We start from the raw sequence: 56,536 nt of genomic DNA, 5'->3' as shown, positions 1-56,536 counted from the left end.
TCGTTACGTATATCCGCACGGCCTGGGGCAATCACGGCACGCCGGTTAGCGTAAAAGAAGTCAACGCGTTGCGCTCAGCCCCACTTTATTGAGGACGTCATGACTGATTCTGAGAATGAAGATGCTGCCGTCGACGAGATCGTGCGAGACGGTCCGCAGGGCGCCATTGCGCTAGCCGGAGTGGCTACCGCCATTGTGATCGGCTTGTGGTTTGCGTTCTACTTCCTGGTCTTCTTACCCCGCGGCGTTATCCAATGAGCACTGAACACCCGTCGCATGCATCTGCCGACATTGCCGCGCGCATCGAGCGCAAGTGGGCAGTTCTTGTCATCGGCATTCTTTGCGTGCTCGTCGCCATGACGATCTTTACCGGACTGCATTGGGCGATGATGCCGCCGTCCCGCGTGGAGACCGTGCGGCCTGAGACGCTTAACGTGAGCGGTGAATTCATTGAGAGCAACCTGGGTAGTGCAGTTGAAGTGGACGGCTCGGTGACGGTGCGGATCGTCGCGCAGCAGTACTCGTTCACGCCGCAATGCCTGCTCATTCCAACCGATACGCCCATCACATTCCGCGCCACCAGCGCGGATGTCGTGCACGGGTTCCTCATCACGAACACGAATATCAATTCGATGCTCGAGCCCGGTTATATCTCCACCTTCAAGACCACCTTCACGCAGCCCGCGGAGCACCTGATGCCATGCCACGAGTTTTGCGGCACGGGGCATCAAGGCATGTGGGCGCACGTCAAGGTGATCGACAAAACGGCTTTCCTCAAGATGGCAAACGCTAACGGTTCGCGGAGACTCAGCTGTGTTAAATAGCAAGCGACTCGTTCTCGCGCATTTCTGGCTGGGTTTCATCACCTTCGGCGGCGCGCTGCTGCTCGGCGCGTGGCAAATGTGGGTGCGCAGTCCGTTGCATCCGTGGCTGCAGAATCCGGAGCTCTACTATCGCTCGGTAACGGCGCACGGCTCGGCAATGGCCTACGTGTTCCCCACGTTGATCGCAATGGGCTTTGGTTACGCGGTCACCGAACTGGCACTGAAGAAACCGCTGATCGGCGTGCGCTGGGCGTGGGCCGGTTTCATTCTCGTGGCGCTCGGCACGGTCACTGCGATGGTCCCCGTCGCAATGGGCCTCGCCTCGGTCCTGTACACCTTCTACCCGCCGATGATCGGCAATGCGTTCTATTACATCGGCATCGTCCTGGTAGTGGTCGGATCATGGATCTGGGTAGCGCTGATGTCGATCAACCTGGCCGCGTGGAAACGCGAGCATCGGGGCGTGCCGGTGCCTCTGGCCATGTTCGCCAGCGTGGCAGGAGCATATTTATGGGGCTGGACAGCGGTCGGTGCGGCCATCGAGATCCTGTTCCAGATTCTGCCTGTGGCGCTTGGCTTCAAGACGACGATCGACGCCGGTCTCGCTCGTGTGTTCTTCTCGTGGTCGCTTCACGCGATCGTCTATTTCTGGCTGATGCCGGCTTACATAGCGTATTACACGATCCTTCCGCGCGCGATCGGCGGCCGTCTGTACAGCGATTCGATGGCGCGCATCTCGTTCATCCTGTTCCTGGTGGTCTCGATGCCGATCGGCATTCACCATCTGTTCGCCGATCCGCAAGTTGGCTCGGGCTTCAAGTTCATGCATTCGGTGTTCACGGCGCTGGTCGCAGTGCCGACCTTGCTGACCGTGTTCACCATCTGTGCATCGGTTGAAATTGCGGCGCGTTTGCGAGGCGGCAGGGGCAGCTTCGGCTGGATCAAAGCGTTGCCCTGGGATAATCCGTTGATGCTTGCGCTCGCGTTTTCGTTCGTGATGCTCGGCTTCGGCGGTGCGGGCGGCATCATCAACATGAGCTACCAGCTCGACTCGACTATCCACAATACGCAGTGGATCACGGGCCACTTTCACCTGATCTTCGCGGGCGCGATCGTCATCATGTATTTCGCGATCGCCTATGATCTCTGGCCGCATCTCACCGGCCGCGCCATGACGCAATTCAAGCTGATGCGCCAGCAGTTGTGGCTGTGGTTCATCGGCATGATCGTTCTGACGTTCCCGTGGCATTTCGCCGGCATTCTCGGCATGCCGCGACGAATGGCCTTCTACGACTACACAGACCCGGAGATTGCGGAGCAGGCGGTATCAGTGATTATTTCGACCATCGGCGGCGTCATTCTCGTGATCTCTGCAGTGATGTTCTTCGTCGTGCTGATTCGGGCGCACCGTGCACCGCATGTGGTGCTTGAGGAGTACCGGTTCAGCACGGCGGTGCATGAATCGAAGACCATCCCGGTCGCGTTGAACAGCTTTGGCTTGTGGCTTGCGTTGATGATTGGCCTCACGCTCTTCAACTATGGCTATCCGGTCGCTTCGCTGTTATTGCGCTCCGATACGTCCGTTCCCGCGATTCCGATTGGAGGGCCCCAACGATGAGCGATGAACGCCTATTCTCGTTACGTAACCGGTGGTTCACGGTCACGGTCGGCGGCATGCTTGCGCTCGTCGTGTTCTCGGCGGCCGTGGGGTTCATATGGTTGCCGTCGGCGCAAAGCGATCAACCCTTCCAGGGCATCTGGAATGCGATTTGCAGCGCAGCGGGCGTACCGCAACAATGGTTGCGCGCTTCGTCGGCCACACCTGTGCCGCTGGTGCAAACCAGCGCGGTCGCCATGACGCCGCAACTGCTGGCCGACTCGGGCAGCACGTTGATCGGTCGTGGAGCGACCTTGTCCCTGCGCTGCACGATGTGTCATGGCGTGCGTGGCATAAGCGACGCCAACTCGCCGAATCTCGCGGGCCAATATGCCTCTGTGGTCTACAAGCAGTTGGCCGACTTTCAGTCGGGCGCGCGCCGCAACGCGGTGATGTCGCCGATGGCATCGAACCTGAGCGACCAGGACATGCGCGACCTCTCCGCGTACTACGCTTATCTGCCGAGGCCGGTGGCGGTGCGTACCAGCGCGTCTTCGTCCATGCCTGCGCCCGACATTGTGTCCCACGGTGCGCCGATGCGAAACATTGCGTCCTGCGCATCGTGCCATGGCGGCATCGATCATAAAGCGGGGAGCCCGTGGCTCGAGGGAATGCCCGCAGCGTACACAAGAGGGCAATTGCAGGCGTTCGCGAACGGCACGCGTCATAACGATATCAGCGAGCAGATGCGCAACGTTGCACGCAACATGACGCCGGAAGAAATCGACGCTGCGGCGACCTACTATGCCGGGGCGCAACCGTAACGCTTATTTGGCGAACGTCATCCTGGACAAGCGTGTCTTGAGTTTCTTCATCGCACTTTCGATGTCGTTCGACTCGATCCCGCCATAGCCGAAAATCAGCCCTTCCTGCGCGGGCCGATTCATATAGAACGCGGAGATGCCGTACAAGCCGATGGACGGATCCATAGCGCCGCCGGTCAGATGTTTCTCCTTCAACGATCCCTTTAGCCACGCTGTCATGTGAATTCCCGCAGCGGGAATTCTCGGTTCGAACCATTCAGCGAGTTCGTTTTGCAGGTGCGTGGCAAGTGTCTTACGCCGATCCTCGTAATGCTTGTGCATGCGTCGCAGATGCTTGGCGAAGTCGCCATCGAGCATGAATTTCGCCAGCGCCGTTTGCGTTAACGAGCAGGTATGCCAGTCACTGATCTGCTTGGCCTTTTGTATCGATTCGTTCAGCGACAACGGCGGCACGACATAACCTACCCGCAGCTCGGGAAAGATCGTCTTTGAGAACGTGCCGACGTACGTCACCAGACCCGCACGGTCCAGGCTCTTGAGCGGTTCCATAGGGCGGCCTTCGAAGCGGAACTCTCCGTCGTAGTCGTCTTCAATGATGACCGCGCCCTGACGCTGCGCCCATTCAAGCAACGCGACGCGGCGCTCGAGACTCATTGGCATGCCAAGCGGAAACTGATGCGACGGCGTCACGTAGACAAGCCGGGCCTTCTTGGGCAATTGCTCGACGATCAAACCTTGTTCATCGACGGGCACGCCGGTTATCTTGGCGCCGGCCGCCACGAACGCCGCGCGCGCCGGCGGATAACCCGGCTCCTCGACTGCGACTACATCGCCGGGACGCAGCACCACGCGCGCGATGAGATCGATTGCCTGCTGTGCACCATGCGTGACGATCACGTCTTGCCAGTTGCTCACCACGGCGCGGCTAAACGACAGATAACGCGATACGGCAAGACGCATTTCCTGTTCGCCGGCCGGATCGTGATATTGGCCGCGTCCTCGCGCCTGCAGTCGCACCGCGTGATTGATGCAGCGACGCCAGGTGTCGAAGGGGAACAGGCGCTTGTCGGTCACGCCGCCCATAAAATCAAGCGGGTACGGGGTGCCGTGTCTGGGCATGGAAAGCTGCACAGGCATTGATGACCAGATGGCTTGCGTCCTCGCCTGATGTTTCATTGCATCGGCGGGATGGGTTGGAACGCGGGTTAATCCAACGGCCACGAACGTGCCGTCGCCGGGACGCGAACGAAGATAGCCTTCGGTAGTGAGGCGTTCGAAGACATCAAGCGTCGTTTTGCGCGAGACGCCGAGTTGGGTGGCGAGGTCGCGGGTGGAGGGCAGGCGTTCGCCCGCTGCCAGCCGCCCTTCGACAATACCGCTGCGCAACTGCCGGTAGATCTGTCCGCTCAAGTCGTCGCGGCCGTGAATGGTCACATGAATTTCCATTGCAGCGGTATCCTCGAATGAGATCAATCGATCGATTTTGACATACCAGTGAGGCCGATGGTCCGGCGTCACCAAGCCCGATTTTTTACATTTTCCTAACGCTGTGATCGATTGCGATAAATCTATCTTGACAATATCTGACTTATCAAATAATATGTTTTTCATCAACGGAGGCAACGATGAATCACTACAGCAAGGACAATTTTCGTCTGACCCAAAGCATCGGTTTCATGATCAACAAAGCGCGCAACATCCTGATAGTCGAGATGGATGCGGCGCTGAAGGAACTGGATATCTCCAGTCAGCAGATGGGTATTTTGATGGCGCTCACGCTCGGTCTTGCTGCAACGCCGTTCGAGCTGTCGAAAGTGTTGGGGATCGATACCGGTCTGATGACACGCATGCTCGACAAGCTGGAGGCGAAGGAGTTGCTGCAACGCTCGCGCAGCCTTGAAGATCGCCGTGTCGTCAATCTGGCGTTGACGGAAAAGGGTGAGGAAGTCGCCGCCCAAATTCCGGAGGTCGCACCGGATGTGTTGAACGCACACTTGAAGCATTTCAACAAAGCCGAGTTCGAAGAGTTTCGCCGCCTGCTTCGTAAATTTCTTGATGAGTAAATGAGCCGAGTAAGTGCGCCGATTTTTTTTCTCCAATTATCTGATGAGTCAGAAAATGAAATCACAGTTAAACCAAAGATCGATCGGGTCGAGAGTATCGGCCCTGGGCGTATCGGTGATGTTTGCCGCGGTGCTGTCGGCGTGCGCGAATTACTCGGGCATTCACAGCGACCAGCACATGGCGCAACCGGAGTCGTATGAGACGACGCAAAGCATTCCGTCGGAAAGCGGCCATTGGCCGGCGGCCGGTTGGGCCGATCAATTTGGCGACGCGCAGTTGAAGGCGCTGCTTGCCGAAGCGCTGAAGAGCAGCCCGTCGCTCGATCAGGCACGTGCCCGGGTTGCTTCGGCCAATGCTTATAGCGAAACGGCGAAGGCCAACACAATGCCGAAGGTTGGCGCGGATTATTCGATGACCCGCCAGCAGTATTCCGGCACCGCGTCCGTGCCGCCGCCGTATGCGGGTTCGTGGCAGACCGAAAACAAGCTGCTGGTTTCCGCTTCGTACGACCTCGACTTGTGGGGCAAGAATCGTGAAGCGCTGAAGGCGGCGGTGTCTCAAACGCAGGCAAGCGAAGCGGATGCTGAAGTCGTGAAGCTGACGCTGACCACATCGATTGCTCGCGCTTATAACCAGCTTGCTCGTTTGTACGATCAACGTGACATCGCTGTTAAGGAAGTCGCGCAACGCGATCAGATCGAACGCATTGCGGCGGGTCGGATTGCGACCGGGCTGGACACTGAAGTGGAGCGCAAGACCGCGCAGGCGAACGTTGCAACAAGTCATGCATCGTTGACTGCTCTCGATGGCCAGATTCTCACGACGCGCTATCAAATCGCCGCGTTGCTTGGCGCAGGACCGGATCGCGGCTTGACGATTCAACGCCCGGCGCTGGGTGTGGGAGATCAGGTGCTGCTCCCCGATAACCTGCCCGCCGATCTCATCAGCCGCCGGCCCGATCTGGTCGCCGCGCGCTGGCGTGTGGACGCCCTCACGCATGACGTGAAGGAAGCGAAGGCCGAGTTTTATCCCGACATCAATCTGAGCGCCGCGATTGGCCTGGATGCATTCGGCTTTGGCCGTTTCCTGACGGCAGCAAGCAGAACCGCAACGGCCGGTCCGGCGATCCACTTGCCGATCTTCGACGCCGGCGCATTGCGCGCCCAGCTCAAGGGCCGTTATGCCGATTTCGACTATGCCGTTGCGACCTATAACCAGACACTCGTCACCGCACTAAGCGATGTCGCCAGGCAGCTCGCGCAGATCCGTTCGGCGGATGCACAACTCGTCGATGCAGAAACTGCGCAGGAAGCCGCGCATCGTGCCGATGAACTAGCAATCGTCCAGTACAAGGGCGGCCTCACGAATCAGCTGACGGTACTCAACGCCGACATGAATGCGTTGTCGGCGGACCAGGCCGTGGTCGATCTGAAAATGAACCGTCGTGACCAGCAGATCGCACTCGCCGCGGCACTCGGCGGTGGCTATACCGACACAAGCACCCCTTCGTCTTCACAAACTGTTGCCGCGCGCTAAGCCGGCATTTCACGGACCCGTCAGGAGAAGTTGAAATGAGCGATACCATTCAGTCCGGCCGCGCGACAGCGGATTCAAACGAAACGGCCAAGGGTGCTTTACCCCAGGAGACCGCACCGCGCACGAAACGCAAGCTGCTGCTTTCCTTGCTTGGTGCAGCAATTGTCATCTCGGCCGTAGGCTACGGTGCGTATTACTACACCGATGCACGCTTCTACCAGTCGACGGACGACGCCTACGTCAGTGGCAATCTCGTGCAACTCACGCCGCAAGTCAGCGGTACGGTTGTCGCGGTGAACGCCGACGATACGCAGATCGTCAAGGCCGGCGACCCGGTCGTCACGCTGGATTCAGCCGATGCAAAAGTTGCGCTTGGCAATGCGGAAGCCACGCTCGGCCAGACCGTGCGGCAAGTGAGCAGCCTCTACGTGAACAATGACTTTTATGCAGCGAGCATCGCGCAACGCGAGTCGGATCTCGCCCGCGCCAACTCGGATCTGCAACGTCGTCAGGCTGTGGAAAACACCGGGGCGGTATCGGCGGAAGACGTGTCGCATGCCCGCGATGCCCTCAAAAGCGCGCAAGCCGCACTCGACGCCGTACGCCAGCAAGCCGAAGCGAACCACGTGCTGACCGACCGTACCTCCATCGAACAACATCCGAATGTGCAGGCCGCGGCGAGCAAGGTTCGGGATGCTTATCTAAGCTACGCCCGCAACACCTTGCCCGCGCCGGTCACGGGCTACGTCGCTCGCCGTTCGGTACAAGTCGGCCAGCGTATCGCCCCGGGCACGCCGCTGATGGCGATCGTGCCGCTCGACGGCGTCTGGGTCGACGCCAACTTCAAGGAAGGGCAACTGAGGCGCATGCGCATCGGTCAGCCGGTCACGTTGACGGCTGACGTGTACGGATCGAGCGTCAAGTATCACGGCCGCGTGGTGGGCTTTTCCGCAGGCACGGGCAGTGCGTTTGCGGTGCTGCCTGCACAGAACGCGACAGGCAACTGGATCAAGGTCGTGCAACGCTTGCCCGCACGCATCCAGCTCGACCCGCGTGAGCTTCAACAGCATCCGTTGCGCATCGGCTTGTCGATGGACGTCGAAGTCGAAACACGCGACGAATCCGGTACGGAACTGGCCGCTGCGACCAACACGTCGTATCGGACGGATGTATTCGAGCAATACGGTGCACAAGCCGATGCGGAGATTGCGAAGGTGATTGCCGACAACATGCCGTTAGTTCCGGCAGCTGCTCCCAAGACCATGGCGAAGCGCGATCAGGCTCAACCTAATCGCGCCGGGTAAGCGCATTTTTTTAACCATATATCTGATAAGTCAGATTTAGAGTGTCCTTGGGAGCAGCCATGAATACGTCGTCTCAATCCGGCGCGCTCGCGCCGCTCACTGGCGGGAAGCTGGCGCTTGCCACGCTTGCCGTTGCGCTTGCCACCTTCATGAACGTGCTGGATTCATCGATTGCGAACGTTGCGATCCCGACCATCTCCGGCAACATGGGCGTCTCGGTCGATGAAGGGACGTGGGTCATCACCCTGTTCGCCGCAGCCAACGCCATTTCGATTCCGCTGACTGGCTGGCTCACGCAACGCATCGGGCAGGTCAAGCTGTTCGTGTGGGCGATCTTGTTGTTCGTGTTGTCTTCGTGGCTCTGCGGCATTGCGCCGAATCTTCCCGTGCTGCTCGGCGCGCGAATTCTGCAAGGCGCGGTTGCGGGCCCGTTGATCCCGCTGTCGCAAGCAATCCTGCTCGGTTCTTATCCGAAGGAAAAGAGCTCGCATGCGCTGGCGTTGTGGGCCATGACTGCGACGGTCGGCCCGATCGTCGGACCGGCGCTGGGCGGCTGGATCACCGATAGCTACTCGTGGTCGTGGATCTTCTATATCAACATTCCTGTCGGCCTGTTTGCCGCCGGCGTGACGTGGGCGATCTACCGGACGCGCGAAACGCCGGTGAAGCGGATTCCCATCGACAAAGTGGGTTTGATCTCATTGATCGCGTGGGTCGGTTCGTTGCAGATCATGCTCGATAAAGGCAAGGACCTCGACTGGTTCACGTCGCCGGTGATCGTCGCGCTGGGGATTTTTGCGTTGATCAGCTTCGTGTTCTTCATGATCTGGGAGTTGACTGAAAAGAATCCGATCATCGACCTCCGGCTCTTCAAAGGACGTAATTTCCTGGGTGGGACCGTCGCGATTTCAGTCGCTTATGCGGTCTTCTTTTCGAACCTCGTCATCTTGCCGCAGTGGATGCAGCAGTACCTGAACTACCGTTCCGTCGATGCCGGTCTTGCTACCGCGCCACTGGGTATTTTTGCCGTGCTGCTTGCGCCGGTGATGGCGAGGATCATGCCGAAGAGCGATGCGCGCGTGCTTGCCACGCTGGCCTTTCTCGGTTTTGCCGGTGTGTTTTTCATGCGGTCGTTTTACACGACAGGCGTCGATACATGGACCCTGGTCGTTCCGACCTTGCTGCAAGGGATTCCTACCGCGCTGTTTTTTGTTCCGCTTACGGCGATCATTCTGTCGGGCTTGCCGGGGGACAAGATTCCTGCCGCTGCAGGGCTTTCAAATTTCTCCCGGGTCTTTGCGGGTGCTGTTGGAACGTCGTTGGTGAGTACCGGCTGGAACGATCGGACGATCCTGCATCATGCACAACTGGCCGAGCAAACCAGCGTCAATAATCCGAACTTTGTCGCGAGCATCGATGCAATGCAGAACACGCTTGGTGGCAGTGTGTCGCAAGCGATGGCGTTCTTCGAATCCTCGCTTAATACACAAGCCGCCATGCTCGGATTGAACGATATCTTCTGGCTCTCGGCGGTGATTTTCATCGCGATCATTCCGCTGATCTGGCTGACAAAGCCGGGCAAGGACGGTAGCGCAGCGGCTGCGGGAGCAGGCGGTCACTAGGGTTTGAGTCGATCGGATCGGCGATTAGTAAAGTTCGGCGTAAGCAGCAAGAATGAAACAGATGGCTCTAGTCGCCCGACTTTTTAGGAAAGAAGTTACCTAAAGACGCACCTATGCATAGCTGAAAAGCACCCAGCCAGTAGTTTGAACTGTGGAGCAGATCCAGATGTTCTTTCGGCGATGTTCCTAGGCTGGGCGGCAGCACGATCAGTGTGGAGAGCGACAGTAAATAAGCCAGCGACAACACAATGAGTATGACGAGCCGAATCACTGGCGTCGGCATCTCCTGCCTTGCCGCTGGCGCTGCCGCGTATAACGCTGCCACGATGATGCTCAAGGTCGGCATCACCATCGGGATGTACCAACTCCACATCTCCGATGTCAGCTTCCTGCTCTCGTCGCTATCGGCGGCGCCTACGACCGAGCGCAGCACCAGCAGGCCGACCTGCAGAATAAAGAAGGCGACCCAGACACTGGCCAGCCAGTTTTGGCAGGTCTTGTAGCTCATTGCGTACCCGCCAGTCCGGGCCAAAGCGCTGTACGCTGAAGATGATCCCGCGCGTCAAGACTGCCCGGCACGATCACGGCCGCGTCCTGACCGTCGGACTTTTTGAACTCGTAGATCAGCACCGTGCACTTTGTGTCCTTGCTCGCAGTCCGGCTGGAAATTCCTTGCGGCAGCCGATCGGCGCCAGGCGGTAACTTGCTGGTCAGGTCCGCATACGTTGCCTGCTGCGCAGCGGTCACCACCGGCTGGTCCGTCACGACGAATACGATGACCTGATAGTAGCCGCTGGGCGCGGAAGAGAAACGTCGGATGACCTCGCCTATCGACCAGCTTTTGATCGCTCCTACGTTGACCGCCCACCTGGCCGGCGAGGGCATAGGCGTCCAGTCGGGCCTGGTCTGTTCTACGCGCGTGACCATGGCGAAGCCGCCGGGATAGTCGTAGAACTGACGCCAGTCATAACCGGCGGCGTTGATCAGGTCGCTCAGGGAATCTTCTACGTCGCCAAACGTAATCGGATGTTTCCCCTGTCCCGCCACGAACTTCAGACTGAGTGGTGGCGTCTCTGCCGAGGGTGGAGGCACAGGGACGGGAAACTTGTTGATCTTTACTTCGGCGTCGAGTTGTCCCGGGTCATCGGCTCCCTTGGCGGCTGCAGTCGGCGCCGGCTGAGGTGCAGCAGCGGTCGGCGCAGGAGGCGAGGGCGATTGACATGCCGACAGCAAAACGCTTGTCGCGCAGGCAAGCATGACCGGATGAAGCCAGGCAAAAAATCGTCTGGGCGCAGCGAGCATTTCGGAGAGGTGCAACGAAAGCATGCTCATTATCATGTCGCTCCGGTGGGGCGCTGCAATGCCGTCATCGATCACGTTATAAGCTCAAATGCGCGATTCGTCCATGCGGACCCACTCCTCTGGGCGGCAACAGATCACTCGTATCTTGGTGAGCCAAATAGTAAGCCAAAACTCGACCAATCGAGCGCGAAAACACGCTCGCTGCAACGGCCAGGAATTCTTCAGGAGATAGGAGCTTGTACGGAGAGGGGCGAGGACCTCCAGGCCTTCGCCTATCTTGTCAGGCTTGTGTCAGGGAGGGTTTTATTTGAGCCCTGGATCCAGCGCGGGCCTGGATGACCGAAGGCGCCAAGGCATCGTGCGTGCACCTTGGCGCATTTATGTCACCGCGGCTTGTTCAACTTGCCTTCGGCCTCCGCGCGCAGGCGCTCCTCCTGGGCCTGCAATTCCGGTGTGAATTCAGCGCCGAAATCGGCGGCCTCGTACACCCGGCGAATTTCGATTTCGGACTCACCTTCCATGGGGTTGGGACAGCGCCTGACCCATTCGACCGCTTCTTCCATCGACTTGACTTCCCACAGCCAGAACCCGGCAACGAGTTCCTTGGTCTCCGCGAACGGTCCATCGATTACTGTCCGCTGGCTGCCCGAGAAGCGCACCCGTTTGCCCCTGCTGCTCGGGTGCAAGCCCTCACCCGCGAGCATGACGCCTGCCTTGACGAGTTCTTCATTGAAGTTGCCCATTGCTGTAAGCAGCTCCGTACTGGGCATTTTGCCGGCCTCTGATTCGTTCGTAGCCTTTACCATTACCATGACGCGCATTGTCGTTTCTCCTTGAGTGGGTTGTTGGAGCCGCGCGGCTCCGAAGTCGATTCAGGACCGACAGGCGGCTCTGATACTACGACGAATCGGGACACGGGGAATCGACAGCGGCTTCAAAAGATTTCACGTGCGCAGTTCAAATAACACCGGTAGAACGCATGTCGGCCAGACGCTTTTTCATGTCCAGCACGGCGAGCGTGTGGGCATCGCCTTTGCGCAATGCGACGCTGGTCGAGAGGATATCGACGATGGCGAAGCAGCGGCACTGCCGCGCAATCTTGCGCTCCTCCACGCCGTTCTCATCCACGCCAAATCCGTTCATCCGTGCGTTTCAATATTATGGAATACCATAATATTGAAACGCTTGATTTGCGCAATTCGATGGAATACCGTAATACCAGCCGCAACGTTCCAGCGGTCGACACGAAGCGGGGCGCTTTGTTCATCGCGCTCGCAGCAAGACGGACTGATTTCCAGCACATGGGCCGATCATGAAATTCTCGTTGTTTCTCCATATGGAACGGTACGACGCGCAGACGCCGCACCGGCAGCTCTTCGACGAACTCACCGAGCTCGTTCAGATTGCGGAAAAGGGCGGCTTCGAAACCGCGTGGGTCGGCGAGCACCACGCGATGGAATTCACGATCGCACCGAACCCCTTCATCAACCTTTCGTACCTGGCTGCGCGCACCGAACGTATTCGCCTGGGGACCGGCACCGTGATCGCGCCGTTCTGGCATCCGATCCGCCTCGCGGGGGAAGCCGGCATGGTCGACGTCGCGAGCAACGGGCGCCTCGATCTCGGCATTGCGCGCGGTGCGTATTCCTTCGAGTACGAACGTCTGTTGCCGGGGCTGGACGCGTTCGGCGCGGGCGCACGGATGCGCGAACTCGTACCCGCGTTGCGGCAATTGTTCAAGGGTGACTACGCGCATGAGGGCGAGTTCTGGTCGTGGCCTTCGACCACGCCGGTACCGCGCCCGGTCCAGCAGCCCAATCCGCCGATGTGGCTGGCCGCGCGCGACCCCAACTCGCACGAGTTCGCGGTGAGGAACGGCTGCCATGTGCAGGTCACATCGCTTGCAGCAGGGGACGGCGAAGTCGTGAACCTGATGGATCGTTTCAACGCGGCCTGCAAGGCGAACCTCGACGTGCCGCGCCCGCAGATCATGATGCTGATGCACACCTTCGTGGGTGCGGACGCTGCGGAAGTCGATGCCGCCGTGCAAGACCTGAGCCGCTTCTATTGCTATTTCAGCAAGTGGTTCAAGAATGAGCGGCCGGTGCAGCAGGGTTTCATCGAACGGCTGACGGAAGCCGACATAGTGTCGTTCCCGCAATACACCCCGGAGCAGATTCGGAAGAGCCTGGTGATCGGCCAGCCCGCCGATGTCATCGGCCGCTTGAAACAGTATGAGGAACTCGGCTTCGATCAATACAGCTTCTGGCTAGACAGCAACATGAGTTTCGAGCGCAAGCGCCGGTCTCTGGAGCTGTTCATATCGGACGTGATGCCCGCGTTCGATGCAGGCTGAACCGGAGCCGATGACATGTTGAAGTCGTTCCAGCATTACATCGACGGCGAATTCGGCGACGCCGCGCAGACCTTTGACAGTATCAATCCGGCGACCGGCGCGGTTTGGGCGACCATGCCTGCAGCGAGCACGGGCGACGTGGATCGTGCCGTGCGGGCAGCGGATCGCGCGCTGTTCGCGCCCGAGTGGGCCGGACTGAACGCAAGCCAGCGCGGCAAGCTGCTGTACCGCCTCGCCGACTTTGTCGCGGCGAACGCGCAGGAACTGGCCGAACTTGAAACTGCCGACACCGGCAAGATCATCCGCGAGACGCGCAGCCAGATTGGCTATGTCGCCGAGTACTACCGCTATTACGCGGGCGTCGCGGACAAGATCCAGGGAGCGTATCTACCCGTCGACAAACCGGACATGGAAGTCTTTCTTCGACGCGAGCCGGTCGGTGTCGTTGCGGGTATCGTGCCGTGGAACTCGCAGTTGTTCTTATCCGCGGTGAAGATCGGGCCGGCGCTTGCCGCGGGCTGTACGATCGTCATCAAGGCCTCGGAAGAGGGGCCTGCGCCGTTGCTCGCGTTCGCGCGTCTGGTTCACGAGGCTGGTTTCCCGGCAGGCGTGGTGAACATCCTGACGGGTTTCGGCGCCGATTGCGGCCACGCACTCACAACTCATCCGCTCGTCGCGAAGATCGCTTTCACGGGTGGCCCCGAAACGGCACGCCATATCGTGCGGAACTCGGCGGAGAACCTCGCCGCCACGTCGCTGGAACTAGGCGGCAAATCGCCCGTACTGGTCTTCGACGACGCCGACGTGGAGAGCGTTAGCAATGCGGTCATCGCCGGGATTTTTGCAGCGACCGGCCAGAGTTGCGTCGCGGGTTCGCGGCTGCTCGTGCAGCGCGGCATTCGCGACCGCCTGCTTGCGAAGCTTGTCGAAAAGGCGCGGGCAATCAAGATCGGCGATCCACAGAACGTGAGCACGGAGATGGGTCCACTCGCAACGCGTAAGCAACGCGACCATATTGAATCGGTGTTGGCGGCAAGCCTTGGCGCAGGTGCGAAGCTGCTGACCGGCGGCCATCGTCCCGAAGGCTTGGGCGAAGGGTTCTTCTTTGAGCCAACCATTGTGGAATGCGCTACTTCAGACGTGCCGAGCGTCGCGCAGGAGTTGTTCGGGCCGGTGCTCAGCGTGATGAGTTTCGATACCGAAGAACAAGCAATTGCGCTCGCGAACGACACGCGCTATGGGCTTGCCTCAGGTGTGTTCACGCGCGACCTGACGCGTGCGCATCGGCTGACGCGCAGGCTTCGCGCCGGCATCGTGTGGGTGAATACCTATCGCGCGGTTTCACCAATCGTTCCCTTCGGCGGATACCAGTTGAGCGGACTCGGCCGCGAAGGCGGGCTCGACGCCGTGCTCGACTACACCCGCACCAAATCCGTATGGATCCGCACGTCGGACGAGCCTATCGCCGATCCTTTCGTCATGCGTTGAAGAGACTCACGAGACTCCATGTACTACGAAATCCGCACTTACAAGATTCGGACCGGCGCGGTCCCCGCGTATCTGAAACTGGTTGAGGAAGAAGGCATCGCTTTGCAGAAATATCACCTCGGAGAACTTGTGGGCTACTTCTTCTCGGAGATCGGGCCGCTGAACCAGATCGTCCACATGTGGGCCTACACGAGCCTCGATGATCGCGAGGCGCGCCGCCAGCGACTGGCAGAAGATCCCGCGTGGCAGGCTTTCGCGCCGAAGATCCAGGCGCTGCTGGAAACCATGGAAAGCAAGATCATGAAGCCGGCCGTATTTTCACCGCTCAAATAAAACCAGACGTTCACCGTTAGTCCTCTCGAAGTCAGCCGTTTCCTTTCAAGGAGCAGTCGTCATGCAGCAACCGTTACGTTTGCACGCCCTGGTGCGCGCATTGGTCGTCACCGCTGTCGTTTCGGTTACGGCGCCCGTGTTCGCGGCCGCCGCGCCCATCGTGTTCGCCAGTTGGGGCGGCACGACACAGTCGGCTCAACAGAAGGAGTGGGCGGTACCGTTCACGCAGGCATCGGGAGTTCAGGTGCTGATGGACGGGCCGACCGATTACGGCAAGCTCAAGGCCATGGTCGACAGCGGCAACGTGCAATGGGACGTGGTCGACGTAGAAGGCGACTTTGCCTATGCCGCGTTGCGCGACGGACTGGTCGAGCCGATCGACTATTCGGTAGTGAACAAGAGCCAGCTCGACCCGCGTTTCATGTCGCCGGGTGCAGTCGGCAGTTTCTATTATTCGTTCGTGCTCGGGTACAACAAGGCTACGTTCAAGAACGACAGTCCTGCTAACTATACCGACCTCTTCGACACCAAGCGTTTCCCCGGCAAACGCACATTCTACAAATGGTCCGCGCCGGGCGTGCTGGAAGTCGCGCTGCTTGCCGACGGCGTCGCGCCCGACAAGCTGTATCCGCTCGACCTCGATCGTGCGTTCAAGAAACTCGACACCATCAAGAGCCAGATTGTCTGGTGGAGCGGTGGCGCGCAGTCGCAGCAGTTGATGGCGTCGGGCGAAGCGCCACTCGGCGTGTTCTGGAACGGCCGCCTGCACGCGTTGCAGCAAACCGGCGTGGATGTGGGCGTATCGTGGAACCAGAATCTGACCGCGGCCGACATGCTGGTGGTGCCGAAGGGCGCGAAACACAAGGCTGAAGCGATGAAGTTCCTCGCTACCGCGACCAGCGCGCAGGCGCAGGCGAATTTCGCCGCTGAAACCGGCTACGCGCCGGTCAACCTGAAGTCGGCGGCGCTGCTGCCCGCCGCTGTCGCGAAGACGCAGCCGGACCAGTACAAGGCGACGCAGATCAACCTCGACATGAAGTACTGGGCCGATCACCGCGATGAAATCGCCAAGCGCTGGTACGCGTGGCAGTCGAAGTAAAGCAGTGGCGGCCGATCACCTTGAAGGAGTTGTCATGGCGAACGCAATGAGCACCGTCGCGGAGCCTCCAGCCTCGCTGCCGAAGGTGAGCACCGGTTTGCGGACTGCGCGGCTGGTGTTGCCGGCCTTGCTGCTGCTGATCGTGTTCTTCCTGTTGCCGGTGCTCTCGCTGCTGCTGCGCAGCGTGCTGGACCCGGCGCCCGGTGTCCAGAACTACGCGCAGTTGTTCGGTTCGACAACCTACTTGCGGGTCTTCGGCAACACCTTCTTTGTGGCGTCGGTGGTGACGGCGGTGACGCTCGCGATCGGTTTTCCGACCGCGTGGCTGCTCGCCATCGCGCCGCGCTGGGTCAGCAAGCTGGTGTTCGCGATCCTGCTGCTTTCGATGTGGACCAACCTGCTCGCACGCACCTTCGCCTGGATGGTCCTGTTGCAGCAGACGGGGCCGATCAACCGCTTGCTGATGTGGTTGGGCGTGATTCATGAGCCGCTGATTCTGGTCAACAACCTGACCGGCGTCACCATCGGCATGACGTACATCATGTTGCCGTTCCTGGTAATGCCGTTGCACGCGACCCTGCGCGCCATCGATCCCACCACGTTGCGCGCTGCTGCCATCTGCGGCGCGAGCCGCTGGCAGGCCTTCTGGCGAGTTCTGGTGCCCTTGGCTATGCCCGGCATCGCCAGCGGTGCGTTGATGGTGTTCGTGATGGCGCTCGGGTACTTCGTGACGCCCGCGCTGCTCGGCGGTCCGGAATACATGATGCTCGCCGAACTGATCGCGCAACTCGTGCAGCAATTGCTGAACTGGGGGCTTGCGGGCGCCGCTGCGTTTGTCTTGCTGCTCGTGACGCTGTCGCTCTATGTGGTGCAACTGCGCTTTTCCGGCCGTGCGCCGGGTGCTTCGGGAGCCCACTGACATGCTGCTAGATTTCGAACGTCTCGGACCGTTGCGCTGGGTGCTGCTGAGCGTCGGCGCGGCCGTGTCGCTGTTCCTGTTGCTGCCGGTGCTGTTCATCGTTGCGTTGTCGTTCGGTGATTCGCAATGGCTGCTGTTTCCGCCGCCGGGATGGACGTTGCGCTGGTACAGCATGCTGTTTTCCGATCCAGGCTGGCTTGACTCGCTGATTACCAGCGTCGAACTGGGGCTGGTCGTCATGGTGTTGTCGGTGGTGCTGGGTCTCCTTGCTTCGCTTGCATTGACACGCGGCACGTTCCGCGGCCGTGCGGTTCTCAAGGCGTTTTTCCTCACGCCGATGGTGCTGCCCGTGGTCGTGCTCGCGGTCGCATTGTATGGCTTTTTCCTGCGCATCGGCCTGACCGGAACGCTGGTCGGATTCGTGATCGGACACTTGATTATCGCGTTGCCGTTTTCGATCATCGCCATCGGAAATTCGCTGGAGAGCTTCGATACCGCGCTCGAAGACGCCGCGCTGATCTGCGGCGCGAGCCCGTTCGAAGTGAAGTGGCGCGTCACGCTGCCGGCGATTCGCCTCGGTCTGTTTGCCGCAGCGATCTTCTCGTTCCTCGCGTCGTGGGATGAAGTCGTGGTGTCGATCTTCATGGCAAGCCCGACCTTGCAAACACTGCCCGTGCGGATCTGGAGCACCTTGCGGCAGGACCTGACGCCGGTGATTGCCGCGGCGTCGTCACTGCTAGTTGGGTTGACTGTCATCCTGATGTTGCTGGGGCTTGTCCTTAAGAGAGGTAAATCGTGAGCGCACCGTTTCTGCAGATACAACGGCTTCGTAAAACCTACGATCAGGTGGTCGCTATCGACCACGTCTCGCTCGATATCGAGAAGGGCGAATTCATGACGTTTCTCGGACCGTCGGGCTCCGGGAAAAGTACGACGCTCTACATAGTCGCGGGGTTTCAGTCGCCCACCGAAGGGCGCGTGCTGCTCGACGGCAAGTCGCTGCTATCGGTTGCACCGAACCGGCGCAACATCGGTATGGTGTTCCAGCGCTACACGCTGTTCCCGCATCTGACGGTCGGCGAGAACGTCGCCTTTCCGCTGCGTGTGCGGCGTCTGCCCGATGCGCAAGTGAAGTCGAAGGTCGAGCAGATGCTCAAGCTTGTGCATCTCGCCGATTGCCGCGACCGCATGCCGGACCAGCTGTCGGGCGGCATGCAGCAGCGCGTGGCGATTGCGCGCGCGCTCGCCTACGATCCGCCGGTCCTGCTGATGGACGAACCGCTCTCCGCGCTCGACAAGAAGTTGCGCGAGGAATTGCAGACAGAACTGCGGCGCATCCACCAGCAGACCGGCGTGACGATCCTTTATGTGACCCACGACCAGGAGGAGGCGCTGCGCCTGTCCGACCGGATCGCGGTGTTCAACAAGGGACGCATCGAGCAGGTCGGCAGCGGCGAGGAGCTGTATGCGAAACCGGCGTCGCGTTTCGTCGCGAGTTTTATCGGCAACTCTAATTTCCTGCCGGTCACACTGGCCGGCAGCAACGGTGCGTCGCAGGCCGTGTTTCCGAACGGCAAGCCGGTGTCGGTCGGCGGTTTCGATCACGCTCTGAACGCGGGCGACAACGGCGCGCTGATGCTGCGTCCGGAACAGATCCGCATTCGCGCGCAGCCATTGGAGGCGGCGGAAGGCGGCTTGCAGGTGGTCGTTCGCGATGTCACCTATCTCGGCGACACCATGCACTACGCGGTTGCCACGCCCTGGGAACAGGAGATCGCGGTGCGGACATCCATCAGTTCGCGCGAGCCCAGCCTGGCGATCGGTGCACGGGCGTGGCTCGATTGGGAGCACGAGAGTGCGCGGGTTTTTGCGGCCTGATAAAAACCTGCCGGATAACGTCAGCGAAACGGGTGAGGGTGAACAACAAGGCTGTGCAATACTATGGGATTCCAAAAACCAGGGATTCCGGATTTCAGACCGGAGACAAGAAACCATGATCGATCAAATGCGTGTCGACCGAAGTGCACCGACGTTGCGCGAGCTGACGCTTGAGAAATTGCGCGACGCAATTTCGCAGGGTTTCTATCGTCCCGGCGACCGCCTGATCGAGCGCACCTTGTGCGATCAACTCGGTGTCAGCCGGACCGTGGTGCGAGAAGTGCTGCGCCACCTCGAGACCGAGGGCCTGGTCGAAACCGTGGCGCATTCCGGGCCGATCGTCGCGCGGCTCGACCCGGAGCAGGTCCAGGAGATCTACGAAATCCGCGCGTTGCTCGAGTCCGAAGCGGCGCGGGCTTGCGCCGAACACGCGACCCCGGCGCTGGTTAAGCAATTGCGCGAAATTCGCAAGGAGATCGAGGACGCTTTCGACAAGTCGGACTTCAAGCGCGTGCTGACCTACACCGAGCGCTTTTACGAAGCCATGTTCACCGGCGGCCACAAGCTGATGATGCACCAGGTGGTCAAGTCGCTGAACGCACGCATCAACCAGTTGCGATCCGTGACGATCGCCTCGCCGGGACGAGGCGCGGACTCGAATCGAGAGATGAACAAATTGCTGAGCGCTATAGCTAAGAAAGACGGCGATGCGGCCGCGGCGGCATCGCTCGAACACGTGCGGCGCACGGCCGGTATCGTGATGGCCGTGCTTGCTGAAAGGACTGCGGAAGCCAGCGTCTGATTGCTTCGCGACAGCGGCCTGCGAGCCACGAAAGCCGTCTGCTCCGACGGCTTTTTTTTTCGCCCAAAGCTTTTCCAGGGTGCTCTCGTAAACCCCTCAATCGTCGAAAAATTCTTGCATCCAGTAATATGGAATACCATAATATTCCAACGACGCCATTGCATGGAGCCACGGCGTTTTGCCTACGGAGAAAAGTCCCATGAAACTCGAGATTCGCAAGCTGGTTACCTATGTGGAAGACACCTTCATCGAGGGCGGTAAAGCGGCCGAGCGGCCGTTGAAGCTGTTCGCCGCGGCGGCAGTGTTGCGCAATCCATGGGCGGGGCGCGGTTTCGTCGATGACCTGCGCCCGGAGATTCATGGACTCGCGCCGCAACTCGGCGAGCTCCTGACCGGCGAGATCTTGCGCATTGCAGGCTCGGGCGCGGCAGTGGAGGGTTATGGAAAAGCGGCGATCGTCGGGACGTCGGGCGAGGTCGAACATGCATCGGCTTTGATCCATACGCTGCGCTTTGGCAACAAGTTCCGCGAAGCGGTTGGAGCGAAGAGTTATCTGAGTTTCACGAATCTGCGTGGCGGTCCTAACTGCCCCGTCACCATCCCGCTGATGCACAAGGGCGACGAAGGCATGCGCTCGCATTACCTCACCATTCAGTTTTCTATCATCGATGCACCCGGGCCCGATGAGCTCGTGATCGCGCTTGGTGCGTCGATCGGCGGACGGCCGCATCACCGGATTGGTGACCGCTATCAGGATCTGAAGGAGCTTGGGTCTAATGAAGCCTGAAACGGTGACTGGCCGTGCGTCGATTAGCGGCGTGTTCGACGGTACGGCATACAGTGTGGCGGGCGAGGGGCCGGCGCTTGTCCTGATCCATGGCGTGGGGATGAACCGCAGTGTGTGGGCGCCTCAGGTGGACGCGCTGCAGTTGTGTTTCAGGGTGGTGTCGTATGACATGCTGGGCCACGGCGCCAGCCGCTTGCCGACGGCGTCGCCTGTACTCGATGAATACGCCGCCCAGCTTGCTGCACTGCTGGACCATTTGCGACTCGATGTAGCGCATGTGGTCGGCCACTCGATGGGCTCGCTGATCGCGCTTGAGTTCGCGTTGCAATATCCGGAGCGGGTTGCGAGCGTGGTCGCGCTGAACGCGGTGTACGATCGCACGCCGACACAACGGGCCGCCGTGATGCAGCGCGCTGCGTCGCTGGAAGGCGGAGGGCTGGAACAACCGAGCATCGACGCCACGGTCGCGCGCTGGTTCGACGATCCCGTGCCGGGTCATCTTGCGCAAGTCGCGGAGCTCGTGCGTTCGTTGCTGGAGACTGTGAACCCGGAAGGTTATGCGCGGACGTACCGGCTATTTGCAAGCTCGGATCAGGCGCATGTCGGCCGCTTGCCGCAACTTACCGTGCCCGCGCTGTTCATGACTGGCGAGTGCGATCCGAATTCAAGTCCCGCGATGTCGCATTCGATGGCCGCCGCCGCGCCTCGTGGACGCGCCGAGATCATCGCGAACGAACGGCACATGATGAACGTCACCGCGCCGGCGATCGTGAATCAGCGGCTGGTGCAGTTCATTCGTGCGGCGGGTTGTTCTTGAGGAATGGATAGCTCGCGTTTAAGCGGCTAATTTAAGGAGCAAAAGCATGAACGAATCCGCCTTCGATACCACTGAATTTCGCCGTGCGCTGGGCGCATTCGTCACGGGCGTGACTGTCGTGACGACCATTCAACCCGATGGTTCTCCGCGTGGTTTTACTGCGAACTCGTTTACGTCGGTGTCGCTCGATCCTGCGTTGATCCTGGTGTGTATTGCGAAGACCGCGTCGAGCCATCCGGTATTTTCAGTGACGCAGCTTTTCGCGGTCAGCGTGCTTGCTGAAGATCAGCGACCTGTGTCGGGTGTGTTCGCTTCCAAGAGCGCGGACAAGTTTGGGCAGGTTGGATGGCATGCACGCCGCACGGGCAGCCCGGTGATGGACGGCGCTGCGGCGAGTTTCGATTGCGAGACGCATCAGGTGGTGGACGCCGGGGATCACATCATCCTGATTGGACGTGTGGTCGATTTCACGCATACGAGCGCGACACCGCTTGGTTATTGCCGTGGCGCGTATGTGGATTTCAGCTTGTCGCAGGATGCGTTGGCGGCCACCGGGCAGCGTGCTCAGGTGGGTGCGATTTTGGAGCATCCGGCGGGACTTGTGTTGATCGAGACGGCGTCGGGAGCGTTGCAATTACCGATTGGGACACGGCTTGAGCCAGCTTCGGATGCAGCTAGTTTGCGGGGCGTGCTGGGTGGGTATCGGCTGAATGCGAATCTTGATTTTCTGTTCGCGGTGTTTGAGGAGAAGGGGATTACGCATATCTATTATCGCGGCCGCATTGCTGATGATGCGCCTGCGGGCGCGCATGTACGGTACGTGTCGCTGAATGCGATTCCCTGGGACCGGATTCGTGATCCGGCCGTTGAGTCTATGCTGCGCCGCTATGTGAAGGAGCGGACCGAGGATGCGTTCGGCATTTATGTGGGTGACGTTGAGAAGGGGATGGTGCAGGCGTTAGGGTAGAAGCGAACCGACGCCTGTTCCTCGAAACGTTCTTCAGAGAACACCGTGCTCATTGGGCGCTCCCCAGCGAGCGCGCGTGAGCCTCGAGTTCACCCACGACATCGAAGAGATCGCCTACGATGCCGTAATCCGCCACCGAAAAAATCGGCGCGTCGGGGTCCTTGTTCACGGCCACGATAATCTGCGAATCCTTCATCCCGGCCAGATGCTGGATCGCCCCCGAGATGCCGAACGCGAGATAGATCTCGGGCGCCACGGTCTTGCCCGTTTGCCCGACCTGCGCGGCGTTGGGCGCATAACCCGCATCCACTGCCGCACGGGATGCACCGAGCGCCGCGCCCATGTTTCCGGCCAACGCGCCCAGCTTATCCATGTTGTCCTTCGACGCCAGTCCCCGTCCTCCTGCCACTACGATCCGCGCACTCGACAGGTCGCGCCCGTTTTGCGCAGCGGCTTGCCGATCGATCAGCACGGTCGCGGAGAATGGTGCGATGGTGTCGAGCGTGACAATCGAAGCCGCACCGCCGGTCCGCGATGCCGGCGCGAACGACGATGTCCTGATGGTGGCGAAGAGCGTGGCGCCCGTACTTTCGATTGTCGCGACCACGCTGCCTGCATAGAGTCCACGTACGAAGCGCTGCGCCGTCACCACGCGCGTGATATCCGCGAGAAACGCATTTCCGGTCAACGCGGCGGCGCGCGGAAGCGCTGAGCGTCCGGCAGTGCGGTGGCTCGCGGCGATCATCGAGTAATCCGAGGCAATTCGCTCAAGCAGCGCGGCAAGCGTTTCGGGGTTAGGCGCTTCGTCCGATGCCAGCAGCACGCGCGCAATGCCTTCAATACATGCGGCGGCATCGGCCATGGTGGACGAAAACGTGAGCACATCCACCGGTGCTCCGCGCTCGCTCGCTGCCCTGATTACGCGCAAGGTCGCATCGCTGATCGCACCATCTTCCCATTCCCCTACAACAAGACTTCTCATGGTCACGCTCCCACGTTTTGAAACAGCCGCGGGCTGCCGATAGCGCCAAGCAGCGCCGCCGTGTCAGTTACCTTGATGCCGGGTTGGCGGACCGCCGGCTCTGCCATCTCCACGATCCGCATCTGCGCTTCAAGCGAAAAATTGTACGTGGCAGCATCGAGCGTGCGCAGCGGCTTTTGTTTTGCCTTAACGATGCTCGGCAACGTCACGCGGCGAGGGTCGGCCAGGCGCAGGTCCGCGCTGACCACGGCAGGCCCGTCAAGACGCCAGGTAGCCGTGCCGGCGTCATCGCCACAGGTCACCAGCCAGCCACTTCCGGCCGCTTCGATAGCGGATGCATTGAGCGCCTGCGGCCAGCCGAGCAGCGCGGCGAGCATGGCGGCAACGCCGCCGATGTCGTCGTCAATAGCCTGCTTGCCGCATAACACCAGACCGTAGGCATTGGCACCAGCATCCGCGGTCATGAACGCATGCAGCAGACGCGCTATGCCGAGCGAGTCCGGCGAAGCACTGGCGGTATCGATCAGTACGGCGTCGTCCGCGCCCATCGCGAGTGCGGTGCGCAGCACGTCCTGACAGACGGGCAGGCCGCACGTAAGCACCGTCACGCTCGACGCAATTCCAGCTTCGCGCAGACGCAAGGCTTGTTCGACCGCGCATTCGTCGAACGGATTGAGGGACATCTTGAGACCGGCTGTATCGACGGTGCCGGCCGAGCCGATGCGAACGCGCACGTTGGCATCGACAACCCGCTTCACGGGGACGAGGATCTTCATGGTCATCTTCGGGTTAGCATCAAAGAGGTCAGGACACCGCGCCCGAACCGTATTTACCGACCAGCAGCGCACCGCTTGCGAAGCGATCGAGTGCGTACGGTGCGAGCGCTACATCGGTGGACTGGCCCAGGGCGTGTTGCGCGAGAATCCTGCCGATTCCCGGCGACAGCTTGAAGCCATGCCCGGAGAAACCAAATCCAACCACTAATCCTTCGATGTCCCCCACCGATCCGAGCACAGGGTTCCAGTCCGGCGTAACGTCGTACACACCGGTCCACGACGAAGCGAGTCCCGCCATTTCATAAGCGGTAAATCGCTCGGCAACCTGGGCGCCAACTTCGCCGACATAGTCGAGCGAGATATCGCCTTGTTCGGTCTCAGGGGCGTTCAGCGTTTCGCCGACCACGCCTTCGGACACCAGCATCTGGCTGCCGCCGTAGCTGCGGAAATAGAGCATGCCCGGCGAGCCGAGATCCTTGAAGGCCGGCATGCTGAACGTATAGGGGGCAGCGTCGCATTCCAGAGCAAGCACCGTGTGACGTTCCGGCTTCACGGGCAGCGGCACGCCGATCCACCCTGCCAGCTCCGGCGTCCAGATGTTTTGCGTGCTGATCAGCGTCCCGCAGCTGAGCCTGCCCGCCGACGTTTCGATACCGACCACTCGCCGGCCATCGCGCACGAGTCCGGTCACGGTCGTGTTTTCCATGAACTTCACGCCGCGCCGACGGGCTGAGCGGGCGAAGCCCGTCGCCACCAGATAGGCATCGGCGAAACCCGCTTCGGGTTCGTAGCCGATCAACGCGGCATCGTCGAAATGAGCGATCGGCAAACGCTCGTGGGCTTCATCCTTCGAGAGCAGTTGCACTTCTATGCCCATGCTTCGCTGTGCGTCGAGCGAAGCCTGCAACGGCGCGAGCTTGTCGCCTTCGGGTGCACAGATCATGTAGCCGCATTTCACTAGGCCGCATGAGGCTTCATCGTCGTCGACGTAGGCGGCGAAGTTATTGAACGCGTGCCAGGACGAGCGCGCGAGTTCCACGTTTTGCCGTACCGAATAGTGCGTGCGCAACAGGCCCGACGACTGCGAGGTGGTGCCTGCGCCGATGGTGCCACGGTCCACGACCAGCACGCTCTTGGCACCCAGCGTAGCGAGATGATGGGCAACCGACGCGCCGATGACCCCGGCGCCGATCACGATGAAGTCGTAGTGGCTCATTGCACTTCCAGAAAGAGGATCGATGGCCGGATTGTAGAGAGACGAAATACGACGCTACTTTGTATTAAACAAACTTATGCAGAGCGTGTGGATTACTGCAGAGTTCGGCTGGAGCCAAGGCGATTGACGGGATACGCGATCCTGGGAGATCGTGCTCCTCTATAAGCGTCGCTAATAGTTTGTTGAGCGCAGTGCCGTTCGAGGTGTATGCGCCTGCCACAATGCGCGTTCAGGCCAGCACGCGGCGCAATGTGTAAGGAAACGCAGCGCCTGTCAGGTCGCGGCAATACGAGCAAAAAGCGCGACTAGCTGCGCCGGAAGGGTAGAGGGGTCGCTCACAATACGACAGTACTCACGGCCGACAATGCGGCGCATATAGCTGGCACCGCCTTCGTCGAGAGCGATCCCGCAGGTCACCATGCCCGCACGCCGAGCGTCCTCTGCGGCGACCTGCGCGTCATGAATCAGATAGGCGTCGTCAAAGACATCGATATCCGAAGGCGTTCCATCCGTAATCACGATGATCACGCGACGCTCACTTGTCTCGAGCGACATAAGGGACGTTGCATGACGGATTGCAGCCCCCATGCGTGTGGAGTAGCGCGCGGTGCACGCCCGAATCGATGCGCTGCTGACCTCATCGAGCGTCGTATCGAAATCCAGCAGGCGGTAGTAATTCACGCACTCTCGTGTATCGGAGGAAAAGCCGTGCGCCGCAATACGATGACCCGCCGAGCTTGCCGCTTGCACCAGCGCCTGTGCGGCCTCTTTTTCAATATCGAGGATCGAGCGGCCCGCGTCCGGGGCGATATCGCCTGTTGATGCGGACAGGTCCAGCAGCAACAGCAAGCTCATTGAACGTTGTCTGGTACCTGGGCGCGTGAAGACGCGATGCTCGGGCAAATGGCCGCGCCGGCGATCGATTGCGTGTTCAATCGCGGCGTCGAGATCAAGTTCCTCGCCCTCAGGCTGGCGGCGAAGTCGCGCATTGCGCGTCAGGCTGGCCGTCACCGGGAGCTTCACGCGTGCAAGCGGTATTGGGGCCGTCATGCGGTGATGTGCACTTGGGCTGGGCGATCTGCGTTCGATTACCGTGCACCAGTCCGAGCGCAATAGACCTAACCGATAGTCCCACTCGGGATAGCGCAAGCGGCGTATTTCCTGCTCGGTCGCGCCTTGTTCGTCGGTGCTGTCTGAACGCGATGTACCTGCCGAACTCGATTCTACTTGCAGCTCTTGAATGCTTTGCGGCGTAGTTGTATCAGGATAGGTCCAGAGAAACGAGTTGTCGTCACGGTGAGGTGCGGGCACCACATACTGTTGCGGATGAAAGCGCACACGCATCTGACCCAGATCGTTAGCCAGCACGGAAGCAATCTCGCGGAACGACGCATAGTCATGGAGCGACGTCGTGAGCGCGTCGAACAAGGTGCGCGCCTTGTTTACCCAGTAGTTGTCGTCCTGGTAAGCCGGGTCGATCAATGCATAGTTCATGCGTGACACCAAGGCCGCGAACGAAAGCCCCTCAGGTTGCAGACTCGATTTCAGGAATGGTACAAACCACGCTCTCGTGCCCGGAAGATCCCGCATCAGAAGCTGCTCCACGCGCGCATCTTCGATCGCGGAAATAACCGCGATACTCATGGGCTTGAGCGTTCCGACCGGTTGTGCCGTGGGCGAGTGCATCAGGTGGGCGGCGGCGTGGGCAACCGACGCGCGAAAGAGCAGCTCCGGCTCAGGCGAATCAAGCGATGAGTAGTCCGAGGGTAACAGCAGGTGCGTCGACGAGAGGATCGGTCTCATCGGCGTGACGTCGATCGTGTCAAGCGGCTGCGCCTGAATACCGATCCGGCGCAGCGAGAGTCCTTCAATCAGCAACGAAAGTGAAGGAATCGAGGCAGCGAGACTCGGCGCACGTGCTTCGCTTTCGAGCGCCAGCCATGCACTTGCGTCCTGCAAGCCAAAATAGTGACGTCGCTTTTGCGGTTCGTTCGGATAGAGGCGCATGCCGGTCAGCATCCAGCGGACGAGTGCGTCCGCCCGAAGCCGGTCCAGCAGCCTTTGCATGTTGACGTGCAAGGCGTTGGCGCTTGCGGGGTCGTGTTCCTGCAACTTTTCGGTAGCGCCTCGAAGGGCCGCTTCATGCTCCGCACTTACCCGGTGTTCGGCGATCACGTCCTCCGTTAAACCCGCGTCCGCGATTGTCATAGCGTTAAGCGAAGTGCGCATCCACGATGCCGCGTAACGCGCGAATCACATCCGGCTCGTCCGTCAGCGCCTGCGTCATGGTCGCTTCGCAACTTTCACGGGGCTCAACGCCGGCACGGATCAGCGTGGCCGTGTAGATCAGCATGCGTGTCGACACACCTTCCTCTAGTCCACGATCTTTAAGCGCACGCGTGCGGTGAGCGAGCTTTACAAGTTGCGCGGCGAGTTCGATCGGCACGCTCGCTTCCTTCGCGACAATGGCGGCTTCGACTGCTTCGTCGGGATACTCGAAATGCATGGCGACAAAGCGCTGTCGTGTGGATGGCTTCAAGTCCTTCGTGCGACTCTGATACCCCGGGTTATACGACACCACGAGCTGAAAGTCCGGATGGGCGCGTACCACTTCGCCTCGCTTGTCGAGCGGCAGGATGCGGCGCCCGTCGGTGAGCGGATGAATGACAACAGTGGTATCTTGCCGCGCCTCCACGATCTCGTCGAGATAGCAAATCGCACCAGAGCGCACGGCGGTAGTAAGCGGTCCGTCGTGCCATGTCGTGCCATGCGCATCGAGTAGATACCGTCCCACCAGATCCGACGCGGTCATGTCTTCGTTGCAGGCAACGGTGATCAGCGGACGCCCGAGTTTCCAGGCCATGTGCTCGATGAAGCGTGTCTTGCCGCAGCCTGTCGGCCCTTTGAGGATCACGGGCAAGCGGTGCGCATAGGCGTGCTCGAAAAAGGCGACTTCGGTGCCCGCGGGCCGATAGAATGGCTCGTCGGTCAGTCGATACGAATCGAGATCGGAGAACACGGGGCAGCGGTCCTTTATATGAAGGGAGCGAACTGGCCGCCGTCTTTGCGGCGACCGTTTTCCCGGGCTTAACGATGCTCCACCGGCTCGTGCGGGATACCCTCGATCGGACATTCGGGCGTGCCGATGGTCGAGCGGGTCAGCGCCTCCACCTCCTTGCGCGCGCCGTCCGGGTCGTTCACCCATTTACCGTAGAATTCGAACGGACAGGCCGCCACGCCGAGCGCGCCTTCACCCGAATTGAGCTTGCCTGTGTAGCCGCGGTGCAGCAGCTTGAACAAATGGTTGTTCGACTGCATGTTCTTGCGCGCATCGCGGATCAGGCTGATCGACAGTTCGCCATAGTTGATGCCCATCTCCTCGGTGCCGCATTCGCCAAGTGCGCGGCCGTCAAAGCCGATAATCGACGAGCCGCCGAAGTACGAATAGACGCCGTCAAAACCCGTGGCATTCGCGACTGCAACGTATGAATTGTTCATCCACGCCATGGTCTTCGCCACCATTGCCTGCTGTTCCTTGGCGGGATACATGTAACCCTGGCACCGGACGATCAGTTCTGCGCCGCGCATTGCACAGTCGCGCCAGATCTCCGGGTAGTTGCCGTCGTCGCAGATGATCAGGCTGATCTTCATGCCCTTTGGTCCTTCTGAAACGTACGTACAGTCTCCCGGATACCAGCCTTCAATCGGTGCCCACGGCATGATCTTGCGATACTTCTGCACAATCTCGCCCTGGTTATTCATCAGGATCAAGGTGTTGTAAGGCGCCTTGTTTGGATGTTCCTCGTGCCGCTCTCCCGTCAGCGAGAACACACCCCACACGTTGGCCTTGCGACAGGCTGCGGCGAAGATTTCCGTTTCCTCGCCCGGAATGGTTGCCGCTGTCTCATACATTTCGCGGGCGTCGTACATGATGCCGTGCGTCGAATATTCGGGGAAGATCACAAGGTCCATGCCGGGTAGCCCTTGCTTCATTCCAACCAGCATGTCGGCGATCTTGCGGGCGTTCTCAAGCACTTCCGCTTTCGTGTGCAGGCGCGGCATCTTGTAGTTGACGACGGCCACGCCCACGCAGTCCTTGGTGCTTCCAATATCCCCATGCCTCATGTCGATACTCCTGATGTAAGGTGGTAATAGATGCTGCAATACGATGCGTAGACACCCATGCCCTGCAGAAAAAAGAACAAAAAAAGCCCGAGCCGGAGTGATCCGGGTCGGGCTTCTTTGCCTTGCATCTGGCTGGCGACGTTGGCAGTCAGGTGCGATTGTCAGGACGGCTACTTGTCCTTAATGGTTTTATAGCACATCAAAAAATTTGCAAAAAGACATTCTTCAAATGTCGGACGCTAGAAGTCCAGGACCGCGTGCGCTTGAATAATTGCCTGGGCCATCACCTCGATCGGTTGCCGCTTAGCCATCGCTTGCGCTCTTAAGAGATCGTAAGCGTCCTGCTCCGACAGCTTGCGGGTTTCCATCAAAATGGTCTTGGCTTGCTGGATTTTTCGCTGATCCGCGAGCTTGTCTTCAAGCCTCCCTACATAGTGTTCAAGGGTTCGCTTGGACTTGTGCTGATACAACGAAATTGCAATGGCGGTAAGCAAGCCGAACGAGCGCACCGGCGATGGAACCAGGCAGTAAGGATTAAGCTGCAACACGGCTTCTATTACGATCGGGTTCTCGTAGCTTACAACTGGTATGACGGGAGGCGTTCCCTTCGCGTCGAGCCAGGGAAACTGGATGGACAAGGTTTCCGGGCGTACAGCCAGGAACACGACATCGGTTCCGTCCGGCAACGCGTCAAGAGAAGGCCAGACCATCTGAACCTCGCATCCGATCCGGCGAAGTTGTCCACGGAGCTCCTCTCCGTCCTGGTCGTCGGGGTGGATAGCGACGACCTTTAAAGAGCGAATGTCTTTGAGCGCCTGAGACGTTCGGGACGATCCCTGTGTCATCCCCGTGCTCCGCCCTGAGCCGGTCCGGAGACAGTCTCCGCGTCGATCAGCGTATGCGATATCTGGAATGGCGCGGCCGGCGTCCAGCCGGCGCTTTCGCTCACAATGTCGAATTGCCCGTTCTTGTTCAAACGTCCTATGCGCGGATGCAGATAGGTGTGGTGATTGTGCTCGTCGATCCTGACACGTCCTTGCGGTGCATCGATCTCCAGTCCAGGCAACGTGTTGAGCAAGGCGTTCGGGTCGTCGCTGCCGGTAATGGTCATGGCGCTCGCAAGCAGATGCATCTGGAAATAGGCCGCTTCCCAACACGTGTCGGTCTGCATCGTATCTCCGAAACGGCGCTGATAGTTTGCGATAACCTTTCTATTAAGCGGGCTGTCGATGGACTGGAAATACGTCGCCGCGGTGATATGTCCTTCTCCAATGTCGGCACCCATGGCAGCGACCTCTGTCTCGCTCGTGCTGAGGCTCGCGATAGGTCTCTCATAGGGATTCATCCCGACCTCGGCAAAGGCCCGGTAAAGATGCGAGATCCCGGTGCCGACCACCGTGGAGAAGATGAAGTCGGGTTGCAGGGCGGCAATTTTTTGCGCGACGTGAAGGTAGCTTTCCCAGCCGGCATCCAGCGGTATGTATACCTCGCCCAGTTTTTCTCCGCGCTGCTCGAAAACCAGGTCGCTCATGATGCGATTTGATTCGTAGGGGTAGACGTAGTCGGAACCCACCATAAAAACACGCGAACCGAAATTGCTCAGCATATAGCTAGCCAAAGGCACGCTGTTTTGATTGGGCGTTGCCCCGGTATATATAACGTTGCGGCTATATTCGAATCCCTCATAGAAGGTTGGGTAAAGCAGTAACGCATTGTGTCGCTCGACGATCGGAATCACCGCCTTTCGTGTGCTCGACATATAACAACCGACCACGACCCGAACCTGCTCCTCGACAATCAATTGCTCGATCATCGTGGCATATCTGTTAGGTATGGAAGCCGGGTCGCGAAAGATCAGCTCTAGCTGACGGCCATTGATACCGCCTGCCGCGTTGATCTCTTCAGCTGCCAGTATGGTCGCTCGCTGTTGAGACTGTTCGATGGGAGCGGTGAGTCCCGATGAGGAAAACAGGACGCCGATCTTGATAGGCGAGTTGTGGAGTGCGGTCATATGTGTTCCGGAATTCTCGCTGGTTCAACGTCTCTCTGGTGCCTCTTGCTGCACCGTCAGCGTGTCTCATGCACGGCATCAGTGCGTCTGTTGTCCCACTTTGGGAAAGTGCACTGACAAAGAATTGCATTGCTCGAGGTCTGCGCATTCAGTGCGATCTCTGCGCGCGCGTTACCGGGCAGGGATCCGTGCTTCGAGCCTGCGTCATTGCAAGCCGTTTGGCATACCTCTTGCATTGCTTAAGCATGGTCAGGGAATGGCGTCGTGAACCCCACACCTGAATCGTACCCACTTTCGTTGTTAGAGACAAAGACGTCTTAAACAACACCGGCCAAAAAAGCCCGCAACCTCAAGGAAACTTGGGTGCGGGCTTTTTTTTTGTCCTCAATTTTTTGGAAGGGCATTATGAAAAAAACCAGACGCGGCTTTCTGAAGACTGCACTTGCTACTACCGCGGCCACCGCACTGCCAGGATCGATGCTCTTGCGGGTGCCCTCGGTCAATGCAGCCGAACCGGTGAAGGTGGGCATCCTGCACTCGCTGACAGGTACCGTTGCGATTGCCGAAGCACATGTGGTCGATGCAGAGAAGCTCGCCATCGATGAGATCAATGCGGCAGGCGGCGTGATGGGGCGTCCGATTCAAGCGGTGGTGGAGGACGGCGCGAGCGACTGGCCTACCTTCGCTGAGAAAGCGCAAAAGCTTCTTGAGGGGGATAAGGTCTCCACCGTGTTTGGTTGTTACACGTCGGCCTCGCGCAAGGCTGTGTTGCCCGTGTTCGAGCGCTACAAGGGCTTGCTGTATTACCCGACTTACTATGAAGGCCTCGAGATGTCGAAGAACATCATGTACACGGGCCAGGAAGCCACACAGTCGGTGATTCCGGCAGTCAACTGGCTTGCCAAGAACAAGGGCAAGAAGTTCTATCTCGTTGGTTCGGACTACATCTGGCCGCGCACGACCAACCGGATCGCCCATCCAACGATCGCGAAAGCGGGCGGGTCGGTCGTCGGCGAGGACTACTTTCCATTGGGCACGGTCGAGTTTTCATCGGTCATCAACAAGATCAAGGCCGCGAAGCCGGATGTCATCCTGTCGACAATCGTCGGCGGGTCGAATGTCGCTTTCTTCAAGCAACTGAATTCGGTGGGCATCACGGGCAAGAATCAGGCAATCATGGCGCTGGCCGTGACCGAAGAAGAGGCCATTGGAATTGGCCGCGAAAACATCACGGGCGTACTGTCCTGCATGGGTTATTTCCAGAGCGTGGAGAACCCGCAGAACAAGAAATTCGTTGCTGCGTTCAAGGCCAAATATGGGCAGGACCGTGTTGTCGGCGACACCATGGAAGCGGGGTACTTATCCGTCTACATGTGGAAGCTCGCGGCTGAGAAAGCGAAGAGCTTCGACGTGGAGAAGGTGGTCGCCGCTTCGTCGAATCTTGCCTGGGATGCCCCGGAGGGCGCGATCAAGTTCCACGCTAGCAACCACCATCTCTGGAAGCATGCGCGCATCGGTGAATTCAAGCCCGACGGGCAGGTGAATATCCTGTATGAGTCGCCGCTGATCGAGCCGAATCCGTTTCCCAAGCTTTGATTCACGCTGATTTGCTCTAACTCACTGAGGACGGGTTGCAGCGCGACACAACCTGTCCAGAAGGGACTTCAATGTCTTTCGATACCTTCGTCACGCAGGTCTTTAACGGCCTGTCGTTATTCACCGTGCTTGCATTGATGTCCATCGGACTGGCGATCGTTTTCGGCCTGATGGGTGTCATCAACATGGCGCACGGCGAGCTGATGGCGCTTGGTGCCTACATGACGTATCTGACATCGATCGTGTTCACTCGTTTTCTGCCATCCATGACCGGTGCTTATTTCTTCGTCGGCATTGTGGTCGCGTTCGCAGTGACGAGCGCGGTCGGGTTCGTGCTGGAACGCGTCATGATCCGCTTTTTGTATAAGCGCCCGCTCGACACGATGTTGGCGACGTGGGGTCTTTCACTGGTGTTTCAGCAGCTTTTCCGGCAGATCTTCGGCCCTATCGATGTAAGCGTACCGACCGTATCCTGGCTGCAGGGCGCGTGGAACGTCACGCCCGGCATCGCCATTCCGTTAAGCCGCATTTTCATTATCGGACTGACATTTGCTGTGGCCTTGTTTGTCTACCTGTTTCTATTCAGGAGCCGGTGGGGGCTGCGAATTCGATCCGTCATGCAAAACCGCGCCATGGCGGGCGCTGCCGGCATCAACACCGAGCGAGTGGACGCCGTTACGTTTGCCGTGGGATGCGGACTGGCCGGAATCGCGGGAAGCGCGCTCACCATGATTGCGTCAACGGGCCCAGCCACGGGGCAGCAGTACATCGTGGACACGTTCATCGTGGTCGTATTCGGCGGCGTCGAAAGCCTGGTTGGCACTTTCCTCTCGGCTTTTTCGATTGGCGAATTGCAGTCAATGTTCGAGATAGCGTTGAGCGGTTCAATGGCAAAAGCGGCCATCCTCATGCTGGTCATTGTTGCGCTTTATTTCAGACCTAACGGGCTCTTTGCCATTAAGGTTCGGCGGTAATCATGAAAGACCTTCCGGTTGTTTCCCAGGGAAAAGAACGGCTGCCGTATTCGGCGCCGTCGATCAGCGGCGCAGTGCGGGCGACAGCGCTGCTCGAACGGTACTCATTGGTCTTGCTGGCTCTGTTGATACTCGTGGCCGTCCCTGCTGTATGCGGCGCCTTTCGTCTGGGCCTCTTTGCCAAATATCTGAGCTTCGCATTCTGTGCGGTCGGCCTCGTTCTGACCTGGGGGTATGGCGGAATCCTGAGCCTCGGGCAAGGGATATTCTTTGGACTCGGCAGCTACATGATGGCGATGTACATGAAGCTCGAGGCAACATCCAACGACCCGGCTGCTGCCGTCTTCGGGTCGGGCGGCCCCCCCGTGCCTGACTTCATGACATGGAACAGCATCGACAAACTGCCGTGGTGGTGGACGCCATTTCAGCACGCGTGGTTTGCTATTCCCGCCATCATCGTGTTGCCGACCTTGCTCGCGTTTATCGTCGCGTACGCGAATTTCCGCAAACGTGTTGGCGGCGTCTATTTCTCGATCGTGACCATGGCGCTTGCATCCATCATGTCCATTGTCATTATCGGACAGCAGGGCGTCACGGGCGGCATCAACGGGATCACGAACCTGCCGACTTTCATGGGCTACAGCGTTCAATCCGATACAGCAAGCTACGTGATGTATTACGTCACCGCGTGTCTGCTGCTTTGCGCGATCCTGGTTGGCCGGTTCATTCTGAAAAGCCGCCTGGGGAACGTGCTGATCGCCATTCGCGATCGCGAAGACCGGATTCGGTTCTCCGGTTATGACCCGGCGTTGTTCAAAGGCTTTATTTTCGCCGTCGCTGCGTTGTTCTCGGCAATTGGCGGAGCGATGTTCACGCTCCAGGTCGGCTTTGCCTCGCCGTCGGTCAGCGGTATTGTGCCGTCTATTGAAATGGTCATCTATGCGGCAGTCGGCGGACGCCTCTCTTTGGTCGGAGCCGTCTATGGAACGGTGTTGGTGGGTGCCGCAAAAAGCTTCCTGTCAGAGCACTTCGTGGGATTCTGGCTGTACCTGATTGGTGCCTTGTTTATCTTCGTTCCCATGTTCTTGCCGAAAGGTCTTGCGGGTGTCATCGAATGGCTGCGTGAGCGGCAGGGAGCCGCAAAATGAGCCAGATGATCTTGTCCGTTGAAGACCTGACGGTTTCATTCGATGGCTTCAAGGCGGTCAGCGACCTTAACTTCTACGTTGAGCAAAACGAGTTGCATGTGGTGATTGGGCCGAACGGTGCGGGAAAAACAACGCTCCTCGACATGATCTGCGGCAAGACCAAACCAACGCACGGAACGATCAAGTTCAATGGTTTGCATCTCGAACGCCTGCTTGAGTATCAGATTACCCGTGCCGGCGTCGGGCGAAAATTCCAGAATCCGATGGTCTATGAAGACCTGTCCGTTGCCGAGAATCTCGAGATTTCGTACCCGCATAAGCGCGGTGTATTCGGCTGCCTGTTTTTTCGCCGCGACGATGTCGTTCAGGATGAGATCGATCGGATCGCCGCGTTGATTTTTCTTGGCGATCAACTCGACCGGAAAGCGGCCTTGCTTTCGCACGGACAGAAGCAGTGGCTCGAGATCGGCATGCTGCTGATGCAGGATCCTGAACTGCTGCTTCTCGATGAGCCGGTGGCAGGGATGAGCGCCAAGGAGCGCGAGCAAACGGGCGCGCTGCTGCGCGAGATTGCCAAGGGCCGGTCGTTGGTCGTGATCGAACATGACATGGAGTTCGTCAAAGCCATTGCCGACAAGGTGACGGTCCTCCACCAGGGCAAGACGCTTGCCGAAGGATCAATGGAGAAAGTCCAAAGCGATCCGAGGGTGATCGAAGTTTATCTGGGGCACTAGACATGTTATCGATCAAGGGACTCAACGTTTTCTATGGCGAGAGTCAGGTACTGCACGACCTCAACTTCGATCTTTCGGCTGGAGAGACGGTAGCCGTGATGGGGCGCAACGGCATGGGGAAAACGACTCTTCTCAAGTCGCTCATCGGGATGATCCCGGTTCGCAGCGGTGAGATCCTGCTTGGCGAGAAAAACCTCGCCCGACTCAAGAGCTACGAGCGGGTAGCGGCAGGGTTTGGTTACGTGCCGCAAGGCCGCATGATATTTCCGTATCTGAGTGTCGAGGAAAACATCCTCAGCGGAATGGACCGGATCAGTGAGCCCGTGATTCAGGAATATATCTTCGAATCTTTTCCGGTCTTGTGGGAGATGCGCAATCGCCGTGGGGGCAACCTCTCGGGTGGGCAGCAGCAACAGCTTGCGATAGCGCGCGCACTGGTTTCCAACCCCAAGGTATTGATACTCGATGAACCGACAGAAGGGATACAACCGTCGATCATTAAAGACATCGCGCGGGCGCTGAACAAGTTGAAGAAGGAGCGTGATTTCGCACTGATTGTCTCCGAGCAGATCCTTACTTTCACGCTTGAAATTGCCGACCGGTTCCTGATCATTGAGAAGGGCCGCTTCGTTCATGCAGACCGGCGCGAGAATGTGGATGCCGAGCGAATTATGCGCTTCCTGACTATCTAGAAGAGACGTTGTCAATTTTTATAAAAAGACGATGGCATGCCATTAAGTTAGTGAAACTAATAAATCAAAAATTGCCTTTCAGTAAGGAATAGGAGCCGATCCATGAACGTGTACACCTCCATTGTCGGAAGTGCTGCCGAGCCTCGAATTTCCGATCTCGTTCACAACCTCGAACACCACGGTCGCGTTGATTACCTGACCCTCAATGCCGACGACATCCAGCGGCGCCGCCTCCGTGTGACAACCGATGGCGGCGACGAATGCGGCGTTGCGCTTGACCGCGATGCGCAACTGTTTGACGGTGCGGTCCTGGGACTCAGTTCCGACTATGCGCTGATCGTGCGCACGAAGAATACCGCGTGGCTGAGGCTTGTCCCGCGAGATATCAGCGCGGCGCTGGAGCTCGGATATTTTTCCGGAAACATGCACTGGAAGGTTCAGTTCGACGGACAGGTTTTAAAGATCGCCCTGAAGGGTGCCATCGATGACTATCTGGCGCGTTTGCACCCGTTCATCGAGTCCGGCCGGGCGGTGGTTGCCGACCCTGATCGTGCTTGAGCCACCATCAACCGCGGGGCAAAAAACGACGGGTTTGCTGGCATCGTTACAGCACGCAGACACGTTTTTCCCTAGCGGATCCATGGCGTTTTCGTGGGGACTGGAAGGACTTCTTCGCGATCGGCTCGTAGCGAATGCAACTACGCTGGCGGCTTTTGTCGAATCGCAGGCACTGACGCGGTGGGCGACTTTCGACCAGGGCATCGTTTGCGCCAGTTGGGACGCGTTCGAGTCTCGTGAAGCGTGGCGCGAGGCAGATGCTTACGCGGAAGCCATGACGCTGCCGCTTGCTTTGCGAACCGGCTCCCGGCGGCTCGGCAGAACCCTGTCCGATGTGCACGCGCGCCTTGGCTCACAAACCGCCAGTCAGTTGCTGCAAGAGATTACGACCGGGGTTTCTCCTGGGCACCTCGCGGCCGTTCAGGGACTCCTGTGGCGCAGCTTTGGCATCGGCAAACTCGAGGCTCGCGCGATGTCTGCACATACGACATGTACCGGCGCGGTCAGCGCTGCGGTCAGGCTCGGGATCGTCGGGCACCTGGACGCGCAACGCATTCTGTCACGACTCAGACAGCCGATCGCCGATGTATTGGACCGTCCGCCCCCGGCCTTGTCGGACCTGTCCTCCGCGACATTTGCCGCTGACATCGCGTCAATACGCGGCGCCGCGGTCGATGCCCGGATGTTTGCCAACTAGAGAGATACACCATGCTTTTGACACCGACAGAGTACGAGCGCCTCACCTTGTACACGGCGGCCGAGCTGGCCCGGCGCCATCGGCACAAGGGGCTTCAGCTTAATCATCCTGAAGCGGTCGCCATCATCGCCGACGAGATATTGGAAGGCGCAAGGGAGGGGCGGACGGTTGCTGACCTCATCGCCTTCGGGTCGACCTTGCTGACCCAGGACGATGTCTTGCCCGGCGTGGCGGAGATGCTGCCCATGCTGCAGGTTGAAGGGTCATTTCCTGACGGAACAAAACTGGTGACCATTCATCAACCGATTCGGCCGGGCAAGCTTGGACTGCCGGTGGACACCGTGGTACCCGGGGAGATCCTGGCGGCGGACGGGAATATCGAGCTCAACGTGAGCCGGCAGACGGCGGTTGTGAAGGCGGTGAATACGGGTGACCGGCCGATCCAGATAGGAAGTCACTTTCATTTCTTCGAGGCGAACAAGGCACTCCGGTTCGATCGACAGGCGGCGTTCGGCATGCGGTTGGACATTCCGGCCGGGACCGCAGTCAGGTTCGAACCAGGCGACGAGAAAGAAGTGAATCTCGTGGCGTTCGGCGGGACGCAGGAAATTTTCGGCATGAATGGCCTGACCGCCGGTTCGATATCGGACCCGGACGTTCGCAAAGCCGCGATTGAACGTGCAAGAACGAACGGCTTTCAAGGAGCATAAATGGTCACAATGACGCGAAAGGCTTATGCGGAGATGTTCGGCCCGACGACCGGTGACGCGGTCCGTCTTGGCGACACGTCGCTGCTGGCTGAAATCGAGCATGACTACGCGGTTCCCGGCGATGAATGCCTGCATGGCGGCGGCAAGACCTTGCGTGACGGCATGGGGCTGATGTCAGGCCACGACAGCGCGGACGGCGCGCTCGACATGCTGATCTGCAATGCAATGATTATCGATCCGGTGCTTGGGGTCATTAAAGGCGATATCGGTATCAAGGGTGGCCGGATTGTCGCCATCGGCAAGGCAGGAAACCCTCAGACCATGGACGGTGTGCATCCCCGCCTGATCTGCGGCGTCGCGACCACCGTCAAGGACGCCGAGGGTTTGATCGCAACGCCCGGCGGTATCGACGTCCACGTACATTTCGATTCCGCCCAGCTTTGCGAGCACGCGATTTCGTCGGGATTGACCACCCTTATCGGTGGATCGCTGGGTCCGATCACGGTTGGCATCGACTGCGGCGGTTCCTGGAACGCCGGGCGAATGATGGAAGCTTCCGAGCAATGGCCGATCAACTTCGGCTTTCTGGGCCGGGGGAATTCCAGCAAACCCGGCTCGCTTGTGGATCAACTGCGCGGTGGTTGTCTGGGTCTGAAAATTCACGAGGACTGGGGTGCGACGCCGTCGGTGATCGACACCTGTTTGTCGGTGGCCGATGACTACGATTTCCAGGTACAGCTTCATACCGACACCCTCAACGAATCGGGATTCCTGGAGGACACGGTCGCTGCCATGAAGGATCGGACCATCCACATGTATCACACGGAAGGCGCAGGCGGCGGCCACGCGCCTGACATTATCGCGGTGGCTGGCCGGATGAATTGCCTTCCCTCATCAACGAACCCGACCAACCCGTTCACGGTGAATACGTTCGACGAGCACCTGGACATGATCATGGTGTGCCATCACCTCAACCCGGCCGTTCCGGAGGATGTCGCATTTGCAGAGTCCCGAATCCGCGCGCAGACCATATCAGCCGAAGACGTCCTTCACGACATGGGCGCGATTTCGATGCTGGGATCGGATAGCCAGGGAATGGGACGCATCAATGAAGTGATTTCGCGGACGTGGCAGCTTGCCTCGAAAATGAAAGATCAACGCGGACGCTTATCGGAAGAGAAGTCCGCCCGCGGCGACAATGAGCGGATCAAACGCTATATCGCCAAGTACACGATCAACGCAGCGCGGACCTTCGGAATTGCCGATACTGTCGGCTCTCTTGAGGACGGTAAGTTAGCGGACATCGTCTTGTGGCGGCCGGCGTTCTTTGGCGTCAAACCTGAGGTCGTGGTCAAGGGCGGTTTCATCGCCTGGGGCGTCATGGGCGACTCCGCTGCATCCCTCATGACGTGCGAACCGCTTGCGTTGCGGCCGCAGTGGGGCGCGTTCGGCCGGGCGCCCGCAACGCTCGCGGTCAACTTCGTCAATCCGCTGGCGATTGAATCCGCGCTTGCCGCGCGGCTTGGGCTTTCCCGGAAGCTCGTCGCGTCTCGCGGGACTCGCAAGCTGACCAAGCGTGACATGCTGCACAACGACGCGTGCCCCGCAATAAGCGTCAATCCACAGACATTCGATGTACTGATCGACGGTCAGGTCATTCGCTGCGACCCTGCGCGTGAAGTGCCTTTGAGCCGTCGATACATGTTGCGTTAAACCAGAGGAGAAGTTCGCTATGGGTTTCGTTTCGCATTCTTTGGCCCTCGATTCAGTGACCGTTGCAGAGCCATCGCTGGGAGTAGCTCGGGCTGCGCGTGTCGGGATCGGTGGGCCCGTGGGTTCAGGCAAGACGCGCCTGCTAGAGCAACTCATCCCGCGCTTTGCGGCACGTGGCGTTGACCTGGCGGTCATCACCAACGACCTTGTCACCCGCGAGGACGCCGAACGAGTCAGGCGCAGCGGCTTGATCGATCCGGAGCGGGTGCTGGCTGTCGAAACCGGCGCTTGCCCGCACACGGCCATCCGGGAAGATCCAACCTTGAATTTGCAGGCTGCCGATTCGCTCGACGAGCGTTATGCGGGACTTCAGCTAGTCCTGATCGAATCCGGCGGCGACAATCTGGCCTCTTCGTTCTCCCTGGATCTGGTGGACTACTGGCTCTTCGTCATCGACGTTGCGGCAGGTGACGACATCCCTCGCAAACGAGGGCTGGGAGTCATCTCATGCGATCTGCTGGTCATCAACAAGTTTGATCTCGCACAGTATGTTGGCGTGAACCTGGAGCGGATGGTGGCGGAAGCAAGAGAGGTGCGAAACCAACGGGCGGTGACGTTGACAAATTGCGCGACAGGGGACGGCGTTGACGCCGTGGTCGACGAGATCATTGAGAAAGTCCTGTTCGATGTTCATTGAATCCCGTTGTTCCCTTGAAGATACGGCACAACTCGACCTGCGCTTTGACGCGAGTCCAACGGGTGAAACGTACCTGTCGAAGCAGCGCGCAGGCTATCCGTTTCACGTGGGCCGATTGCTCCAATGTGAAGAACCGGCTTGTCCCCAAGCGAGCGTTATCGTCCAGTCCTCGTCGGGGGGAATATTCGAGAACGATCGCCTGCACCAACGATTCGAAACAGGCGCGTATTCGGCAGTTCAGGTCACGACGGCCGCCGCGACCATCGTGCATACGATGACAGCAGGTCGAGCCACTTCAAACGTGTATATCGAGGCACACCGCCACGCTCGTTTTGATTATGTGCCGCAGCCGGTCATCCTGTTCCCGCACGCTGTTTTTTCCAGTGCAATCGACGTGATGCTGCATCCCGGCGCTGTCGTGTTCGTGCTCGATGCTTACCTGTCTCACGATCCAGGCGGCCGCGAAACAGCCTTCGGCCACCTTGAAACGTGTCTCACGATCCGGGACTCGGAAGGCCGGCTTCGCGCACGGGACCGATTCACGATAGAGGGCCAATTGACGGGCAGGCTGGGGCTCGGTGGAATCGCTCAACCGTGGCGCTCGCATGGTGGATTGCTGGTATTGACTCTCGATGGTGATGCGGACGCAATCGCCCGAAGCATGAATCGCGTCTTTCAGAACGAAGGTCTCGATTATTCGATGGTGTACGCAGGCGCCGCCGAACTACCCGGTAGTTGCGGTGCCTTCGCGCGTGTCCTTGCCCACGATGGCCAATCGCTGCAAAAGACCCTGCGCCTGGCCTTGAGCGCGGCGCGTCAAAACGTCGGCGGGGCGAACCTGCCATCGCTCAATAAATCAAGCCGTGAACTTGCTCAGGAGAAGACATGTTGAAGCTGGAAGCCTTGGGAGAAAGCGGCCCGCTGCGCCTCAGAATAGCTGTTCTTTATGCGGCATTGCTAGCGTTCAATCTGGGAGCGTGGCTTTGGGCGTTCATTGCATTTCACGACTATCCCTTGCTATTGGGAACCAGCTTGCTCGCCTATTCTTTCGGCCTCCGGCATGCCGTGGATGCCGACCATATCGCCGCGATCGACAACGTGACACGTAAGCTGATGCAGACCGGCAAGCGCCCGATCAGCATCGGCTTGATGTTCGCGCTCGGTCATTCAACAATCGTTGTACTGGCATCAGTTGGCATAGCGGCGACGGCAATGGCTTTGGAGGGGCGATTGGCGGGGTTGAAGGAAATTGGCGGCCTGATCGGGACGATCGTTTCCACACTGTTCCTCTTTGCCATCGCCACGATGAACCTGTTCGTTCTCCGATCGATAGCCCGGGCGTTTCAGCGTGTGCGCAGGGGAGAGCCTTGCGCAGAAGACGAGATCAACAGGCTCACGGGAGATCGGGGATTTCTTGCGCGTATTTTCAAACCGCTCTTCGGGCTAGTGACTAAAAGCTCGCACATGTACTTTCTCGGATTTCTATTCGGCCTTGGTTTTGATACCGCGACGGAAGTCGGACTGCTGGGAATGTCGGCGGCGGGAGCGACACGGGGGATGCCGATCTGGTCGATCCTGGTTTTTCCCGTCCTGTTCACGGCGGGTATGACCTTGGTCGACACGACCGACAGCATCCTGATGTTAGGCGCGTACGGGTGGGCGTTCACCAAACCAATCCGCAAGCTCTACTACAACATGACGATCACGACACTGTCAGTGGTCGTTGCTTTCTTCGTAGGCAGTATCGAGGGCCTTGGGCTCTTGGCGGAGAGGTGGCAATTACACGGCGTATTCTGGAGTGCAATCGGTAATTTGAATGACAACTTCGGGACCGTTGGTTATGTAATCGTCGGCGTTTTTGTGCTCAGTTGGGCCATTTCCGCGGCGGTCTACAAGTGAAAGCACGTTGAGAAAACAGCAGCACGGACCGATTTCCTTTAATTCTCCTTTCAAACTCCGCGCCGGGCATAGCGGACGTCCTGTACAACGGCTGTCCTTCGATTGTTCGCCAAATCCCGCCAGTCAATTCGTTTTCCGCCGCTTTATCGCGGCTGAAGAGATGTCTACATTTGCACCAACGCAAGCCGATTGGTTCCAGAAACAGCCAGTCATTTTCCACGGTACCCAATCTCTTCAAGGAAACGATCATGAGCAAACTCGCAGGTAAGGTAGCCGTCGTCACGGGTGCGTCCAAGGGTATTGGCGCCGCGATTGCCAAGGCACTCGCAGCAGAGGGCGCTTCGGTGGTGGTCAACTATGCAAGCAGCAAGGCCGGCGCCGATGCCGTTGTCGCAGCGATTATCGCGGCCGACGGTAAGGCAGTTGCTGTTGGCGGCGATGTTTCGAAGGCGGCGGACGCGCAAGGCATTGTCAACGCGGCCATCGAAACGTTTGGGCGCCTCGACGTCCTCGTCAACAATTCAGGAGTCTACGAGTTCTCGCCTATCGAAGAGATCACCGAAGAACACTTCCACAAACAGTTCAATACCAACGTATTAGGCGTGCTGCTCACCACGCAGGCCGCCGTGCGCCATCTCGGCGAGGGAGCAAGCATTATCAATGTCAGTTCGGTCGTCAGCAGCATTACGCCGCCGGCAAGTGCTGTCTATAGCGGCACGAAAGGCGCGGTCGATGCGATCACCGGCGTGCTCGCGCGCGAACTCGGGCCGAGGAAAATTCGCGTGAACTCAATCAATCCCGGCGTAGTGGTGACCGAGGGTACTGAGAGCGCAGGGATAATCGGGTCTGACCTTGAAGCGTGGGCGCTCAGCCAGACGCCGCTTGGCCGGGTGGGCCAGCCGGATGACATCGCGTCGATTGCAGTGTTTCTTGCGTCGGACGACGCGCGCTGGATGACGGGCGAACACGTTGTCGCGAGTGGCGGCATGCGCTGATCTGGACGGATGATTCTGCCCGGCGTGGACCCGCAGTGGTCCCGCCGGGCGGTTTTGGCGTCGTAGACTCCAAAAGCTGGCTTGTGTGCTGTTGAGCGGATTTATCGGTAGTGTTAAAAGATATTAACCACCCAGACTAACCGCTCAACAACCCCGTGCAGTGCGCCATCGGCTAGCCCGAAGGACCGGAGGCGATGCTTTCTTACGCCGTCACTTGGCGCCGTCGAGCACCCATCGCGCAAGCGACTGCAGATCGGCATCGGGGATCGAGGTTTGCGGCGGCATGGGTATCGTGCCCCACTTTCCTGAGCCGCCGTCCTTGATACTCGCGGCCAACTGTGCGGCAGTTACTTTTCCCTCGCCGTACCTTGCCCCGATATCCTTCCAAGATGGACCAACTACTTTAGCCGTGGCTTGGTGGCATCCGACGCATCCGTACTTCTGTGCCAACGCCTGGCTGGCCACTACGCGGGCCGGCCAGGCGACACTCACGCAGATACCCAGCGCTACAACGAGAGAGGCCACCAAGGAGCGCTGGCTGGCTGTGATGCGCTCAGCGCTGGGGCGCTGTTTCCAATCTCCGGTCATGTCTGTTTCATCCTCTATGGAATTGCGGCTTCGGCAGACACTGCCGAAGGCCGTGCGCCCGCGGCCTTCATGCTCACCTACACCAGGCTGAAGGGCAGTTGGCGCAGCGGCTTGCCGGTCAAATGCGTGATCGCGTTCGCGAAGGCGGGGGCCAGCGGCGGCAGGCCAGGCTCGCCCATGCCCGTCGGCGGCTCGGCGCTGGGCACGATGTGAACCTCGAACTCCGGCATGTCGGTCATGCGTGCCACGGCGAAGTTGCCGAAGTTGCTCTGCTGCACTTCGCCATCCTTAAATGTGATGGCGGCACCCGGCAGACACATCGACAGACCCATGACCGCCGCACCCTGCACCTGCGCTTCCACGGTGCGCGGGTTGACCGCCAGGTTGCAGTGCACCCCGGCGGTCACGCGGTGCAGCACAGGCTTGCCGTCCTGCACCGACGCTTCCACTACGTAGGCCACCACGGATTCGAAGGACTCGTGCACTGCCACGCCCCAGGCGCGGCCGGCGGGCAAAGACTGCTTGCCGTAGCCGCTCTTGTCCACCGCCAGCTGCAGCGCGGCGCGATGGCGCGCGTGCTTGTCGCCGAAGAGCTGCATCCGGTAGGCCACCGGATCCTGCTTCGTGCTGCGGGCGATCTCGTCGATCAACGTCTCCATCACGAAGCCGGTGTGGGTCGAACCCACGCTACGCCACCACAGCACCGGCACATTCGGCTTAGGGTGATGCACGGTCAGCCGCATCGGCAGCGGGTAGGGATCGCGCATGCCCTCCGTCGTAGTAGCGTCGATACCGTTCTTCACCTGGAACTGTTCGAACACGGAACCTGTAGTGATCGACTGGCCGACGATGACGTGGTCCCAAGCCAGCACCTTGCCACGCTCATCAAAGCCGATGCGTGCGCGGTGCAAGTGCATCGGACGGTAGTAGCCGCCCCGCATGTCGTCCTCGCGGCTCCAGAGCGTGCGCACCGGCGCATTCAAGCCAGCGGTACGAGCAGCCTTGGCGATCTCGCAGGCCTCGACCACGAAGTCGCTACCGCTCGAGAACCGCCGGCCGAAGCCGCCGCCCGTCATCTGCACATGCACCACCACCTGCTCGGGCTTGATACCTAGCACGCGCGCGGCCGCGGCACCATCCAGGCCGGGGCACTGGGAGCCGGTCCACAGCTCGGCGCGCCCGTCGCCGAGCGCAACGGTGCAGTTGAGCGGCTCCATCGCCGCGTGTGCCAGGTAGGGGAATACGAACTCGGCTTCCAGTTGCCGGGGTGCCGTGGTCAGTGGCGCCATGTCGGCGTCGAACTGGCGCGGGCCGGGGCGGCCGGCCAGTTCGCGGTATTCGACCAGTTGCCGTTCGCTGTCCAGCTTCTCGACGGCGGCTGTGTCCCACTGTAACTTCAGCGCGTCGCGTCCTTGCTTCGCCGGCCAGTAGCCGTCGGCAACCACGGCCACGCCTTCGGCGCCGCGATCCAGCGGCACGCGCAGCACAGTCTTCACGCCCTTGACGGCGCGCGCCGCGCTGTCGTCCACCGAGGCCAGGCGGGCGCCGAACACCGGCGGACGCGCCACCACGGCCGTCAACTGACCGGGCAGGTGAACGTCGATACCGAAGTTCTGCCGCCCGCTGCTCTTGGCACGCGCGTCGAGGCGCGCAGTGGGGCGGCCGATGAGGCGGAAATCCTTGGGATCTTTCAGCGTGACCTTCTCGGGTACGGGAAGGGCCATCGCAGCTTCGGCCAGCTCGCCGTAACCCAGCTTGCGGCCACCGGGGCCGAGCACCGTGCCAGCCTGCGTGTGCAGGGTCGTCACGTCCACGTTCCAGCGCGCTGCAGCGGTACCCAGCAGCATGGCTCTGGCGCGTGCGCCGAGCTCGCGGTACTGCGTGAAGCTGTTCTTGACTGAATGGGAACCGCCGGTGAGGTGAATGCCGAAGAGCGGGTCGACGTAGGCAGCGTCGTTCGAGCCGTGCTGGCTGCGCACGAGACTCCAGTCCGCGTCCAGCTCCTCGGCCAGAATCATCGGCAACGCAGTCTGCACGCCCTGGCCGAACTCCAGCCGGTTGACGGTAACCATGACCTCACCGTTGGATGCAATCTGCACGAAGGCCGACGGCTGTTGCGTTGGCTTGAGCGCGCTGGCCGCCTGGCCGGCACCGTTTGTCTGTGCCGTTGCCAGGTAGGGAAATGCACCGAGGGCGAGCCCGGCGACACCGGCCAGCTTCAGGAAGCTGCGACGAGGCATCGTGGCGGGTTCGTCGGTTTGGCCCCGGGCCAGCATGTACTGCAGAGCGCGCGGCATTTCGCTGTAGTCGACATTGGGCAACATGGCAGCTCCTTCAGGCGAGGGCTTTGGCGGCATCGGCTACCGCGGCGCGGATACGGGCGTAGGTGCCACAGCGGCAGATGTTGCCCGCCATGGCCGAGTCGATCTCGGCAGCACTGGGTTGCTTGCCGCGGGGCTGCGATTTGAGGAAGGCGGTAGCGCTCATGATCTGGCCGCTCTGGCAGTAGCCGCACTGCGGCACGTCGTGCTTGACCCAGGCTTTATGCACAGCGGCGCCGACCCGGTCGCTGCCGTCCGTGACGGCTTCTATGGTGGTGATCTTCTTGCCCTCGGCGGCAGAGATGGGCGTGACGCAGGAGCGGATGGCCTGGCCATCCAGATGCACGGTGCAGGCGCCGCACAGCGCAGCTCCGCAGCCGAATTTGGTGCCGGTCATGCCCAGCATGTCGCGCAGGACCCAGAGGACGGGGGTGCCGGGGTCGGCGTCGATTGTGTGCTCACGGCCGTTGACGTTCAGCGCGCTCATGTTCAGTTCTCCGCAGGTCGGGGAATCAAGGATCGGAAGAGCCGTCGGGGTCGTGATCAGAAGCTGCCGTCGGTCGACTTGGAAAGTTCCTCGAGGGCATACACGGCCTTCAGTCGAGCCTCAACAACCGGCGCAACCGCGGCGATTGCGTCGCTCCCTGCCACGAACATCCGCGGCGGGATCTCCATATCGGCGAGCTTCACGAGGACTTGGCCGAGCTTCTCAGGATCGCCCGGCTGCTTGCCGGCGTAGGGAGACCACATCTCTTGGGCGCTGACCTCGGCCGCAGCGTAATCGTCGATACGCGTGTTCGGCCACCTGACGTTGGCCACGTCCAGCAGGTCCGTGCGGAAGAATCCCGGCTCCACCACCGTGACCTTGATCCCGAACTTCCCGACTTCCTCGGCCACGGCAAGCGACAAGCCCTCCACGGCGAACTTGCTCGCGCTGTAGGCGCCGCAGTGCATCATGCCGACGGCGCCTGCCACGGAGCTGATGTTGATGATGTGCCCGGAGCGCTGCTTGCGCATGACCGGCAGCGCCGCCCGCATCACGTTGCTTACGCCCCAGAAGTTGGTCGCGAACAGGCGTTGAATATCCTGCGTTTCCAATTCCTCATAATTGCCCAGCAGGCTGTAGCCGGCATTGTTCAAGACCACGTCGATCCGGCCGAACCTGTTGACCGCCTGCTCGATGGCGGTAGTTGCTTGCGCCTCGTCAGAGACGTCCAGTTGCAGGAGCGCCAGGTTGTCGTGCGTGGCGTCGCCTAAAGCATTGCGCAGTTTCGGTATGTTCCTGGCTGTGGCGACGACGCGGTCGCCGGCCGCCAGCGCAGCTTTGGCAGCGTTGGCGCCGATCCCGCTGCCAGCTCCTGTGATGAACCAGACTTTGCTCATGGCGCACTCCGTGTAAGTAGTGAGGTGAACTGTAAGGACGGGCGTTAAAAATAAAAAGGGCCTATCACCGCATACTTTATGAAGGTAAGCTTCAAGGTATGAAGCTAACGCAACTCGACGGATTGATGGCGTTCTGGAAGGTGGCACAGCATCGCGGATTCTCTGCGGCTGCCGCGGAATTGGAGGTCTCACCTTCTGCCATGAGCCAGGCCATCCGGCAGCTGGAGACTCGGTTGGGAGTGCGTCTGTTGAATCGGACGACGCGAAGCGTCAGCCTGACCGAAGCCGGCGAGGCCTACCTCGCGCGGATCGGTCCTGCCCTTGGCCAGGTCATCGCGGCAGGGGAGGAGCTGAATGTCCTCCAGGGACAGCCCGCCGGCACGTTGCGCCTGAATGCCGCGAGGATCTCCACCGCCTTGGCCTTGCAACCGATATTGGCCGGCTTCCTCCGGGAGCATCCCCATGTTCAGATCGAGCTGACCAACGATGAAGGCTTCGTCGACATCGTCGAGCGAGGTTTTGACGCCGGAGTCCGCTTTGGTGAGAGCGTCGACCGGGACATGGTGGCCGTGCCCCTCGGCGGACCGCTCTCCGTCGCGGTGGTTGCTTCCCCGGAATACCTGCGGCGCGTTCCTGCTCCCCTCCATCCGGATGAACTCGTGCGCCACAACTGCGTGCGCCTCCGCTTTGCTGCCACAGGTGCGATCTATAAATGGGAATTCCAGGTAGATGGCCGAATGCTTGAGTATGAGATCACGGGCAATCTGACCATCAGCGACACGCTATTCAGCGTCGAAGCCGCGCTCGAAGGCGTCGGATTGGCTTACACCTTCGAGCAGTTGGCACTGCCCCATATCCGGGCGAGGCGACTGAAGCGGGTGTTGGACTCGTTTTCGCCGACGTTTTCTGCCTTTCACCTGTACTACCCCAGCAGGCACGATCAGCCGTCGAAATTGAAGGCGCTGATTGAGTACATCAAGCGTCGCACGCCTTGAGTGAACCACCCATGTGAGATCACAAGTGGGCGCTGCTGCCGGAGCAAGCCCGGCAACTCGGGACAAGCGTGCGGGCGAACGTCGAGCATCCGTTCTAGGCGATGGTAGAGGGCGGCTCCAAGCGTGCACTGTTTTATTTCCAGCGATCGTTCATTGTCCGTCGCGCATATTCACGTCCCGCGTATGCAAACATGCCAGTCTGCTGCGTCAGGTAGTCGTCGACACCAGAAGCACGTCGTGGAATCCGCACCCTTCGCGCCAAAAATGTAAAAAGCAGCGCTCATTGTTGCGCGCGGTTTTTTTTCAAGTAAATCTTGGCTGAACGACATTGGGGTTCACTCCGCGCTTTGTATAAGCGGTTGTGATGAACTTTATAAGCGGCCTACCCGATAGCGTGCGTCGACGCACCAACCAAGGCAAACAGCGCACCGCCGTAAGGCGGTTGTGATCCTGCTAGCGCCAAAGAAGCAATCTCCCATGCCCTCCAAAAGGTTTCCTGTCATGAACTTTTAGTTCTCTACGGGAAACGTGGCACGATCGTTGCATTGATATGCCGAAGATCGTTTGAAGCCTTCATTCGGCTGCAGTCGGCGGGTACAGGATGATCGACAGGAACTGGATGGGCATCTTGATGAGCTTTTCCGGACCGTGCGGAACGTCGCCCTGGAACGTGAGGGTGTCGCCGGGATGCAGCACATAGGTTTGCTGGCCGTGCCTGTATTCGATCACGCCTTTCAGCATATGAATGAACTCGGTGCCGGGGTGCTCGAAGATCGGGAAGCGTTCAGCTTCATCGTCCATCGTGATGAGAAACGGTTCGAAGATTTTTCTGGGACCTTGGTCATATGCAAGCAGGTGATAGGTATGGCCGCGTTTTGTTCCCTTGCGGACAACCTCCATGCCAGCCCCTTTCTTGACGAACTGGGCGCTGCCGTCGGGGACGTCGTAGTTGCGAAACAGGGTCGACATCGACACGCCGAGGGCCTGGGCGATCCGGCTGAGCACGTCGAGCCCGGTCGAGGTCTGGGCATTTTCGATCTTCGACAGCATGCCGCGACTGATGCCGGCCTGTTCGCAAACCTGGGCAATGGTCAAACCATGGCGCAGGCGAAGCTCGCGGATGGTCGCGCCAAGATAATGTTCGAGCGGATTCTTGCGGTCGTCCTCGGTTTGCATTGCGCGCCTCATGAGAAAACGGCAGGTTAGCAGATCGGTTGAAGGTGGTACGCGTCAAAAGTTTCATGTCATGAATTATTGTTGCATATCAATAAATTCATGCACATACTGCGAACTTGCTTGCGGAGCGCCGGGGTGGGTGACTTTCGAGTGGGTCGTAATCGGGCCATGTAACAGGAGCATGGCTTTTTCAACCAACGACAGACGGTGCAAGGAGTCACGATGAACCTGAACGATAGCCGCAACGCGCCGGCAACGGAGCTTGGCACCGTGCCGCGCTTCGAATCCGCGCAGGACGCGCAGAGCTGGCTGGTGCAACAAGGCGTGAAATACGTGCTGGCGCAATTCGTCGATATTCATGGCGTGGCTAAGGCCAAGTCGGTGCCGGTCGCGCACCTGAACAGCATCCTTACAGCGGGCGCCGGGTTCGCGGGTTTCGCGATCTGGGGTGTGGGCATCGAGCCGAACGGGCCCGACTTCATGGCCGTCGGCGATCTTTCCACGCTCACCACCGTGCCCTGGCAAAGCGGCACGGCGCGTATCGTCTGCGAGGGGCATGTCAAAGGCGAACCGTGGGCCTATGACGCGCGCGTGACGTTGAAAAAGCAGGTGGCGCGCCTGACGGAGCGCAAATGGACCTTGTTTACCGGGCTTGAACCGGAGTTCTCGCTGCTCAAGCGGTCGGTGACCGGCGTTATCGAACCGTGCGATGCCAGCGATACGCTGGCCAAACCCTGCTACGACTACAAGGGTTTGTCGAGGACACGCGCGTTCCTGGAAAAGCTCACCGAGTCGATGCGCGCGGCCGGAATCGACGTCTATCAGATCGATCATGAAGACGCGAATGGCCAGTTCGAGATCAACTACACGTACACGGATTGCCTGACCTCTTGCGATCACTATGTGTTCTTCAAGATGGCGGCGTCGGAGATAGCGAACGAGATGGGCCTGATCTGCTCGTTCATGCCGAAGCCGTTCGCGAACCGGCCCGGCAACGGCATGCACATGCACATGTCGATCGGCGATGGCGAGAGCAATCTGTTCTCCGACAAAAGCGATCCGTCGGGCATGGGCTTATCGAAGCTTGCGTATCACTTCACGGCTGGTTTGCTGGCTCATGCCCCGGCGCTCACCGCGTTGTGCAACCCGACCGTGAACTCGTACAAACGACTCGTGGTCGGCCGTTCACTGACAGGCGCGACCTGGGCACCCGCATACATCAGCTACGGCGATAACAACCGCTCGACCATGGTTCGCGTGCCGGGCGAGCGCATCGAACTACGTCTTCCCGATGGCGCGTGCAATCCGTATCTGGCGACGGCTGCGGTGATCGCGGCAGGTCTCGACGGCGTCGACCGCGAGTTGTCGCCCGGCGCTCCGGCCAATGAAAACCTCTACGAGTGGTCGCCGGCCAAGTTGCAGGAGCATGGCATCGGCGTGTTGCCGCAGAACCTCGAACATGCGCTCAACGCGCTCGAAAGCGACCGGTTGATCTGCGATGCACTCGGTCCCGTCGCCGATGAATTCCTCAAGCTCAAGCGCATGGAGTGGCTCGAATACATGCGGCATGTGTCGGATTGGGAAATGAAGAGCTATCTGGAATTTTTCTGAGGAGAGACAAGATGTGCGGAATCGTAGGTTTGCTGGTGAAGACACCGGCACTGCGCGAGCGGCTTGGAGCATTGATGGTGCCGATGCTGATCGGCATGACCGAGCGCGGCCCCGATTCGGCCGGCCTCGCGGTGTTCGGCCAGCAACTGGATGCGGCCAAGCGAAAACTGAACCTGTATTCGGGTTTCACGCCCGAGGGCGATCGCTTCGACTGGAACGGGCTGACAGCCGCGTTGAACGGCGCCATGAATGTGGACGCGCAAGTGGAACCGCAAGGCAATCACGCGATCCTGACCTTGCAGGGTGACCCGGAAGTCGTGAAGACCTGGTTGCGGGCCACGCATCCGAAGGTGTATCTGCTTTCCACTGGACGTTCCATCGATCTGTACAAGGACATTGGCACGCCGGCGCAGGTGGCCGCGCGCTACGACTTCGCGAACCTGAAGGGCTCGCATCTCGTCGGCCATACGCGCATGGCGACCGAGTCGGCGGTGACGCCCGATCGCGCGCATCCGTTCACGGCCGGCGAGGATTTTTGCCTGGTGCACAACGGCTCGCTGTCGAATCCCTACGGCGTGCGCCGCATGCTCGAACCGCAAGGCATTCACTTCGACACCGACAACGACACCGAAGCCGCCTGCCGTTTTCTCGAATGGCGGCTGCGCGAAGGCGACGAATTGCCGGTAGCGCTGCAAAAAGGCTTCGAGGAACTCGACGGTTTCTACACCTTCCTGATGGGCACATCGACGGAACTTGCGTTGATTCGCGATCCCTTTGCGTGCAAGCCGGCAGTGGTGGCCGAGACCGACGACTACGTCGCGATCGCATCGGAATTCCGGTCGCTTGCGCACTTGCCCGATATCAAGCATGCCAAAGTGTTTGAACCTGCACCCGAGGAGATGTATGTATGGAAAGCGTGATCTTTGATCTGGAGAAAGCGTCGGTCCGCGAGGTCAACCAGTTTCTTCACGGCGCGCCTGAGACGCTCGAAGGCCGGCAGGTGACTGTGGTGTCGCCCAACGGCGCGCACAATCTGGCGGTCGGCGTGGACGCGCCGGTGCAGATCCTGATCGACGGACATGCCGGTTATTACGCGGGTGGCATGAACAAACACGCGACGATCATCGTGGAAGGCAGCGCGGGCACCGGCGTTGCGGAGAACATGATGAGTGGCAAGGTTCACGTGAAGGGTTTCGCGTCGAATGGCGCGGGGGCATCGGCGCATGGCGGCCTGCTCGTGATCGACGGCGACGCCGGCCTGCGCTGCGGCATCTCGCTCAAGGGCGGCGATATCGTGGTCGGCGGTTCGGTTGGCAGCTTCTCGGCCTTCATGGCGCAGGCGGGGCGCATGGTGATCTGCGGCGACGCGGGGGACGCCCTTGGAGACTCTCTCTACGAAGCCGTGCTGTATGTACGCGGTTCGGTGAAGTCGCTGGGCGCCGACGCACAGTATGAAGAGATGACCGACGCCGATGTATCGGCCGTTCGCGACCTGCTGAAAGCCGCGGGACTGAGTCACGATCCGATGTCGTTCAAACGCATTGCTTCGGCGCGCACCCTCTACCACTGGAACGCCGACGCGAACCAGGAATATTGACATCCGTTCTTCTGAGAAGGTCCCCATGGAAGCCAAACCGGTTCATTTCGCCCGCCTGCAGCAAGAAGAATCAGCAGGTTATGACCGCAGCACGATCGACTATATCCACACCGCGGCACAGCGCGGCCTGTATGAAATTCGCGGCCTTGGCGCCAAGCGTAAGGTGCCGCATTTCGACGACCTGCTGTTTCTCGGGGCGTCGCTCTCGCGTTATCCGCTTGAAGGCTATCGCGAGAAATGCGTGACGAAGACCGTGCTCGGCACGCGCTTTGCGAAGAAGCCTATCGTTCTGGATATCCCGATCACCATTGCCGGGATGAGCTTCGGTGCGTTGTCGGCGAATGTGAAGGAAGCGCTCGGGCAGGCTGCGACTGCGGCGGGAACGTCGACCACGACCGGCGATGGCGGCATGACGCAGGAGGAACGGCGCTCGTCGAAGACGCTGGTGTATCAGTGTTTGCCGTCGCGTTATGGCTGGAATCCCGACGACGTGCGCCGTGCCGATGCGATCGAAGTGGTGATCGGGCAGGGTGCGAAGCCGGGCGGCGGCGGCATGTTGCTAGGGCAGAAGGTCAACCCGCGCGTTGCCGCGATGCGAACGCTGCCGGCCGGTATCGACCAGCGTTCGGCGAGCCGTCATCCTGACTGGACCGGTCCTGACGATCTCGCGATCAAGATCCAGGAACTGCGCGAGATCACGGATTGGGAGACGCCGATTTATGTGAAGGTCGGTGCAACGCGTACGTTCAACGACGTGAAGCTTGCCGTTCATGCCGGCGCCGATGTAGTCGTGATCGACGGCATGCAGGGCGGGACGGCCGCGACACAGACATGTTTTATCGAGAACGTCGGCATCCCGACACTGGCGGCTGTTCGTCAGGCGGTGGACGCGCTTGAGGACCTGAACATGAAGGGGCAGGTGCAGTTGATCGTGTCGGGCGGGATTCGCACGGGTGCTGACATTGCGAAGGCCTTGGCGATGGGTGCTGATGCGGTGGCGATTGGGCAAGGCATGTTGATGGCGCTTGGATGCAACAGCGATACGTATTACCAGAACGGTGGTTTGCATTCGGCCGCGGCCGATTATGCGGCGCTGGGAACATCGGCGGGTTTTTGCCATCACTGTCATACGGGCAAATGCCCGGTCGGTGTCACGACCCAGGATACGTTGCTGGAACAGCGCGTGCAGCCAGAAGAAGGGTCGCGCCGGGTGCGTAATTACCTGAAGACGCTGAACATGGAACTGACGACGATTGCACGGGCTTGCGGCAAGCAGAATGTTCATCATTTGGAGCCAGAGGATCTGGTTGCCCTTACGGTCGAAGCAGCCGCCATGGCGCGTGTGCCGCTGGCGGGTACTTCGTGGATTCCGGGTTTGACCTGAGCAGGGTTTTTTCGTTCGCACTCGGGGTTCTGGTTGGGCGGGGGCGGTGGTCAGGGGGCTGGGTTGCTGCTGCTTAGGCCCGCGGTCGTTATATGTTGGATGTTCTCTTTATCACCATTAGCCACTGTGCGTGGCGGCACTTCATTTCTTTGTCGGGGAAAGCGACAAAGAAACGAAGCAAAGAAAGCGCTTTCCAACCAAGGGCGAGTTAGTGTCCCTAGTGGTCTGCGTCAAACAGATTGCATCTTATTCAGTTTGGCCCTGGCACGCGTGACTTTCGCGAGGATGTCGGAGGCTTTTGCTGTCCAGATGAATGGTTTCGGATGACGATTGTGCTTCTGCACGTACTGTTCGATTGTGCTGACCAATTCGGGTACCGAGCGGAACGCCGCACGTCGCAACTGGTTCACTGATAAGTCACGAAAGAAGCGTTCGACCATGTTGAGCCAAGAGGCACTGGTGGGCGTGAAATGCATGTGGAATCGCGGGTGCTTGGCAATCCATGCCTGTACTTCGGGATGCTTATGGGTTGCATAGTTGTCAGCGATCAAATGCAGCTCGCGGTCCTTGGGCGTGTTGCGATCGATCTTGCGCAAGAAGCTCAGCCACTCCTGGTGACGATGTTTAGTCTGGCACTGGCCAATGACACTGCCATCGAGCGTGTTCATCGCGGCAAACAGCGTCGTCACACCATGGCGCTTGTAATCGTGCGTCATCGTTTGAGCGCGACCTCGCTTGAGCGGCAAGCCCGGCTGGGTCCGATCAAGCGCCTGGATCTGACACTTCTCATCGCAGCACAGGACCAAGGCGTGCTCCGGGGGATCGAGATACAGCCCGACGATGTCCTCGAGCTTCTCGGCAAAGTGCTTGTCGTTCGATACCTTGAAGCTCTCTAACCGATGCGGCTTGAGGCCATGCGCCTGCCAGATGCGCCGCACGCTCGCCTCACTTATGCCGGCCACCGCTGCCATGCTGCGTGTGCTCCAATGCGTCGCGTTATCCGGACGCTGCTGCGTCGTCAGTGCCACAACGGTCTTGACCTTGCGCGCGGCGATCTTCGGCTTGCGCCCGGGTCGTGTCTCATCGCGCTCGATCCCCGTCACACCGTCAGCTATAAAGCGAGCGCGCCAGCGTGCTACTGTGCCTCGCCAGATAGCCAGGTCCGCACCGATCTCTTTGTCTGTCTTGCCCTGCGCTGCAAGCAAAATCATCTTGGCGCGCTCAGCCAGTCGAACCGGAATCGTTCGGCCAGTAGCCCACGTCTTTAACTGTTTGCGCTGTGCTTCACTTAGCTCAACTTTCGCCGCGATTCGCATGAGTTCTCCCTCCGTATCAAGGAGACTCGTAAATCGCGATTAAGTTGCATTATTTGTGACGCACTACACTAGCGTGCAGGCCCAGTTTTTGGCACCTGATAGCACGGTGCTCGCCAGACTGAA

The 56,536-nt window shown here is 59.7% G+C and carries 57 protein-coding genes (1 of these 57 cut by a window edge); 38 read left to right on the top strand and 19 right to left on the bottom strand.

Features of this window, described 5'->3' with window-relative positions; translation table 11 throughout:
• The 5 genes in view from M0D69_RS26160 to M0D69_RS26140 are tightly spaced (at most 7 nt apart) and all read left to right on the top strand, a layout consistent with a single transcriptional unit that may run on beyond the window.
• Positions 1-92: the end of a cytochrome c gene (locus tag M0D69_RS26160; RefSeq protein ID WP_301784768.1), read on the top strand. Its footprint begins 1,096 nt before the window's first position; 92 of the gene's 1,188 nt are visible here — the last part of the coding sequence; its start codon lies beyond the left edge, outside the window; the stop codon is at positions 90-92.
• Between the two features lie 7 nt (positions 93-99).
• The gene (locus M0D69_RS26155) at positions 100-258 is read left to right on the top strand and encodes a hypothetical protein (RefSeq protein WP_122179344.1); all 159 of its coding nucleotides are present in this window, start codon (positions 100-102) and stop codon (positions 256-258) included.
• Complete coding sequence (locus tag M0D69_RS26150; protein WP_301784767.1) at positions 255-824, top strand: cytochrome C oxidase subunit II; 570 nt, start codon at positions 255-257, stop codon at positions 822-824. The genes M0D69_RS26155 and M0D69_RS26150 overlap by 4 nt, the downstream gene beginning before the upstream one ends.
• A complete protein-coding gene (locus M0D69_RS26145; RefSeq protein WP_301784766.1) occupies positions 814-2,442 on the top strand; it encodes a b(o/a)3-type cytochrome-c oxidase subunit 1 in 1,629 nt (542 codons plus the stop codon). Before M0D69_RS26150 ends, M0D69_RS26145 begins: the two co-directional genes overlap by 11 nt.
• The gene (locus tag M0D69_RS26140; protein ID WP_301784765.1) at positions 2,439-3,245 is read left to right on the top strand and encodes a c-type cytochrome; all 807 of its coding nucleotides are present in this window, start codon (positions 2,439-2,441) and stop codon (positions 3,243-3,245) included. The genes M0D69_RS26145 and M0D69_RS26140 overlap by 4 nt, the downstream gene beginning before the upstream one ends.
• A 3-nt stretch (positions 3,246-3,248) precedes the next feature.
• Here M0D69_RS26140 and M0D69_RS26135 read toward each other — a convergent pair whose 3' ends face one another.
• On the bottom strand, positions 3,249-4,691 hold the full coding sequence (locus tag M0D69_RS26135) for a PLP-dependent aminotransferase family protein (protein ID WP_301784764.1): 1,443 nt from the start codon (positions 4,689-4,691) through the stop codon (positions 3,249-3,251).
• 179 nt (positions 4,692-4,870) lie between these two features.
• On the opposite strand from M0D69_RS26135, the gene M0D69_RS26130 reads away from it, so the two are divergent.
• The 4 genes from M0D69_RS26130 to M0D69_RS26115 are packed head-to-tail and all read left to right on the top strand — an operon-like array spanning position 4,871 to position 9,771.
• Positions 4,871-5,308, top strand: a complete 438-nt coding sequence (locus M0D69_RS26130; protein ID WP_301784763.1) for a MarR family winged helix-turn-helix transcriptional regulator — start codon at positions 4,871-4,873, stop codon at positions 5,306-5,308.
• 55 nt (positions 5,309-5,363) lie between these two features.
• Entirely contained in the window at positions 5,364-6,845 is a 1,482-nt protein-coding gene (locus tag M0D69_RS26125) for an efflux transporter outer membrane subunit (protein ID WP_301784762.1), read from the top strand.
• Positions 6,846-6,880: 35 nt separating this feature from the next.
• Entirely contained in the window at positions 6,881-8,149 is a 1,269-nt protein-coding gene (locus M0D69_RS26120; RefSeq protein WP_301784761.1) for an HlyD family efflux transporter periplasmic adaptor subunit, read from the top strand.
• Between the two features lie 59 nt (positions 8,150-8,208).
• Positions 8,209-9,771, top strand: coding sequence for a DHA2 family efflux MFS transporter permease subunit (locus M0D69_RS26115; protein WP_301784760.1), 1,563 nt, complete (start codon positions 8,209-8,211; stop codon positions 9,769-9,771).
• Between the two features lie 67 nt (positions 9,772-9,838).
• On the opposite strand, the gene M0D69_RS26110 is transcribed toward M0D69_RS26115, so the two are convergent.
• The 4 genes from M0D69_RS26110 to M0D69_RS26095 form a co-directional block, all read right to left on the bottom strand.
• Positions 9,839-10,279, bottom strand: a complete 441-nt coding sequence (locus M0D69_RS26110; protein WP_301784759.1) for a hypothetical protein — start codon at positions 10,277-10,279, stop codon at positions 9,839-9,841.
• Entirely contained in the window at positions 10,276-11,097 is an 822-nt protein-coding gene (locus tag M0D69_RS26105; RefSeq protein WP_301784758.1) for a hypothetical protein, read from the bottom strand. Before M0D69_RS26105 ends, M0D69_RS26110 begins: the two co-directional genes overlap by 4 nt.
• Positions 11,098-11,456: 359 nt before the next feature.
• On the bottom strand, positions 11,457-11,894 hold the full coding sequence (locus M0D69_RS26100; RefSeq protein ID WP_301784757.1) for a YciI family protein: 438 nt from the start codon (positions 11,892-11,894) through the stop codon (positions 11,457-11,459).
• 136 nt (positions 11,895-12,030) lie between these two features.
• Positions 12,031-12,216: a hypothetical protein gene (locus M0D69_RS26095; protein WP_301784756.1), complete on the bottom strand. Its 186-nt coding sequence runs from the start codon at positions 12,214-12,216 to the stop codon at positions 12,031-12,033.
• 169 nt (positions 12,217-12,385) lie between these two features.
• Here M0D69_RS26095 and M0D69_RS26090 point away from each other — a divergent pair, with 169 nt between their 5' ends.
• The 11 genes from M0D69_RS26090 to M0D69_RS26040 all read left to right on the top strand — a co-directional run bounded on the left by M0D69_RS26090 (position 12,386) and on the right by M0D69_RS26040 (position 22,519).
• Positions 12,386-13,429: an LLM class flavin-dependent oxidoreductase gene (locus M0D69_RS26090; protein WP_301784755.1), complete on the top strand. Its 1,044-nt coding sequence runs from the start codon at positions 12,386-12,388 to the stop codon at positions 13,427-13,429.
• A gap of 15 nt (positions 13,430-13,444) precedes the next feature.
• Positions 13,445-14,917 carry an aldehyde dehydrogenase gene (locus M0D69_RS26085; RefSeq protein WP_301784754.1) on the top strand — a complete coding sequence of 491 codons (1,473 nt, stop codon included), beginning with the start codon at positions 13,445-13,447 and terminating at the stop codon, positions 14,915-14,917.
• Positions 14,918-14,935: 18 nt separating this feature from the next.
• Positions 14,936-15,250, top strand: a complete 315-nt coding sequence (locus M0D69_RS26080) for an NIPSNAP family protein (RefSeq protein WP_301784753.1) — start codon at positions 14,936-14,938, stop codon at positions 15,248-15,250.
• A 61-nt stretch (positions 15,251-15,311) separates the two neighbouring features.
• Positions 15,312-16,349, top strand: coding sequence for an ABC transporter substrate-binding protein (locus M0D69_RS26075; RefSeq protein ID WP_301784752.1), 1,038 nt, complete (start codon positions 15,312-15,314; stop codon positions 16,347-16,349).
• Positions 16,350-16,395: 46 nt separating this feature from the next.
• Positions 16,396-17,268 carry an ABC transporter permease gene (locus tag M0D69_RS26070; protein ID WP_301784785.1) on the top strand — a complete coding sequence of 291 codons (873 nt, stop codon included), beginning with the start codon at positions 16,396-16,398 and terminating at the stop codon, positions 17,266-17,268.
• A gap of 1 nt (position 17,269) precedes the next feature.
• Complete coding sequence (locus tag M0D69_RS26065; protein WP_301784751.1) at positions 17,270-18,067, top strand: ABC transporter permease; 798 nt, start codon at positions 17,270-17,272, stop codon at positions 18,065-18,067.
• The gene (locus M0D69_RS26060) at positions 18,064-19,146 is read left to right on the top strand and encodes an ABC transporter ATP-binding protein (RefSeq protein WP_301784750.1); all 1,083 of its coding nucleotides are present in this window, start codon (positions 18,064-18,066) and stop codon (positions 19,144-19,146) included. Before M0D69_RS26065 ends, M0D69_RS26060 begins: the two co-directional genes overlap by 4 nt.
• Positions 19,147-19,264: 118 nt before the next feature.
• Positions 19,265-19,948 (top strand): GntR family transcriptional regulator, encoded by a 684-nt coding sequence (locus M0D69_RS26055; protein WP_301784784.1) that lies wholly within the window; start codon positions 19,265-19,267, stop codon positions 19,946-19,948.
• Positions 19,949-20,147: 199 nt separating this feature from the next.
• Positions 20,148-20,735, top strand: coding sequence for an amino acid synthesis family protein (locus M0D69_RS26050; protein ID WP_047846108.1), 588 nt, complete (start codon positions 20,148-20,150; stop codon positions 20,733-20,735).
• Positions 20,725-21,552: an alpha/beta fold hydrolase gene (locus tag M0D69_RS26045; protein WP_301784749.1), complete on the top strand. Its 828-nt coding sequence runs from the start codon at positions 20,725-20,727 to the stop codon at positions 21,550-21,552. Before M0D69_RS26050 ends, M0D69_RS26045 begins: the two co-directional genes overlap by 11 nt.
• 46 nt (positions 21,553-21,598) lie before the next feature.
• Complete coding sequence (locus tag M0D69_RS26040) at positions 21,599-22,519, top strand: flavin reductase (protein WP_301784748.1); 921 nt, start codon at positions 21,599-21,601, stop codon at positions 22,517-22,519.
• A 49-nt stretch (positions 22,520-22,568) separates the two neighbouring features.
• Here M0D69_RS26040 and M0D69_RS26035 read toward each other — a convergent pair whose 3' ends face one another.
• The 8 genes from M0D69_RS26035 to M0D69_RS26000 form a co-directional block, all read right to left on the bottom strand.
• The gene (locus tag M0D69_RS26035) at positions 22,569-23,501 is read right to left on the bottom strand and encodes an electron transfer flavoprotein subunit alpha/FixB family protein (protein WP_301784747.1); all 933 of its coding nucleotides are present in this window, start codon (positions 23,499-23,501) and stop codon (positions 22,569-22,571) included.
• Positions 23,502-23,503: 2 nt separating this feature from the next.
• Positions 23,504-24,277, bottom strand: a complete 774-nt coding sequence (locus M0D69_RS26030; protein ID WP_301784746.1) for an electron transfer flavoprotein subunit beta/FixA family protein — start codon at positions 24,275-24,277, stop codon at positions 23,504-23,506.
• A gap of 28 nt (positions 24,278-24,305) precedes the next feature.
• A complete protein-coding gene (locus tag M0D69_RS26025; protein WP_301784745.1) occupies positions 24,306-25,493 on the bottom strand; it encodes an FAD-binding oxidoreductase in 1,188 nt (395 codons plus the stop codon).
• 273 nt (positions 25,494-25,766) lie between these two features.
• Positions 25,767-27,701, bottom strand: a complete 1,935-nt coding sequence (locus M0D69_RS26020) for a nitric oxide reductase activation protein NorD (protein ID WP_301784744.1) — start codon at positions 27,699-27,701, stop codon at positions 25,767-25,769.
• A 4-nt stretch (positions 27,702-27,705) separates the two neighbouring features.
• Complete coding sequence (locus M0D69_RS26015) at positions 27,706-28,512, bottom strand: CbbQ/NirQ/NorQ/GpvN family protein (RefSeq protein ID WP_301784743.1); 807 nt, start codon at positions 28,510-28,512, stop codon at positions 27,706-27,708.
• A 68-nt stretch (positions 28,513-28,580) separates the two neighbouring features.
• On the bottom strand, positions 28,581-29,618 hold the full coding sequence (locus M0D69_RS26010) for an aliphatic amidase (protein WP_301784742.1): 1,038 nt from the start codon (positions 29,616-29,618) through the stop codon (positions 28,581-28,583).
• 239 nt (positions 29,619-29,857) lie between these two features.
• A complete protein-coding gene (locus tag M0D69_RS26005) occupies positions 29,858-30,463 on the bottom strand; it encodes an ANTAR domain-containing response regulator (protein WP_047846112.1) in 606 nt (201 codons plus the stop codon).
• Positions 30,460-31,629, bottom strand: coding sequence for a transporter substrate-binding domain-containing protein (locus tag M0D69_RS26000; RefSeq protein ID WP_301784740.1), 1,170 nt, complete (start codon positions 31,627-31,629; stop codon positions 30,460-30,462). Before M0D69_RS26000 ends, M0D69_RS26005 begins: the two co-directional genes overlap by 4 nt.
• Positions 31,630-32,034: 405 nt before the next feature.
• On the opposite strand from M0D69_RS26000, the gene urtA reads away from it, so the two are divergent.
• The 13 genes from urtA to M0D69_RS25935 all read left to right on the top strand — a co-directional run bounded on the left by urtA (position 32,035) and on the right by M0D69_RS25935 (position 44,042).
• Positions 32,035-33,225: an urea ABC transporter substrate-binding protein gene (gene urtA / locus M0D69_RS25995; RefSeq protein WP_301784739.1), complete on the top strand. Its 1,191-nt coding sequence runs from the start codon at positions 32,035-32,037 to the stop codon at positions 33,223-33,225.
• 71 nt (positions 33,226-33,296) lie between these two features.
• Entirely contained in the window at positions 33,297-34,199 is a 903-nt protein-coding gene (urtB, locus tag M0D69_RS25990; protein ID WP_301784738.1) for an urea ABC transporter permease subunit UrtB, read from the top strand.
• A gap of 2 nt (positions 34,200-34,201) precedes the next feature.
• Entirely contained in the window at positions 34,202-35,347 is a 1,146-nt protein-coding gene (urtC, locus tag M0D69_RS25985) for an urea ABC transporter permease subunit UrtC (RefSeq protein WP_301784737.1), read from the top strand.
• On the top strand, positions 35,344-36,081 hold the full coding sequence (urtD, locus tag M0D69_RS25980) for an urea ABC transporter ATP-binding protein UrtD (RefSeq protein ID WP_301784736.1): 738 nt from the start codon (positions 35,344-35,346) through the stop codon (positions 36,079-36,081). Before urtC ends, urtD begins: the two co-directional genes overlap by 4 nt.
• A 2-nt stretch (positions 36,082-36,083) precedes the next feature.
• The gene (urtE, locus tag M0D69_RS25975) at positions 36,084-36,773 is read left to right on the top strand and encodes an urea ABC transporter ATP-binding subunit UrtE (RefSeq protein WP_301784735.1); all 690 of its coding nucleotides are present in this window, start codon (positions 36,084-36,086) and stop codon (positions 36,771-36,773) included.
• Positions 36,774-36,875: 102 nt separating this feature from the next.
• A complete protein-coding gene (gene ureE, locus M0D69_RS25970; protein WP_301784734.1) occupies positions 36,876-37,331 on the top strand; it encodes an urease accessory protein UreE in 456 nt (151 codons plus the stop codon).
• Positions 37,332-37,413: 82 nt separating this feature from the next.
• Positions 37,414-38,028: an urease accessory protein UreF gene (locus tag M0D69_RS25965; protein WP_301784733.1), complete on the top strand. Its 615-nt coding sequence runs from the start codon at positions 37,414-37,416 to the stop codon at positions 38,026-38,028.
• 11 nt (positions 38,029-38,039) lie between these two features.
• Complete coding sequence (locus M0D69_RS25960; protein ID WP_301784732.1) at positions 38,040-38,738, top strand: urease subunit beta; 699 nt, start codon at positions 38,040-38,042, stop codon at positions 38,736-38,738.
• Positions 38,739-40,451, top strand: coding sequence for an urease subunit alpha (gene ureC, locus M0D69_RS25955; protein WP_301784731.1), 1,713 nt, complete (start codon positions 38,739-38,741; stop codon positions 40,449-40,451).
• A 19-nt stretch (positions 40,452-40,470) separates the two neighbouring features.
• Positions 40,471-41,148, top strand: a complete 678-nt coding sequence (gene ureG / locus M0D69_RS25950; RefSeq protein ID WP_301784730.1) for an urease accessory protein UreG — start codon at positions 40,471-40,473, stop codon at positions 41,146-41,148.
• The gene (locus M0D69_RS25945) at positions 41,138-42,040 is read left to right on the top strand and encodes an urease accessory protein UreD (RefSeq protein ID WP_301784729.1); all 903 of its coding nucleotides are present in this window, start codon (positions 41,138-41,140) and stop codon (positions 42,038-42,040) included. The genes ureG and M0D69_RS25945 overlap by 11 nt, the downstream gene beginning before the upstream one ends.
• Complete coding sequence (locus M0D69_RS25940) at positions 42,034-43,047, top strand: HoxN/HupN/NixA family nickel/cobalt transporter (protein ID WP_301784728.1); 1,014 nt, start codon at positions 42,034-42,036, stop codon at positions 43,045-43,047. Before M0D69_RS25945 ends, M0D69_RS25940 begins: the two co-directional genes overlap by 7 nt.
• Positions 43,048-43,295: 248 nt before the next feature.
• Entirely contained in the window at positions 43,296-44,042 is a 747-nt protein-coding gene (locus tag M0D69_RS25935) for a glucose 1-dehydrogenase (protein ID WP_301784727.1), read from the top strand.
• Between the two features lie 210 nt (positions 44,043-44,252).
• Here the strand turns inward: M0D69_RS25935 and M0D69_RS25930 are convergent, their stop codons facing one another.
• The 4 genes from M0D69_RS25930 to M0D69_RS25915 all read right to left on the bottom strand — a co-directional run bounded on the left by M0D69_RS25930 (position 44,253) and on the right by M0D69_RS25915 (position 48,334).
• Entirely contained in the window at positions 44,253-44,630 is a 378-nt protein-coding gene (locus tag M0D69_RS25930; RefSeq protein ID WP_301784726.1) for a c-type cytochrome, read from the bottom strand.
• 77 nt (positions 44,631-44,707) lie between these two features.
• A complete protein-coding gene (locus tag M0D69_RS25925) occupies positions 44,708-46,954 on the bottom strand; it encodes a xanthine dehydrogenase family protein molybdopterin-binding subunit (protein WP_301784725.1) in 2,247 nt (748 codons plus the stop codon).
• A 10-nt stretch (positions 46,955-46,964) separates the two neighbouring features.
• Positions 46,965-47,438 carry a (2Fe-2S)-binding protein gene (locus tag M0D69_RS25920; protein WP_301784724.1) on the bottom strand — a complete coding sequence of 158 codons (474 nt, stop codon included), beginning with the start codon at positions 47,436-47,438 and terminating at the stop codon, positions 46,965-46,967.
• Between the two features lie 56 nt (positions 47,439-47,494).
• Complete coding sequence (locus M0D69_RS25915) at positions 47,495-48,334, bottom strand: SDR family oxidoreductase (RefSeq protein ID WP_301784723.1); 840 nt, start codon at positions 48,332-48,334, stop codon at positions 47,495-47,497.
• A 98-nt stretch (positions 48,335-48,432) separates the two neighbouring features.
• On the opposite strand from M0D69_RS25915, the gene M0D69_RS25910 reads away from it, so the two are divergent.
• Complete coding sequence (locus M0D69_RS25910; protein ID WP_301784722.1) at positions 48,433-49,329, top strand: LysR family transcriptional regulator; 897 nt, start codon at positions 48,433-48,435, stop codon at positions 49,327-49,329.
• Between the two features lie 573 nt (positions 49,330-49,902).
• On the opposite strand, the gene M0D69_RS25905 is transcribed toward M0D69_RS25910, so the two are convergent.
• Positions 49,903-50,505: a helix-turn-helix domain-containing protein gene (locus M0D69_RS25905; RefSeq protein ID WP_301784721.1), complete on the bottom strand. Its 603-nt coding sequence runs from the start codon at positions 50,503-50,505 to the stop codon at positions 49,903-49,905.
• Between the two features lie 222 nt (positions 50,506-50,727).
• Between M0D69_RS25905 and glnT the strand changes: the two genes are divergently transcribed.
• Genes glnT through M0D69_RS25885 form a run of 4 tightly spaced genes read left to right on the top strand, consistent with a single transcriptional unit; the run spans position 50,728 to position 55,097 of the window.
• Positions 50,728-52,116: a type III glutamate--ammonia ligase gene (gene glnT / locus M0D69_RS25900; RefSeq protein ID WP_301784720.1), complete on the top strand. Its 1,389-nt coding sequence runs from the start codon at positions 50,728-50,730 to the stop codon at positions 52,114-52,116.
• An 11-nt stretch (positions 52,117-52,127) separates the two neighbouring features.
• A complete protein-coding gene (locus M0D69_RS25895; protein ID WP_301784719.1) occupies positions 52,128-53,036 on the top strand; it encodes a class II glutamine amidotransferase in 909 nt (302 codons plus the stop codon).
• Entirely contained in the window at positions 53,024-53,713 is a 690-nt protein-coding gene (locus M0D69_RS25890) for a protein glxC (protein WP_301784718.1), read from the top strand. The genes M0D69_RS25895 and M0D69_RS25890 overlap by 13 nt, the downstream gene beginning before the upstream one ends.
• A 25-nt stretch (positions 53,714-53,738) precedes the next feature.
• Positions 53,739-55,097: an FMN-binding glutamate synthase family protein gene (locus M0D69_RS25885; RefSeq protein WP_301784717.1), complete on the top strand. Its 1,359-nt coding sequence runs from the start codon at positions 53,739-53,741 to the stop codon at positions 55,095-55,097.
• A gap of 230 nt (positions 55,098-55,327) precedes the next feature.
• Here M0D69_RS25885 and M0D69_RS25880 read toward each other — a convergent pair whose 3' ends face one another.
• Entirely contained in the window at positions 55,328-56,413 is a 1,086-nt protein-coding gene (locus tag M0D69_RS25880) for an IS630-like element ISBmu8 family transposase (protein ID WP_301784716.1), read from the bottom strand.
• Positions 56,414-56,536 lie beyond the last annotated feature (123 nt).

It is taken from the genome of Caballeronia sp. SEWSISQ10-4 2 (assembly GCF_030464885.1).
Classification (GTDB): Bacteria; Pseudomonadota; Gammaproteobacteria; order Burkholderiales; family Burkholderiaceae; genus Caballeronia.
Note: the sequence above shows the minus strand (reverse complement) of the source record. Positions and strands in the feature narration are given on the sequence as shown.

Bases quoted from the DNA above. Each gene is read 5' to 3' on its own strand.
- M0D69_RS25915 (WP_301784723.1), bottom strand. From the start codon at position 48,334: ATGAGCAAAGTCTGGTTCATCACAGGAGCTGGCAGCGGGATCGGCGCC.
- urtC (WP_301784737.1), top strand. From the start codon at position 34,202: ATGAAAGACCTTCCGGTTGTTTCCCAGGGAAAAGAACGGCTGCCGTAT.
- M0D69_RS26025 (WP_301784745.1), bottom strand. From the start codon at position 25,493: ATGAGCCACTACGACTTCATCGTGATCGGCGCCGGGGTCATCGGCGCG.
- M0D69_RS25935 (WP_301784727.1), top strand. From the start codon at position 43,296: ATGAGCAAACTCGCAGGTAAGGTAGCCGTCGTCACGGGTGCGTCCAAG.
- M0D69_RS26090 (WP_301784755.1), top strand. From the start codon at position 12,386: ATGAAATTCTCGTTGTTTCTCCATATGGAACGGTACGACGCGCAGACG.
- ureE (WP_301784734.1), top strand. From the start codon at position 36,876: ATGAACGTGTACACCTCCATTGTCGGAAGTGCTGCCGAGCCTCGAATT.
- M0D69_RS25925 (WP_301784725.1), bottom strand. From the start codon at position 46,954: ATGTTGCCCAATGTCGACTACAGCGAAATGCCGCGCGCTCTGCAGTAC.
- M0D69_RS26065 (WP_301784751.1), top strand. From the start codon at position 17,270: ATGCTGCTAGATTTCGAACGTCTCGGACCGTTGCGCTGGGTGCTGCTG.
- M0D69_RS25910 (WP_301784722.1), top strand. From the start codon at position 48,433: ATGAAGCTAACGCAACTCGACGGATTGATGGCGTTCTGGAAGGTGGCA.
- ureG (WP_301784730.1), top strand. From the start codon at position 40,471: ATGGGTTTCGTTTCGCATTCTTTGGCCCTCGATTCAGTGACCGTTGCA.
- M0D69_RS25895 (WP_301784719.1), top strand. From the start codon at position 52,128: ATGTGCGGAATCGTAGGTTTGCTGGTGAAGACACCGGCACTGCGCGAG.
- urtA (WP_301784739.1), top strand. From the start codon at position 32,035: ATGAAAAAAACCAGACGCGGCTTTCTGAAGACTGCACTTGCTACTACC.
- M0D69_RS26130 (WP_301784763.1), top strand. From the start codon at position 4,871: ATGAATCACTACAGCAAGGACAATTTTCGTCTGACCCAAAGCATCGGT.
- M0D69_RS25940 (WP_301784728.1), top strand. From the start codon at position 42,034: ATGTTGAAGCTGGAAGCCTTGGGAGAAAGCGGCCCGCTGCGCCTCAGA.
- M0D69_RS26040 (WP_301784748.1), top strand. From the start codon at position 21,599: ATGAACGAATCCGCCTTCGATACCACTGAATTTCGCCGTGCGCTGGGC.
- M0D69_RS26150 (WP_301784767.1), top strand. From the start codon at position 255: ATGAGCACTGAACACCCGTCGCATGCATCTGCCGACATTGCCGCGCGC.
- M0D69_RS25905 (WP_301784721.1), bottom strand. From the start codon at position 50,505: ATGCAAACCGAGGACGACCGCAAGAATCCGCTCGAACATTATCTTGGC.
- M0D69_RS26140 (WP_301784765.1), top strand. From the start codon at position 2,439: ATGAGCGATGAACGCCTATTCTCGTTACGTAACCGGTGGTTCACGGTC.
- M0D69_RS25880 (WP_301784716.1), bottom strand. From the start codon at position 56,413: ATGCGAATCGCGGCGAAAGTTGAGCTAAGTGAAGCACAGCGCAAACAG.
- M0D69_RS26125 (WP_301784762.1), top strand. From the start codon at position 5,364: ATGAAATCACAGTTAAACCAAAGATCGATCGGGTCGAGAGTATCGGCC.
- M0D69_RS26155 (WP_122179344.1), top strand. From the start codon at position 100: ATGACTGATTCTGAGAATGAAGATGCTGCCGTCGACGAGATCGTGCGA.
- M0D69_RS26020 (WP_301784744.1), bottom strand. From the start codon at position 27,701: ATGACAATCGCGGACGCGGGTTTAACGGAGGACGTGATCGCCGAACAC.
- M0D69_RS26080 (WP_301784753.1), top strand. From the start codon at position 14,936: ATGTACTACGAAATCCGCACTTACAAGATTCGGACCGGCGCGGTCCCC.
- M0D69_RS26110 (WP_301784759.1), bottom strand. From the start codon at position 10,279: ATGAGCTACAAGACCTGCCAAAACTGGCTGGCCAGTGTCTGGGTCGCC.
- M0D69_RS26030 (WP_301784746.1), bottom strand. From the start codon at position 24,277: ATGAAGATCCTCGTCCCCGTGAAGCGGGTTGTCGATGCCAACGTGCGC.
- urtD (WP_301784736.1), top strand. From the start codon at position 35,344: ATGAGCCAGATGATCTTGTCCGTTGAAGACCTGACGGTTTCATTCGAT.
- M0D69_RS26005 (WP_047846112.1), bottom strand. From the start codon at position 30,463: ATGACACAGGGATCGTCCCGAACGTCTCAGGCGCTCAAAGACATTCGC.
- M0D69_RS25930 (WP_301784726.1), bottom strand. From the start codon at position 44,630: ATGACCGGAGATTGGAAACAGCGCCCCAGCGCTGAGCGCATCACAGCC.
- urtE (WP_301784735.1), top strand. From the start codon at position 36,084: ATGTTATCGATCAAGGGACTCAACGTTTTCTATGGCGAGAGTCAGGTA.
- M0D69_RS26050 (WP_047846108.1), top strand. From the start codon at position 20,148: ATGAAACTCGAGATTCGCAAGCTGGTTACCTATGTGGAAGACACCTTC.
- M0D69_RS26100 (WP_301784757.1), bottom strand. From the start codon at position 11,894: ATGCGCGTCATGGTAATGGTAAAGGCTACGAACGAATCAGAGGCCGGC.
- M0D69_RS26075 (WP_301784752.1), top strand. From the start codon at position 15,312: ATGCAGCAACCGTTACGTTTGCACGCCCTGGTGCGCGCATTGGTCGTC.
- M0D69_RS25965 (WP_301784733.1), top strand. From the start codon at position 37,414: ATGGCGTTTTCGTGGGGACTGGAAGGACTTCTTCGCGATCGGCTCGTA.
- M0D69_RS26105 (WP_301784758.1), bottom strand. From the start codon at position 11,097: ATGCTTTCGTTGCACCTCTCCGAAATGCTCGCTGCGCCCAGACGATTT.
- urtB (WP_301784738.1), top strand. From the start codon at position 33,297: ATGTCTTTCGATACCTTCGTCACGCAGGTCTTTAACGGCCTGTCGTTA.
- M0D69_RS26120 (WP_301784761.1), top strand. From the start codon at position 6,881: ATGAGCGATACCATTCAGTCCGGCCGCGCGACAGCGGATTCAAACGAA.
- M0D69_RS26010 (WP_301784742.1), bottom strand. From the start codon at position 29,618: ATGAGGCATGGGGATATTGGAAGCACCAAGGACTGCGTGGGCGTGGCC.
- ureC (WP_301784731.1), top strand. From the start codon at position 38,739: ATGGTCACAATGACGCGAAAGGCTTATGCGGAGATGTTCGGCCCGACG.
- M0D69_RS25890 (WP_301784718.1), top strand. From the start codon at position 53,024: ATGGAAAGCGTGATCTTTGATCTGGAGAAAGCGTCGGTCCGCGAGGTC.
- M0D69_RS26095 (WP_301784756.1), bottom strand. From the start codon at position 12,216: ATGAACGGATTTGGCGTGGATGAGAACGGCGTGGAGGAGCGCAAGATT.
- M0D69_RS26115 (WP_301784760.1), top strand. From the start codon at position 8,209: ATGAATACGTCGTCTCAATCCGGCGCGCTCGCGCCGCTCACTGGCGGG.
- M0D69_RS25920 (WP_301784724.1), bottom strand. From the start codon at position 47,438: ATGAGCGCGCTGAACGTCAACGGCCGTGAGCACACAATCGACGCCGAC.
- M0D69_RS26000 (WP_301784740.1), bottom strand. From the start codon at position 31,629: ATGACCGCACTCCACAACTCGCCTATCAAGATCGGCGTCCTGTTTTCC.
- M0D69_RS26135 (WP_301784764.1), bottom strand. From the start codon at position 4,691: ATGGAAATTCATGTGACCATTCACGGCCGCGACGACTTGAGCGGACAG.
- M0D69_RS25945 (WP_301784729.1), top strand. From the start codon at position 41,138: ATGTTCATTGAATCCCGTTGTTCCCTTGAAGATACGGCACAACTCGAC.
- M0D69_RS26035 (WP_301784747.1), bottom strand. From the start codon at position 23,501: ATGAGAAGTCTTGTTGTAGGGGAATGGGAAGATGGTGCGATCAGCGAT.
- M0D69_RS25885 (WP_301784717.1), top strand. From the start codon at position 53,739: ATGGAAGCCAAACCGGTTCATTTCGCCCGCCTGCAGCAAGAAGAATCA.
- M0D69_RS26085 (WP_301784754.1), top strand. From the start codon at position 13,445: ATGTTGAAGTCGTTCCAGCATTACATCGACGGCGAATTCGGCGACGCC.
- glnT (WP_301784720.1), top strand. From the start codon at position 50,728: ATGAACCTGAACGATAGCCGCAACGCGCCGGCAACGGAGCTTGGCACC.
- M0D69_RS25960 (WP_301784732.1), top strand. From the start codon at position 38,040: ATGCTTTTGACACCGACAGAGTACGAGCGCCTCACCTTGTACACGGCG.
- M0D69_RS26070 (WP_301784785.1), top strand. From the start codon at position 16,396: ATGAGCACCGTCGCGGAGCCTCCAGCCTCGCTGCCGAAGGTGAGCACC.
- M0D69_RS26045 (WP_301784749.1), top strand. From the start codon at position 20,725: ATGAAGCCTGAAACGGTGACTGGCCGTGCGTCGATTAGCGGCGTGTTC.